This window comes from Vibrio sp. 10N.247.311.49 (assembly GCF_041467655.1).
Taxonomy (GTDB): Bacteria; Pseudomonadota; Gammaproteobacteria; order Enterobacterales; family Vibrionaceae; genus Vibrio; species Vibrio crassostreae_C.
Genome location: NZ_JBFSVA010000031.1, coordinates 1 through 45,741 on the forward strand (window position 1 = coordinate 1; position 45,741 = coordinate 45,741).

Annotated in this window: 41 protein-coding genes, 1 tRNA gene and 3 pseudogenes; 30 read left to right on the forward strand and 15 right to left on the reverse strand. The window is 42.0% G+C overall.

Going from position 1 to position 45,741, the window contains the following annotated elements:
- Together AB6E54_RS20495 and AB6E54_RS20500 are read left to right on the forward strand one after the other, a co-directional pair.
- Positions 1 to 269 (forward strand): ISAs1 family transposase (locus tag AB6E54_RS20495; RefSeq protein WP_372169016.1); only part of this gene is annotated, 269 nt, incomplete at its 5' end.
- 17 nt (positions 270 to 286) lie between these two features.
- Positions 287 to 739 (forward strand): annotated as a pseudogene (locus tag AB6E54_RS20500) (transposase); the annotation flags it as partial.
- A gap of 92 nt (positions 740 to 831) precedes the next feature.
- Here the strand turns inward: AB6E54_RS20500 and AB6E54_RS20505 are convergent.
- Complete coding sequence (locus tag AB6E54_RS20505) at positions 832 to 996, reverse strand: hypothetical protein (RefSeq protein ID WP_372107367.1); 165 nt, start codon at positions 994 to 996, stop codon at positions 832 to 834.
- Positions 997 to 1,217: 221 nt separating this feature from the next.
- Between AB6E54_RS20505 and AB6E54_RS20510 the strand changes: the two are divergent.
- The 20 genes and pseudogenes from AB6E54_RS20510 to AB6E54_RS20605 all read left to right on the forward strand — a co-directional run.
- A pseudogene (locus AB6E54_RS20510) lies at positions 1,218 to 1,743 on the forward strand (IS5/IS1182 family transposase); the annotation flags it as partial.
- A 289-nt stretch (positions 1,744 to 2,032) separates the two neighbouring features.
- Positions 2,033 to 3,241: an oligosaccharide flippase family protein gene (locus tag AB6E54_RS20515; RefSeq protein WP_372107365.1), complete on the forward strand. Its 1,209-nt coding sequence runs from the start codon at positions 2,033 to 2,035 to the stop codon at positions 3,239 to 3,241.
- On the forward strand, positions 3,234 to 3,719 hold the full coding sequence (locus tag AB6E54_RS20520) for a DapH/DapD/GlmU-related protein (RefSeq protein WP_372107363.1): 486 nt from the start codon (positions 3,234 to 3,236) through the stop codon (positions 3,717 to 3,719). The genes AB6E54_RS20515 and AB6E54_RS20520 overlap by 8 nt, the downstream gene beginning before the upstream one ends.
- A gap of 365 nt (positions 3,720 to 4,084) precedes the next feature.
- On the forward strand, positions 4,085 to 5,041 hold the full coding sequence (locus tag AB6E54_RS20525; protein ID WP_372107361.1) for a hypothetical protein: 957 nt from the start codon (positions 4,085 to 4,087) through the stop codon (positions 5,039 to 5,041).
- A 27-nt stretch (positions 5,042 to 5,068) separates the two neighbouring features.
- Complete coding sequence (locus AB6E54_RS20530) at positions 5,069 to 6,148, forward strand: glycosyltransferase (RefSeq protein WP_372107359.1); 1,080 nt, start codon at positions 5,069 to 5,071, stop codon at positions 6,146 to 6,148.
- A complete protein-coding gene (locus AB6E54_RS20535; RefSeq protein ID WP_372107358.1) occupies positions 6,145 to 7,182 on the forward strand; it encodes a glycosyltransferase family 4 protein in 1,038 nt (345 codons plus the stop codon). Before AB6E54_RS20530 ends, AB6E54_RS20535 begins: the two co-directional genes overlap by 4 nt.
- Positions 7,169 to 8,254, forward strand: a complete 1,086-nt coding sequence (locus AB6E54_RS20540; RefSeq protein WP_372107356.1) for a glycosyltransferase family 4 protein — start codon at positions 7,169 to 7,171, stop codon at positions 8,252 to 8,254. Before AB6E54_RS20535 ends, AB6E54_RS20540 begins: the two co-directional genes overlap by 14 nt.
- Positions 8,255 to 8,258: 4 nt before the next feature.
- Complete coding sequence (locus AB6E54_RS20545) at positions 8,259 to 9,296, forward strand: polysaccharide biosynthesis protein (protein WP_372107354.1); 1,038 nt, start codon at positions 8,259 to 8,261, stop codon at positions 9,294 to 9,296.
- Positions 9,296 to 10,399, forward strand: a complete 1,104-nt coding sequence (wbjC, locus tag AB6E54_RS20550) for a UDP-2-acetamido-2,6-beta-L-arabino-hexul-4-ose reductase (protein ID WP_372107352.1) — start codon at positions 9,296 to 9,298, stop codon at positions 10,397 to 10,399. The genes AB6E54_RS20545 and wbjC overlap by 1 nt, the downstream gene beginning before the upstream one ends.
- Before the next feature lie 9 nt (positions 10,400 to 10,408).
- The gene (gene wecB, locus AB6E54_RS20555) at positions 10,409 to 11,539 is read left to right on the forward strand and encodes a non-hydrolyzing UDP-N-acetylglucosamine 2-epimerase (protein ID WP_372107350.1); all 1,131 of its coding nucleotides are present in this window, start codon (positions 10,409 to 10,411) and stop codon (positions 11,537 to 11,539) included.
- Between the two features lies 1 nt (position 11,540).
- On the forward strand, positions 11,541 to 12,749 hold the full coding sequence (locus AB6E54_RS20560; protein ID WP_372107348.1) for a glycosyltransferase family 4 protein: 1,209 nt from the start codon (positions 11,541 to 11,543) through the stop codon (positions 12,747 to 12,749).
- Positions 12,746 to 13,666: an NAD-dependent epimerase/dehydratase family protein gene (locus AB6E54_RS20565; protein WP_372107346.1), complete on the forward strand. Its 921-nt coding sequence runs from the start codon at positions 12,746 to 12,748 to the stop codon at positions 13,664 to 13,666. The genes AB6E54_RS20560 and AB6E54_RS20565 overlap by 4 nt, the downstream gene beginning before the upstream one ends.
- A complete protein-coding gene (locus tag AB6E54_RS20570) occupies positions 13,663 to 14,211 on the forward strand; it encodes a sugar transferase (protein WP_372107344.1) in 549 nt (182 codons plus the stop codon). The genes AB6E54_RS20565 and AB6E54_RS20570 overlap by 4 nt, the downstream gene beginning before the upstream one ends.
- Before the next feature lie 517 nt (positions 14,212 to 14,728).
- Entirely contained in the window at positions 14,729 to 15,895 is a 1,167-nt protein-coding gene (locus AB6E54_RS20575; RefSeq protein ID WP_372107342.1) for a nucleotide sugar dehydrogenase, read from the forward strand.
- Between the two features lie 10 nt (positions 15,896 to 15,905).
- Positions 15,906 to 16,910: an NAD-dependent epimerase gene (locus tag AB6E54_RS20580; protein WP_372107340.1), complete on the forward strand. Its 1,005-nt coding sequence runs from the start codon at positions 15,906 to 15,908 to the stop codon at positions 16,908 to 16,910.
- Between the two features lie 313 nt (positions 16,911 to 17,223).
- Positions 17,224 to 19,161: a polysaccharide biosynthesis protein gene (locus AB6E54_RS20585; RefSeq protein WP_372107339.1), complete on the forward strand. Its 1,938-nt coding sequence runs from the start codon at positions 17,224 to 17,226 to the stop codon at positions 19,159 to 19,161.
- Positions 19,162 to 19,291: 130 nt separating this feature from the next.
- Positions 19,292 to 19,474 (forward strand): hypothetical protein, encoded by a 183-nt coding sequence (locus AB6E54_RS20590; protein WP_017063154.1) that lies wholly within the window; start codon positions 19,292 to 19,294, stop codon positions 19,472 to 19,474.
- Positions 19,475 to 19,700: 226 nt separating this feature from the next.
- On the forward strand, positions 19,701 to 21,233 hold the full coding sequence (gene gpmM, locus AB6E54_RS20595) for a 2,3-bisphosphoglycerate-independent phosphoglycerate mutase (RefSeq protein ID WP_061019347.1): 1,533 nt from the start codon (positions 19,701 to 19,703) through the stop codon (positions 21,231 to 21,233).
- A 350-nt stretch (positions 21,234 to 21,583) separates the two neighbouring features.
- On the forward strand, positions 21,584 to 22,030 hold the full coding sequence (locus tag AB6E54_RS20600) for an HI0074 family nucleotidyltransferase substrate-binding subunit (RefSeq protein ID WP_017093683.1): 447 nt from the start codon (positions 21,584 to 21,586) through the stop codon (positions 22,028 to 22,030).
- Positions 22,020 to 22,343 carry a nucleotidyltransferase family protein gene (locus AB6E54_RS20605; protein ID WP_017063157.1) on the forward strand — a complete coding sequence of 108 codons (324 nt, stop codon included), beginning with the start codon at positions 22,020 to 22,022 and terminating at the stop codon, positions 22,341 to 22,343. Before AB6E54_RS20600 ends, AB6E54_RS20605 begins: the two co-directional genes overlap by 11 nt.
- A gap of 15 nt (positions 22,344 to 22,358) precedes the next feature.
- Here AB6E54_RS20605 and AB6E54_RS20610 read toward each other — a convergent pair whose 3' ends face one another.
- The 3 genes from AB6E54_RS20610 to AB6E54_RS20620 all read right to left on the reverse strand — a co-directional run bounded on the left by AB6E54_RS20610 (position 22,359) and on the right by AB6E54_RS20620 (position 24,603).
- Positions 22,359 to 22,547, reverse strand: a complete 189-nt coding sequence (locus AB6E54_RS20610) for a hypothetical protein (RefSeq protein WP_017063158.1) — start codon at positions 22,545 to 22,547, stop codon at positions 22,359 to 22,361.
- 108 nt (positions 22,548 to 22,655) lie between these two features.
- On the reverse strand, positions 22,656 to 23,141 hold the full coding sequence (locus AB6E54_RS20615) for a methylated-DNA--[protein]-cysteine S-methyltransferase (protein ID WP_371725423.1): 486 nt from the start codon (positions 23,139 to 23,141) through the stop codon (positions 22,656 to 22,658).
- Positions 23,142 to 23,253: 112 nt separating this feature from the next.
- Positions 23,254 to 24,603 carry an MATE family efflux transporter gene (locus AB6E54_RS20620; RefSeq protein ID WP_372107337.1) on the reverse strand — a complete coding sequence of 450 codons (1,350 nt, stop codon included), beginning with the start codon at positions 24,601 to 24,603 and terminating at the stop codon, positions 23,254 to 23,256.
- Between the two features lie 218 nt (positions 24,604 to 24,821).
- On the opposite strand from AB6E54_RS20620, the gene AB6E54_RS20625 reads away from it, so the two are divergent.
- Together AB6E54_RS20625 and groL are read left to right on the forward strand one after the other, a co-directional pair.
- On the forward strand, positions 24,822 to 25,112 hold the full coding sequence (locus AB6E54_RS20625; RefSeq protein WP_010433998.1) for a co-chaperone GroES: 291 nt from the start codon (positions 24,822 to 24,824) through the stop codon (positions 25,110 to 25,112).
- A 206-nt stretch (positions 25,113 to 25,318) separates the two neighbouring features.
- Positions 25,319 to 26,965 carry a chaperonin GroEL gene (groL, locus tag AB6E54_RS20630; protein ID WP_372107336.1) on the forward strand — a complete coding sequence of 549 codons (1,647 nt, stop codon included), beginning with the start codon at positions 25,319 to 25,321 and terminating at the stop codon, positions 26,963 to 26,965.
- Between the two features lie 152 nt (positions 26,966 to 27,117).
- Here groL and AB6E54_RS20635 read toward each other — a convergent pair whose 3' ends face one another.
- Complete coding sequence (locus tag AB6E54_RS20635) at positions 27,118 to 29,538, reverse strand: ATP-binding protein (protein WP_372107334.1); 2,421 nt, start codon at positions 29,536 to 29,538, stop codon at positions 27,118 to 27,120.
- Positions 29,539 to 29,979: 441 nt separating this feature from the next.
- Here AB6E54_RS20635 and AB6E54_RS20640 point away from each other — a divergent pair, with 441 nt between their 5' ends.
- Positions 29,980 to 30,537 carry a VC2662 family protein gene (locus AB6E54_RS20640; protein WP_017061293.1) on the forward strand — a complete coding sequence of 186 codons (558 nt, stop codon included), beginning with the start codon at positions 29,980 to 29,982 and terminating at the stop codon, positions 30,535 to 30,537.
- A gap of 241 nt (positions 30,538 to 30,778) precedes the next feature.
- A pseudogene (locus AB6E54_RS20645) lies at positions 30,779 to 32,256 on the forward strand (diguanylate cyclase).
- 86 nt (positions 32,257 to 32,342) lie between these two features.
- On the opposite strand, the gene AB6E54_RS20650 reads toward AB6E54_RS20645, so the two are convergent.
- Both AB6E54_RS20650 and epmB read right to left on the reverse strand, forming a co-directional pair.
- Entirely contained in the window at positions 32,343 to 32,831 is a 489-nt protein-coding gene (locus AB6E54_RS20650) for an MgtC/SapB family protein (RefSeq protein WP_004733333.1), read from the reverse strand.
- 203 nt (positions 32,832 to 33,034) lie between these two features.
- Positions 33,035 to 34,057, reverse strand: coding sequence for an EF-P beta-lysylation protein EpmB (gene epmB, locus AB6E54_RS20655; RefSeq protein WP_372107332.1), 1,023 nt, complete (start codon positions 34,055 to 34,057; stop codon positions 33,035 to 33,037).
- Between the two features lie 33 nt (positions 34,058 to 34,090).
- Here epmB and efp point away from each other — a divergent pair, with 33 nt between their 5' ends.
- Entirely contained in the window at positions 34,091 to 34,657 is a 567-nt protein-coding gene (gene efp / locus AB6E54_RS20660; protein ID WP_017067165.1) for an elongation factor P, read from the forward strand.
- 302 nt (positions 34,658 to 34,959) lie between these two features.
- On the opposite strand, the gene frdD is transcribed toward efp, so the two are convergent.
- From frdD to frdA, 4 genes are read right to left on the reverse strand one after another with little or no spacing between them, the layout of a single operon-like run.
- Complete coding sequence (frdD, locus tag AB6E54_RS20665; protein WP_017631313.1) at positions 34,960 to 35,346, reverse strand: fumarate reductase subunit FrdD; 387 nt, start codon at positions 35,344 to 35,346, stop codon at positions 34,960 to 34,962.
- A gap of 12 nt (positions 35,347 to 35,358) precedes the next feature.
- Positions 35,359 to 35,742 carry a fumarate reductase subunit FrdC gene (gene frdC / locus AB6E54_RS20670; protein WP_136977161.1) on the reverse strand — a complete coding sequence of 128 codons (384 nt, stop codon included), beginning with the start codon at positions 35,740 to 35,742 and terminating at the stop codon, positions 35,359 to 35,361.
- A 1-nt stretch (position 35,743) separates the two neighbouring features.
- Entirely contained in the window at positions 35,744 to 36,508 is a 765-nt protein-coding gene (locus tag AB6E54_RS20675; RefSeq protein WP_009847917.1) for a succinate dehydrogenase/fumarate reductase iron-sulfur subunit, read from the reverse strand.
- A complete protein-coding gene (frdA, locus tag AB6E54_RS20680; protein ID WP_372107331.1) occupies positions 36,508 to 38,349 on the reverse strand; it encodes a fumarate reductase (quinol) flavoprotein subunit in 1,842 nt (613 codons plus the stop codon). Before frdA ends, AB6E54_RS20675 begins: the two co-directional genes overlap by 1 nt.
- A 451-nt stretch (positions 38,350 to 38,800) precedes the next feature.
- Between frdA and epmA the strand changes: the two genes are divergently transcribed.
- Positions 38,801 to 39,772, forward strand: coding sequence for an elongation factor P--(R)-beta-lysine ligase (epmA, locus tag AB6E54_RS20685; RefSeq protein WP_017071212.1), 972 nt, complete (start codon positions 38,801 to 38,803; stop codon positions 39,770 to 39,772).
- Positions 39,773 to 39,857: 85 nt separating this feature from the next.
- Here the strand turns inward: epmA and AB6E54_RS20690 are convergent, their stop codons facing one another.
- From AB6E54_RS20690 to rsgA, 4 genes are all read right to left on the reverse strand, one after another.
- Positions 39,858 to 40,745 carry a DMT family transporter gene (locus tag AB6E54_RS20690; protein WP_017071213.1) on the reverse strand — a complete coding sequence of 296 codons (888 nt, stop codon included), beginning with the start codon at positions 40,743 to 40,745 and terminating at the stop codon, positions 39,858 to 39,860.
- Positions 40,746 to 40,858: 113 nt separating this feature from the next.
- The gene (locus tag AB6E54_RS20695) at positions 40,859 to 42,274 is read right to left on the reverse strand and encodes a DASS family sodium-coupled anion symporter (RefSeq protein ID WP_017061303.1); all 1,416 of its coding nucleotides are present in this window, start codon (positions 42,272 to 42,274) and stop codon (positions 40,859 to 40,861) included.
- A gap of 308 nt (positions 42,275 to 42,582) precedes the next feature.
- On the reverse strand, positions 42,583 to 43,503 hold the full coding sequence (gene asd / locus AB6E54_RS20700; RefSeq protein WP_017063172.1) for an archaetidylserine decarboxylase: 921 nt from the start codon (positions 43,501 to 43,503) through the stop codon (positions 42,583 to 42,585).
- A 125-nt stretch (positions 43,504 to 43,628) separates the two neighbouring features.
- On the reverse strand, positions 43,629 to 44,684 hold the full coding sequence (rsgA, locus tag AB6E54_RS20705; protein WP_017061306.1) for a small ribosomal subunit biogenesis GTPase RsgA: 1,056 nt from the start codon (positions 44,682 to 44,684) through the stop codon (positions 43,629 to 43,631).
- 150 nt (positions 44,685 to 44,834) lie between these two features.
- Between rsgA and orn the strand changes: the two genes are divergently transcribed.
- Together orn and AB6E54_RS20715 are read left to right on the forward strand one after the other, a co-directional pair.
- On the forward strand, positions 44,835 to 45,380 hold the full coding sequence (orn, locus tag AB6E54_RS20710; protein WP_010434065.1) for an oligoribonuclease: 546 nt from the start codon (positions 44,835 to 44,837) through the stop codon (positions 45,378 to 45,380).
- 180 nt (positions 45,381 to 45,560) lie between these two features.
- Positions 45,561 to 45,636 (forward strand) — tRNA-Gly (locus tag AB6E54_RS20715).
- The last annotated feature ends 105 nt before the right edge of the window (positions 45,637 to 45,741 follow it).

Genomic DNA, 45,741 nt, shown 5'->3' on the forward strand with positions numbered 1-45,741 from the left:
TAACGGCTAAAGCTTTACTAGAGAGCACGCGAGCACATTGGAGCATTGAAAATCAAATGCACTGGCGATTAGACGTTGGTTTTAAAGAAGATGAATGTCGGATACGTCGAGAGCAAGCCGGTGAGAATTTAGCAGTTATAAGACATATAGCTTTAAATCTGCTGACGGAAGAAATCAGCTTCAAAGCAGGGATCAAAAGAAAGCAGAAAAAAGCGAACCGCAATAGCGCTTACCTTTCGCAAGTCCTTGCAGGGCAAGGGGCTTCGTAATCTTGCCCTGTGAAACCAAACAGAAAGCCTTTATTGAAGCTTATGAAGCGCTCAAAGCAAACTCTGGCAAGGATGAGTCGATTTATTCATTGATGCTGTTTTCCTACTCAAGCAACCAAGATATCGCATGGTTGGATACGAAGAGGGCATGATAAAGCGGTTGAAACAACGGGAAGTCGAAGTCGTTTAAACCTCATTAGTGCTTTGAATCTTAACGACATTAGTGGCACTATTATTAATGATTACGAAACTATAAACAGTGAAAGCATCGTTCGCTTTTTCTGCCAAATTAGAAACGTTATCCATTAGAACACAAGCTCCACATCATTTAAGGTGGCGCGGAGTACCATCGTAGTGATCTAGTCAGAGATACTGCTTTTTTCTTGAATATTGAGCTTCACTACCTTCCACCTTATAGTCTGAATCTAAACCCAATCGAGCCCCCCTTTTTCAGGCTAAATCCACAAATAGTTCATTTTTAAGGGCTTTGTAGCTTATCAGGTATTCAGTTTTCTAATCTTGTTAGCTAGTTTTATCGCATGATTCTTAAATAACGTATGAGCTATTTACAGCCCATTTTTATTGCTTTTTTGATAGCGCCATAAATAAATTGGGGGTCATTCCAGATTATCGATAGAAAGGCAAAGCTGAGCACAATTTTGCAAGTGGCAGTTGTTAAAAGTTTGAACGGTTCGATTTTTTGAAGCGGTTGAATGGCTTTTTTCATGGTGTACTTTCTAAGTCGAAGCTCTGGCCGTAATTCAGCGGAACCAAACCTAGAACTACGATCTGATCAGCTACGTCTACTACCTCTCGTAGCCTTACGGCTAAGCAACCAACTAGAATCTATACGACGCCCACTCATTAGCCGCGGTTATCTGGTCTTTTGGATTTCTGAAGAAGCGCTAAGTGGCTGGGTGAAAAGCAAACCAAGTAAGGCCTCGTTGATTCAGTGACTTAGTAATTACTATTGCGCTCAGGTTAAACGTTAGTTTCCTCTATGCAACGAAAATACTGTAAGGATTTGTCGACTAGATATTTAAGCTAGCCTATGTTCCGTTAAGTTGCTCGTATTACCTAGTAATAAGTTGCAGAGTGATACAACCCTAGTTATTAATGCAACTGGCCCTAAATTTTATGACGAAGGTGGATAGAAAGTCAAAAATACGGAGTAGATGAAGAAGTACTCCCGAACTTACTCAAACAAACACGGCGAAGCACCCTTGAGGTTTCTGGTAATGACGTTTATCGATACGAGAGCCTGTTACTATGCAATTAAGATTAAGCGAACAGTTGCGCTTGCTCCCCAAGAGAAGGAGCAGCATTCTGGGGCCGCTACCACTCAAGAAATCATGCAGTGGGTTGCCAGAAATTAGATCGCTCAAATAAGTGTTGGAAACCCCAATGTTCACTCTCAGAAACAGCGATGTATCGAGTTAAACAGTTGTTAGAAGGACGATTGATCTTAAGAAATACACGAAATAGGCTGCTCGCCTACAGATGTGATTGAACATGTTGGAGAGTGAAACGATAGTAAAAGTGAGTATGAACACAAAAGAACGATGTGTGCGATGAATCTTGAGTATCTTTAAAGGTTATAGCAATTATGAGGCATTCGTGACTTTTCGAGGCGTTCTTAAGGTTGGAGGAGTATTCTATCTTTGTATGAAGGTAGTGTTTACTTAAATATGGATTTCTGATCTTATTGTGTTTTAATTAAACTACCAATCATGAATTTATTTAGGGGTTTTTAAATAAGACTAATGATTAATATATTTAAAAACACATTGGCCATGTCAATGGCGAATGTTCTTTCAGTTGTGGTTAATATAGTATGTATGCCTATTATAATTAGTAGGTTAGGTGCGACTGGATACGGGGAGTATATTTTTGCATTCATTCAGTCTCAACTTGTATTGTTGATTTTGAATTATTCCTTTGATACTTATTTAGTTAGGGAATGTGCCGATAAAAATGATTTTTTTTTGGCAAAAATGATAACTAAAATATATTATACTAGATTAATTCTATACGCCTTTGCATCTATAAGTATTATATTTTTTTTAATTTATACCAACAAGGTGAGTGCAAACGTAGCTGTTCTTTCATCTTTATCTGTGTTCCCATTGTGCTTTAATTTGTTGTGGTATTACCAAGTAAAGGAAAGAATGGAAGTAGTAGCCATGAGTAACGTGATTGGCAAATTGGCGTTTTTAGTGCTGATAGCTATACCATTTGATAATGTAGAATATGTTTTCGTTTGTTGGTTTGTTAGTAATTCTATTATTTCTTTAGTTTACTATCTTAATATTAACGGTAGATTAAGTTGGCCTAAGATTAACTTTATTGAAATTTTATTAATGATTAAAAATGCCTCTTCAATTTTTAGCTTTCAGTTTGTAGTTGGTGTGATACCTGCATTAGCATCAAATTTGGTTTTAAAGCATGGAGGGATTTCATATATGATTTACTATGATGTTTTTAATAAAATATCGTCTATGTTGAACTTGTTTACTTCTTCATTCATGCAGTCCGTTTACCCTATAATGGCTAAAAAAAATAACAGCAATAAAGTTATTGTTGTCTTTATGTCAAAAATAGCTATTGCTATTGTTGCTTTATTTATTTCATTGATTTCTTTTACTTTTATTATTCGCGGGTGGCTGGACGAAGCTTTAAGTTATATATTAGGGACGGAGTTAGTAAGTATAGATGTTGTCGTTTTTCTATCTTTGATTTTCTCATTGTGTGTAAGCCTAAATTCATTATTGTCGAGGTATCTTGTGTTAAGAAAGAAAATGGCTTTAATAAATGCTGCTACTGTGGTGTGTATGTTGACGGTCGTTTTTCTACCTAGACTATATTTACTTTCGCAAGGTGAGCATGTTGTTGCCATTATTATATTTGCGCAGTTTTTGATGTTATTTGTGATGATGCTAGGTGTATTAAAAGAGAGTAAATTTTTTGGGTAAATATCTAAGAACACTGATCAATGTTTTTTTTCGTTATCTTGACTATTATATAGCAAAGGTAAGGTCGTTATATTATGGTTTTCGCATACAAACTGGAAGGCAATTAATGGTTTGGGGGAGGATTAAAATAATACGACCTGAAAATGTTAGAGTTGGAAATAACCTTACAATCAATCATGGTGTTTATATTAACGCGACAGATAAGGTAGATTTAGGTACCGGTGTAGCTTTATCTGCGGGGGCAATGATTATTACTACAAGTTTGTTGGAGAGTGGCATTTCGTCGAAAGAGCACTTTAACGCTCCTGTAACTATAGGGGATAATGTTCAGATTGGAGCCGGAGCTATAGTCCTCCCCGGTGTGTCAATAGGCAATAATGTAATTGTAGGTTCAGGCAGTATTGTCTCAAAAAATATTAAATCTAATAGTATTGTTGCAGGTGTTCCAGCAAGGCTAATAAGAAAAATTGAGGTGTAGAATATATAATGAATTTAAGATTTCATGCCGTTAGTGATATTATTTTTATTTCTTTCGCCATCATACTCACATACATTTCTATATCACTTTTTTTATTAGAAAAACAGATGCATTTGATTTATATCTTCGTATCGCTAGTTAATGTTTCACTCGCGGTTAGATTTCGTCGAGACATACCGGTGTTAATCATACTTGTATTTGGTTTGTTGTATGTTATTGAAATGAGGCATTTTTTTAGTTTTGGATTGAGAATATCTTATTGGAACTCATTTCAAGATGCTTATCATATAAGCAAAGCTCTGGTTTTATACAATTTATTTTTACTTCCCTTCTTGTTTTTGGCTTTGAAAGTGAAGGAAAGAAATATGTTTCCAGTATCAGCTATACGAAGCAGTAACGTTGTGGTTTTTTATTCATCAATATTGTTTTTTTTAGCATTAAGCCATGTTGGAATAAGTGGTGACACAGTTATCAGTAGTGGTTACGGAAGTAATGATAGCAACAAATCGGCTCTATTTGAGTATGCAATTATTTTCTTTGTTATTTCTCAAATATATACTTCCAGCTCGTTTGTACAAAAAACTGTAACTTTAATCTGCTTGATTTACTTTTGTTTAAAGAGTGTTCTTTATGGTGGGAGGATCGAAGCGCTACAAGCCGGCCTCGCTTTTCTATATATGGCCTACGATTTTGGTCGTGATATTGATAAGAAAAAGCTCATATCGATGGGTTTACTTGCATTAGTTTTAATGACTTTCGTAGGAGTTATTAGGAGTAACCCTGAGCTTATTTCGAGGGCGCTACGAGGGGATTTCTCAATGGAGATGCTATTTTCAGTACCTAAAACAGGAATTGTTTCAAGTCAATTTGGTGATGTAATGCAAGCATCATCTAGAATGGTTGGTCTCGCTGATAGTGGGTTTTGGACAAGCGAGCTAAGGATTATGAGTTTTTTATCATTCATATTTAATATTTTTTTGTATGGTTCAAGCTTTCAAGAAACAAGCAATTTAGCTCTTTTGGATCAAACAAGCTTTGGCGCTGGTGGAGGAGGATTAATTTCTGCTTATTTTTACGTTTGGCTTGGATGGTTAGGACCATTTTTTGCTGGGATCTGGTTAGTAGTATCTTTATATCTTGGGCTTTATAGAAATAAAGTAAATATGTTTTTAGCTATATATGCCATATCATTGATCATAACTTTCCCTAGATGGCTTGCATATAGCCCTGTTGTTTTTGTTAAGTATGGAGTATTTGCCATTTTATGTATGTTGGCTTTCTATATTTACAATCGAGTTATTAGAGAGTTTTTATCAACATGATAGTGTTATTTTAAAATGGAAGTTAGAATGAAAGTATTAATTGTTTCCGATGGTTTTTCGTCTCATCTATATGCCGACTCTTTTACAAAGCCATTTGAAAAACTTGATTGGGAAGTAGAACATTTTGAATGGTTAGACTATTTTTTTAAATATCAATATCCAAATCATTATTCTAATGATGGTAATAAATTAAAGTCAATTTATTTTCGAGTTCAAAATAAATTTACTATTGGTCCAGCGTTAAAAAATATTAATTGTGATCTGATTGAAAAAGTGAAGAGTTATAAACCTGATCTTGTTTTGATATATAGAGGTACACATGTATGGTCAAGCACAATTGATAAGATCAAGACTGAAAAATCAATAGTATTTAGTTATAATAATGATGACCCATTTTCAAGTAATTATCCATTTTATTATTGGCGTTTACATAAGAAAATGTCAAAATCTTGCGATCTGGTATATGCGTATAGAAAGAAGAACATAGATGATTATTTATGTCTTGGTATTGAAAAAGTAAAATTGCTCAGATCCTATTATGTCACAGAAAATAATTTTAGATCCACTGAAGTTGAAAAGGATATAGACGTATTATTTATAGGTCACTTTGAAAATGACGGTCGAGATCATAGTATTCTAAAATTATTGAGGAGTGGGGTTGATGTAAAGTTATATGGTACAGGATGGTCAAAATCTGAAGTATACGAAGATATTGTAAAATTCAATGGTTTAGTAAAACCAGTATATAAAGATTACAATTTGACAATCAATCGAGCGAAAATAGCGCTAGTTTTTTTGTCCAAATTGAATAGAGACACTTACACAAGAAGGTGTTTTGAGATTCCTGCTACTGGCACTTTAATGTTAAGTGAGCATACTGACGATCTTGCTACTATGTTTGAACCAAATCTGGAGGCTTGTTTTTTCAACTCAGATATTGAACTGATTGAAAAAGTAAAAAACCTTCTTTCTGATTCCAGGAAGTTAGATAGAATTGCCTCAGCTGGCTATGCTCGGTTAATTAATGATGGTCATGAGGTTAATGATAGAGTTAAAGATATTATTGATGATTATATAGAACTAAAAGCCCAAGGAAGCCGAGAGTGAATAAATTCGATTTTTTGTATATTACCAATGTCCCATCTTTTTATAAAATTAGCCTTTATAATGAGATATCCAAAAGTAAGAGTATATATGTAATATTCATATCTAAAAAATCCGCTATTCGTAGTGGTGATTTTATGTCTAAAAATATAAATTTCCCTCACACTTTTATCGAAGATGGCGAATTCGAAGGAAGGAACAAAATTGGTGTTTTACTTAATGTTTGCAAAGTTCTTATAAGTTTAAAATTCAAAAAGATTTACTTTTCTGGGTGGGAGATAATTGAGCTAATTCCTATACTACCTTTCGTCAGAGAAAAGAAAAGCATAATTATTGAAAGCAGTATTTATGAATCAAAAACAACAGGTATTATTGGTTTGGTAAAGAAAGCTTATATTCAGTTTTTTGATGAGGCGTTAGTCTCTGGCTTCTTGCAACAAGAACTTGTCTTAAAGCTAGGTTTTAAAGGAAGAGTGATTTTTAGCCATGGAGTAGGAATCCCTAAATTACCTAGCTTTAAAATTAATAAAAGGGACGTACCTAATAATAGCTCATTAAAATTCTTGTTCGTAGGTAGATTAGCAAAAGAAAAAAACCTTAGTTTACTTATTCGTGCTATAAATATGTCAAACCATAACCTAACAATTGTAGGCGATGGTCCTTTGAAGAACGAACTAGAGAAAGAAGCTGGTAACAAAGTTCAGTTTCTTGGTTATCAAAACAATAGCGATATACATAGTATATATCTAAAACATGATGCACTCGTTCTTCCCTCTTTGTCAGAACCTTGGGGGTTAGTTGTAGAAGAGGCTCTATCTGTAGGCTTACCTGTAGTTGTTAGCCAAAAAGTCGGATGTAAAGTTGATTTAGTAGAGGAGTTTAAAACTGGAGTTGTATTCAACGATAATTCACTTGAAGACTTAATCTTTGCTTTAGACGAACTATCGAGCGATTATAGTTTCTATTCTAATAACACTCGACGTTACAAAATTGAAAATAGGATAGAGAAGCAGGTTTTGTCATATGTCAAAAACTAGAAAGAAAATACTGATTATTGGACCTTTTCCTGATCCTATTCATGGTATGAGCCTGGCCAATTTGATGCTGTTTGAGTACTTTCGTAATAGTAATCTTTTTAATGTAAGTAAGTTTGATATTTCCATCGGCGATCAGATAAAAAGTAAGCAAGAGCAAGGAAAGTTTGATTTTTTCTATTTCCTCTTTAGTTGTCTAAATCTTATTAATGGTTGCATAGCTATTATCATTAGTAGAAGAGCGATACTGTATATTACACCACCACAATCAGCTTTAGGGTTTATTAGAACACTTCCTTTTATTATATTGTCCAAAATTTTATCAAAAAAAACAATTGTTCATTTTCATGGTTCAAGACTAAAAATAAATTATAATAATACGAATTTTATATTTAAGGGATTAATCAAACTGGGTTTGCTCTGTGCTGATAGAGTGATATTTTTAGGTGATTCAATTCGTAATGATCACATTGAATTAGTAGACAAAAAAAAATCAGTTGTATGTTGGAATGGTGTAGATAGAAGTTCAACAATTGAATTAGGTTACGAAAAAAACAAAATTGATATTCTTTTCCTTAGTAATTTGATGAAGGATAAAGGCATTTTTGACTTTCTAGATGCAGTCAAAAAACTTGATCCTAATAAATATAATATCCACATTGCTGGTAGTATTGAGCCTTGTTTTAAAGAGGAAATTAGTGATGTTTTAAGTGCTTTATCTGGCCGTTTGAAGTTTTATGGACCTGTCTATGGGGACCAAAAATGGGAGCTTTTTAATTTGGCAGATATTTTTGTTTTACCAAGTTATGATGAGGGGCAACCACTATCAATTCTAGAAGCATATAGTTGTGGGTGCTCTGTTGTTACCACTAATGTTGGAGGTATAGCAGACATATTTAAAGATGGTGATAATGGCTTGTTTTGCAAAGTGTCTGATGCAAACGATATCGCAGATAAAATACAATCTTTAGGACCAAATGACCTTGATCGGATTTCTATGTTTAATAGAAAAATTTACTTTGATTGTTTTACCACAAGCGCTTTTTGCGCTCGAATTGAAAATATTATAGGTTGAAAATATGTTTAGTGAAGGTACTTTACTTATAACTGGCGGTACAGGTTCTTTTGGTAATGCTGTTCTTGATAGGTTTCTTAATACAAATATTAAGGAAATTAGGATATTTTCAAGAGATGAGAAGAAACAGGATGATATGCGTAAAAAATACAACTCATCTAAGCTTAAGTACTATATAGGCGATGTTCGTGATTATAATTCGATTCTTTCTGCTACTCGTGGTGTAGATTTTGTCTACCATGCTGCAGCTCTTAAACAAGTACCTTCGTGTGAATTCCATCCAATGGAAGCTGTAAAGACAAATGTTCTAGGTACTGAAAACGTATTAGAAGCTTGTATCGCAAATGAAGTGTCGCGAGTTGTCTGTTTAAGCACAGATAAAGCGGTTTACCCAATTAATGCTATGGGGATTTCTAAAGCGATGATGGAAAAAGTGATCGTTGCTAAATCACGTAATGTAGATCCTAAAAAGACCGTAATATCGGCAACACGTTATGGTAACGTTATGGCATCTCGCGGTTCTGTTATCCCTTTATTTTTACGTCAAATTATAAGCGGTGAGCCAATCACTATTACAGACCCGAACATGACTCGCTTTATGATGACTTTGAATGATGCCGTTGACCTTGTATTACATGCATTCACGCATGGTGTAAATGGTGATGTTTTTGTACAAAAGGCTCCTGCAGCGACAATTGAAATTTTGGTTAAGGCCTTGCTACAAATCACGGATAAGCCAAATCATCAGGTAGACATTATTGGTACGCGTCATGGTGAGAAATTATATGAAGCACTATGTAGTCGTGAGGAGATGTTTGTTGCTGAAGATCAGGGTGGATACTATCGAGTTCCATCTGACAATCGAGATTTGAATTATTCTCAATACGTTGAAGAGGGTGAGCAGGACTTAAGTGTTATTGAAGATTATAACTCTCATAATACTGAGCGCTTGAATGTAGACGGTATGGTTAAATTGCTTCATAAATTAGATTTTATCGCAGACATTGAAGCTGGTAGCGTTAATGTTCCGGAAGGTGTGTAATGAAAGTTTTAGTTACTGGGGCGAAAGGATTCATTGGAAAGAACTTATCTTTGCTTCTTAAAGAGCAAGATAAATACACAGTTACCGAAGTTGATCGTGACACTTCTGTAAGTGAGTTGAACGAAGCATTGGCTCAAGCTGACTTTGTATTTCATCTTGCGGGTGTTAATCGTCCTAAGAATGAATCAGAATTTAAAGAAGGTAATGCAGACTTAACTTCTCACATTGTTGCCACTTTGAAGTCTAATGGTCGTAAAGTTCCATTGATGATCAGCTCATCAATACAAGCCGTTAGTGACAATGCGTATGGTGCTAGTAAAGCGAAAGCTGAGAAAATTGTAGAAGCTTATGGGCAGGAAACAGGCTCGCCTTGCTTTATTTACCGTTTCCCAAATGTATTTGGGAAGTGGTGCCGTCCAAACTATAACTCTTTCGTAGCAACCTTCTGTCATAACATTCTTAATGATATTGAGGTCAATATTCACGACCCTGATGCACCTGTTACGTTAATTTATATAGATGATGTTTGTAAGTGTTTGATGGCTCTGTTAAATGGTGATACTTCGTCTGGTACGATCAAAGTAACTCCTGAGTACTCAACTACGGTTGGTTATGTTGCTGACACGCTTAAGGATTTCAAAGGAAGCCGTGATAGTTTAATTACTGAAAATGTGGGGACTGGTCTAGAACGCGCTCTGTATTCGACTTACTTAAGTTACATGCAGCCAAGTCAGTTTAGCTACACAGTTCCTAGCTATGGGGACGAAAGGGGCGTCTTTTGTGAAATGTTAAAGACGAAGCAGGCTGGTCAATTCTCGTTCTTTACTGCACATCCAGGTATTACTCGCGGCGGTCATTACCATCATACTAAGAATGAAAAATTCCTAGTGATTAAAGGTGAAGCTTTGTTCAAATTTGAGCACGTGATCACTGGCGAGCGTCATAGATTAAGTGTTGATAGCAACAATCCAAAGATTGTTGAGACGGTTCCAGGATGGTCACACGATGTGACTAATGTTGGTTCTGAAGAGTTGATCGTTATGTTATGGGCGAATGAAATTTTCGACCGAGAAGCACCTGATACAATTGCTAAACCCCTGTAAGGTAAAATGATGAAAAAAATGAAAATAATGTCAGTGGTAGGCACCCGTCCTGAAATTATCCGCTTGTCTCGTGTACTTGCTAAGCTAGATGAGCATTGTGAACATATTCTGGTACATACTGGGCAAAACTATGACTTTGAGCTAAATGAAGTTTTCTTTAATGATCTTGGTGTTCGTAAGCCAGATTACTTCTTAAATGCAGCAGGTAAGAATGCAGCAGAGACTATTGGTCAAGTCATTATCAAAGTGGATGAAGTTCTTGAGCAAGTACAGCCAGAAGCAATGCTTGTGCTAGGCGATACTAACTCTTGTATTTCGGCACTGCCTGCAAAGCGTCGAAAAGTGCCAATCTTCCACATGGAAGCGGGTAACCGTTGTTTTGACCAACGTGTTCCTGAAGAGACAAACCGCCGTATTGTTGATCACACTGCTGATATCAACCTTACATACAGTACTATCGCTCGTGACTATCTTTTAGCTGAAGGTTTACCAGCAGATCGTGTGATCAAGACGGGGAGTCCGATGTTTGAAGTTCTGAATCATTATATGGGTCAGATTGATGCTTCAGATATTCTTCAAAGACTGGAACTTAGCCAAGGCGAGTACTTCGTAGTGAGTTTGCACCGTGAAGAGAATGTTGATTCTCCTAAGCAATTGGCCAAGTTAGCAGAAACATTAAACAAGGTTGCTGAGAGCTATGATTTACCTCTGATCGTTTCTACTCATCCACGTACGAGAAACCGCATTGAGGCTCAGGGACTAGAGTTTCATAACAATATTCAATTGCTTAAGCCAATGGGCTTCCATGATTACAACCATCTTCAAAAGAACGCAAAAGCGGTCCTTTCTGATAGCGGTACCATAAATGAAGAATCTTCAATCATGAATTTTCCAGCGTTAAACCTACGTGAAGCTCATGAAAGACCTGAGGGGATGGAAGAAGCATTTGTTATGATGGTTGGTTTGGAGGTTGAGCGTGTACTGCAAGGTTTAAAAATCTTAGAATCTCAACCAAGTGGTGATGAACGTTTGCTACGCCCAGTTTATGATTACTCTATGCCAAATGTATCTGACAAGGTCGTACGTATAGTTCATTCTTATACAGATTACGTTAAACGTGTTGTATGGAAAGAGTACTAAAGTGAGCCGAAAAAAAATTCTTATTCTCGCCGAGTATATCGGCGAGAACCATAATTCAACTGCTTATTATTGGTCGCAAATTGTAAAGAGGTTGGGATTAGTATACGACGTAGTTCTTATTACACCCGATACAGTTCATGCTAGGGATTTTTCTGAAAATTATTCAGTTGAAACACGATATGTGAAATTGGCTAAACACAACAAAAATAGCCTTTTCTCTAGACTTAAAGGCCAGTTGGGTCAGACAATATCGTTTATTCGTAGTGTCAAGTTAGAAATAAGAAGTGTGGATTTGGTATTTTCTGGGACTAATCCAATAATAACAATGTTTGGATTGGCTTTATTAAAACTGGTCAAGCCTTTTAAGTGGTTGGTATTGGTTCATGATGTTTTTCCTAATAATCTAGTTCCAGCAGAAATTCTCAATAAATCTAGTTTACCCTACCGTCTGTTGACCACCTTGTCAAAAAGTGTCTATTCTTCACCTGAGAGCTTAATATGTATTGGTCGAGATATGAAGGAGTTATTAGATGAGAAGGTTGGCAAGGGAAGTAATATTGAGTTTATACCAAACTGGGCATCAACAGAACGAATCACAGAGCTATCTAAGAAAGATAATGAAATAATTACTGATCTCGGTTGGCAGGATAATGTAGTATTTCAGTTCTTTGGTAATATGGGGCGGTTACAAGGAGTTGACAAATTATTGGAAGCTATTGAAAACACTAAATGTGAAAATAGTCGTTTTTTATTTATTGGTTGTGGTTCAGAAGTTAAAAAAGTCCGGGGGGTAGCTCATAAAATAAATTCAGAAGTCGGTTATGAACGAATTCATTATTATGGTAATTTGGATTTAGAGAAGAACAACTTGGGTTTGAATGCTTGTGATGTCGCGCTAGTGACGTTGGCGTCAGGTATGTTCGGATTGGGGGTGCCTAGTAAAGCATATTTTTCTATGGCGGCTAATAAGCCTATTATCTACGTTGGCGATAAAGATTCGGAGCTAGAACGCCTCCTTTCAGAATTTAATCTTGGATGGTATTGCAATAATGACAAAGTTCCAGAACTGGCGCCACTCATTGATCGAGTGTCAAAGTTGAATTGTTCGGAAAGGATGCCTCAAACCAGAAAGATATTAGAATCTACTTTCTCTGAGGAACAGGCATTAAATGCCATAGCTAATCAAGTTGCGAAAACGGTAATGTTATGAACGTTCTATTGACGGGTTCTACGGGCTTTATTGGAAAAAACATTGCTTCTTTAGGAAGTATACATAGACATGTTGTTCGTGAGGGTGAACAGCATAACTATCAATCATTTTTTACTATTGATAGTTTAGATGCAAAGACAGATTGGGTAGGTGCTTTTGATGGTATTGATGTCGTTATCCATTTAGCTGGATTAGCACATTCAAATAGTTTTACTTCTATTGATTATGAAAACGTGAATGTTTTGGGGGCATTGCGCTTAGCTCGTGAGGCATCTAAGCATGGTGTTCAACGTTTTGTATTTGTTAGCTCTATTGGTGTAAATGGTACATATACGAACAAGTTGCCATTTACAGTGGATTCAACAGTTAATCCACATAATACGTATGCTCAATCCAAATACGAAGCAGAACTCGAGCTTAAGAAAATTGCTGAGGAATTAGGGCTGGAAGTGGTGATTGTTAGACCTACTTTAGTGTACGGGCCGTGCGCCCCAGGTAACTTTGGTATGCTTACTAAATTAGTTGAAAAACTACCATTTTTGCCATTTAGTCTAGTAAGTAATAGACGCGACTTTATTGCCGTACAAAATTTAGCAGACTTACTTTTGACATGTGCAGTTCATCCTAATGCACCAGGAAATACTTTTTTGGCGAGTGATAATGAAACCGTATCAATCAAAGAGTTCACCGATGCAATTGCTGAAGGGTTAGGAAAGACAATCTTTCAGTTTCCTGTGCCTACAAGTGTCATGCGTCTGTTTGCGAAATCAATTGGAAAGTCTTCAATGGTTGAGCAGTTATTAGGTGACCTTGAAGTTGACTCTTCCAATTTGAAGGAAATACTTGGCTGGACACCACCTTTTACTATGAAACAGGCAATGTCGTCATTGCAAACGTTGAGAAAACAAGAAAAATGATACGATTACTAGACTTTATCGCAGCCTTTATAGGCTTATTGCTTTTATGGCCTATTTTATTAACTGTTATTATTGTGGGTATGTTCGATACAGGGGCTCCTATTTTTATCCAAGAGCGTGTTGGTCGTAATAAGAAGCCATTCAAGTTAATTAAGTTTCGGACGATGACTGTCGAGACAAAATCAGTTGCCAGTCATTTAGCTGACACTTCGTCGATCACAAAGATAGGTGTTTTTTTGCGAAAAACAAAGATCGATGAGCTTCCGCAACTTATTAATGTTCTTAGAGGTGAAATGAGCTTGGTAGGGCCTAGGCCTAATTTGTTTAATCAAGAGGAGCTAATCAAAGAACGTGATGCATACAGTGTGTATGATGTGTTACCTGGTATCACTGGTTTAGCGCAGGTGCAAAACATTGATATGTCGACGCCGAAACTATTAGCTAAAACTGATAGGGAAATGATAGATGTGCTGACAATTAAAGAATACTTCAAGTATATTATTATGACCGTCACTGGTGGTGGCTCAGGTGATGCCGTTAAATAATTAATAGGGTTGAACTCATATTTTTCTGTATGGTTCTGATTTATGAGGTTTTTCCTTTTTGAGCATTAACGTACTAAACTTTTGAAAACGCGAGGCTTCGATATTTACATTGTGCTATTGTAAACGTAAACTGCACTAGTTAAGCGTTTGACGGCGTCTAATTCCATTCCTGTTCCAATTTTTGTCGTTGGCTTTCACATTATTGGTCATGCTGTCTTATACCAATCGGTAGGTGGAAATATGAACTGTGATTTTCCTTGTAATGGTAAGTATCCAATTTTTTACATGTAAAGGCTTGTTATTAAAATAGTGTATAAGGTAAGCTATTTTAAAAATTTGCGTATTGGTTGCTCCATATTTATTATTAAACTTCAGGTGCAATATTTGACCTGTTATATAGTGATTGGAAATATGTAAATACCTCTCCATTCAGTTGACCTTTTGTAAAGAAATACATCTTAAATATTAATAAGATCCTATCAATACTAAATATAAAGTTGTGTTAGAGAATATAAAAATGAAAATAGCGATAGCAGGTACGGGCTATGTTGGCCTATCCAATGCGATGTTACTCTCGCAAAATCACCAAGTCATTGCGGTTGATATAATCGAAGAAAAAGTAGAGATGCTAAATAATAAGCAATCCCCCATTGTTGATGCGGAAATTACAGATTTCCTCAGCAATAAATCGCTTAATTTCATCGCGACACTCGATAAAGAGTTAGCCTATTCCAATGCTGAATACGTTATCATCGCTACGCCTACTGATTATGATGTTGAAACTAACTACTTTAATACCTCTTCAGTTGAAGCGGTAATTAAAGATGTGATGGCGATTAACCCAAATGCGGTGATGGTGATCAAGTCGACCGTACCTGTGGGTTATACCGCGCGTATTAAACAAGTGCTAGAATGTGAAAACCTCATGTTTTCTCCTGAGTTCTTGCGTGAAGGTAAGGCCTTATACGACAACCTGCATCCATCACGTATTGTGGTGGGTGAGCGCTCCGAGCGTGCACAAGTTTTTGCGAACTTGTTGTTAGAAGGCGCAATTAAAAAAGACGTTGAGATTTTGTTCACTGATTCAACCGAAGCTGAAGCAGTGAAACTGTTCTCTAATACCTACTTAGCACTCCGTGTTGCATACTTTAATGAACTAGACACTTATGCCGAATCTCACGGGTTAGATACGCGTCAAATTATCGATGGTGTTAGTTTAGACCCTCGTATTGGTTCGCATTATAATAACCCTTCATTTGGTTATGGTGGTTACTGCTTACCAAAAGATACTAAGCAACTGCGTGCTAACTATTCGGATGTACCAAATAATATTATTGGAGCGATTGTGGATTCTAATACCACACGTAAAGATTTTATTGCCGATTCGATTATTAAAAGAAACCCGAGACGCGTTGGTATTTACCGATTAGTGATGAAATCAGGCTCTGACAACTTCCGTGCTTCAAGCATTCAAGGCATTATGAAACGCTTGAAGGCAAAAGGTATTGAGGTTGTAGTGTTTGAACCAGAGTTGAAAGAGAAAGAGTTCTTCCGCTCATTAGTGTTAACGGATTTTGAGCAGTTTAAGTCAAGCTGTGATGTGATTGTCTCAAACCGCATGGCCCAAGAACTTGCGGATGTTAAAGACAAAGTGTACACGCGCGATCTATTCGGTTCAGATTAAGGAAGAAATTATGAAATATTTGGTAACGGGTGCGGCGGGTTTTATCGGTAGTGCCGTAGTCGAGCAATTAACAGCGAAAGGCCATCAGGTTGTCGGTGTCGATAACCTGAATGACTATTACGATGTCGCATTGAAAGAAGCACGCTTGGGTCGCATCCAACATGACGACTTTAAATTGATTCATTTGGATATCGCTGATCGTGATGGCGTAGCTAACTTGTTCGAAGTGGAGCAATTTGACCAAGTGATTCACTTGGCTGCGCAAGCGGGGGTTCGCTATTCCATTGAAAACCCACATGCCTACGCAGATTCAAATTTAGTCGGTCATTTGAATATTCTGGAAGGGTGTCGTCACAATAAAGTGAAGCACTTGGTTTATGCTTCTTCAAGTTCAGTATACGGGTTGAATGCTAAAACACCGTTTGCAACGTCAGATTCGGTGGATCACCCCGTTTCATTGTATGCTGCGACTAAGAAGTCGAACGAACTCATGGCGCATAGCTACTCTCACCTATACGATATTCCGACCACAGGCCTGCGATTCTTTACTGTGTACGGCTCGTGGGGACGTCCAGATATGGCACCGTTTATTTTCACTAAGAAGATCCTTGATGGCGATACCATTGATATCAACAACAATGGTGATATGTGGCGTGATTTCACCCACGTAAACGATATTGTTGAGGGGGTAGTACGTATCGCTGATGTGGTGCCAACGCGTGATAACGACTGGACAGTAGAAGCGGGTTCTCCAGCAACCAGTTCTGCGCCTTATGCGGTGTATAACATTGGTCATGGCTCACCAATCAACTTGATGGATTTTGTGAAGGCAATTGAAGACGAGCTAGGCGTTGAAGCGAAGAAAAACTTCAGAGAAATGCAACCTGGTGATGTATACCAAACGTATGCGGACACACAAGATTTATTTGTAGCGACAGGTTATACACCGAAGGTAACAGTTAAAGAAGGAGTCGCTGAATTTATTCAGTGGTACCGCGAGTTCTACGGCAAGTAAGATAATTCCTAGTTCTTAGAGTTAATTCTTCTCTTTTCGTCCTTTGTTCTTATAATCATTGGCTTAGTGGTTTGAGAGTCTCAGGCATGAGAGCATTGTGCGTGTAAACTCTCTTCTTCGTTGGTCTAAAATACCCCAATAGGCTAAAGTTTTTTAAGCAATCGGGGCTTTTTTACCAATAACAAATTAAAGCGCGAATTAAATATTCGGGTTATCTTTTGCAAGTTCTCTTTGCTAATTTAAATAATGTTCAACACATCCCACTCATGCAGTCTTTGTGGTTTATTAAATACTCATAAATAAGAATAACTTTATGCAACGTCTAAACTTCATATGGCACCTTTCTCGTTTTAAAAAGCGGGTTATTAGTGTTTCTATTGATGCTTTACTCATTATATTTGCTCTGCACATTGCGTTGTGGACAAGGCTAGGCGATTTCCAATTTTTGAATGATGGCGACAACTTATTACTGACAGGCTTAACAGTAATAATGACGGTGCTTATTTTTACTAAATTAGGGCTTTATCGCGCAGTACTTAGGTATCTCACCTTTCAAGCGCTGTTTGTGGTAACGGCAGGCGCAATATTGTCGGCAATATCTTTGGCTCTGTTTGCGTATTACCTGCAAGAACCAGTCCCTCGTACGGTGCCTATTATTTACGGTGCTTACTTAGCTTTGTTATGTGGCGGCTCTCGTTTGGTGGTTCGCAACCTTGTCGCGACGACGTCGAAAGATTCACGTCAAGAAGTATTAATTTACGGTGCGGGCTCAGGCGGCCGACAGTTGGCTGTCGCGTTAAGAGCGTCTGAAAACTATCGAGTACGCGCGTTCATTGATGAAGATAAAACGCTCACCAATACGATGATTTTGGGTTTGCCCGTTATTGTATTAGACAAAGCGGAAAGGTTGATTGAGAAGCACGATGTTTCTAAAATCTTGCTCGCGATCCCAAGCGCTTCTCGCGCTCGCCGTAAGCAAGTATTGGATTTGCTGGCGCAGCTGCCCGTTGAGATTCAAACCGTTCCTGAAATGGCGGATATTGTGTCAGGTAAAGCAAAAATTGATGAGCTTACCGATGTACCTATTGAAGATTTGCTCGGTCGTGATGCAGTTGCACCTCAGCAAGCTCTGATGGAAGCCAACATCAAAGGCAAAGTGGTGATGGTGACCGGTGCTGGCGGCTCTATTGGTTCTGAACTTTGTCGTCAGATCCTTAAACAACAACCTAAAACATTAGTGTTGTTTGAAGTGTCTGAATTTGGCTTGTACCAAATTGATCGTGAGCTTTCTTTAGTTAAAGAAACCAAAGGTTACGATGTTGAAATCGTGCCTTTACTAGGCTCGGTGCAGCGTTCGCATCGCTTGTTAACCTCAATGCAATCTTTTGGTGTCCAAACGGTTTATCATGCTGCGGCTTATAAACACGTTCCTCTAGTCGAGTACAACGTGATAGAAGGCGTACGTAACAATGTTTACGGGACTTACTATACGGCTAAAGCGGCGATTGAAGCGGGTGTTGAATCGTTTGTGCTTATCTCGACAGATAAAGCGGTACGCCCAACTAACGTGATGGGCACCACCAAGCGTATGGCGGAATTAGGCCTGCAAGCTTTGGCTGAGCAAGAGAACCAAAAAGAGCACGGTACACGTTTCTGTATGGTTCGCTTTGGCAATGTACTTGGCTCGTCTGGCTCGGTTATTCCTCTGTTTAAAAGGCAGATTAAAGCCGGTGGCCCACTTACTGTTACCCACCGCGATATTACCCGTTTCTTTATGACCATCCCTGAAGCGGCGCAGCTGGTTATTCAGGCGGGCGCTATGGGTAAAGGCGGTGATGTGTTTGTTCTTGATATGGGCGAATCGGTCAAAATCACAGACCTTGCAGCAAACTTGATCAACCTTTCAGGCCTTTCTGTTAAGAATGAAGAGAACCCTCATGGTGATATTGAAATCCAGTTCTCCGGCCTGCGCCCTGGTGAGAAGCTCTATGAAGAGTTATTGATTGGCGATAATGTATCCCCAACCGCTCATGAGCGAATCATGACGGCACAAGAAGTGTTCTTACCGATTAATGAATATGACACGCTACTTGAATCTTTGGATTTTGCTTGTCATAACCTACAACATGATGCGATTCGCCAGCTTCTTCTCGATGCACCAACCGGGTTTAAGCCGACAGATGGGATAGGGGATTTGGTTTGGAATGCTGCTCAGAACCAAGAAGAGCTCCTTCTAGAGCCTAGAGCCTAGAACCGATATTGGGTTCGGTTATTTGAATTATGACCTTCCGTTAGCGTGTTTTTTACACAATTCTTTCGAAGGTGTTCTGTTTATTGTCCATAATTACTATGAGCTTTAATAGCGATATGAGGCAGTAATCATGATAATAGATATTTCATCTAATCAAGAAATTGAAGAAAGTTTGGATCAAATATTGTGGGATGATTTTAGCTTTCAATATGTTACCAACAAAACCACAGTGATAGAGCAACCAGCAGTGCATGATCTAAAATCACAGGACGATGATGAAGAGCATGACACTGAGATTAATCTTCTAAACTGAAGAGTCGTGAGGCTACCGTTGTTCCGCTTTTTCAATATGGATGGTGGGGATATAAGTATTCATATCCCTACTTTACTCCCTTCTAAAATGACGCTTTTTTTCACATTCGATCATCCTACCTGCGCCCTTTCTTGATCTTCCACTACAGTTTTGACTGTAAACTGTAGTAAAATTACGCTAATTTGTTTTTATACCGATTTATTTTGAATTGAACGAGGTCAGTCCTATGTCAGCTAAGAAGCCAATGGCTCTAGTGATCCTTGACGGTTACGGTTACCGTGAAGACAACCAAGACAACGCTATCGCGAACGCTAAGACTCCAGTTTTAGACGGTCTTATTGCTAACCAACCTAACACGCTAATCTCGGCTTCTGGCTTAGATGTAGGCCTACCTGATGGCCAAATGGGTAACTCTGAAGTGGGTCACACCAACATTGGTGCGGGTCGCGTGGTATACCAAGATCTTACTCGTATTACTAAGTCAATTTCAGATGGTGAGTTCGGCCAAACTGAAACGCTGGTTAACGCTATCGATAAAGCGGTGAAAGCTGAGAAAGCGGTTCACATCATGGGCCTTATGTCTCCAGGTGGCGTTCACTCTCATGAAGATCACATCTACGCAGCTGTTGAAATGGCAGCAGAGCGTGGCGCAGAGAAAATCTACCTACACGCATTCCTAGACGGTCGTGATACACCGCCACGTAGCGCAGAAAACACACTTGCACGCTTTCAAGCGTTGTTCGCTAAGCTAGGTAAAGGCCGTGTGGCTTCGCTTATTGGTCGTTACTACGCAATGGACCGTGATAACAACTGGGATCGCGTTCAAGAATCTTACGACCTGCTGACTCAAGCAAAAGCAGAGTTCACATTCGACACTGCAGTAGCTGGCCTAGAAGCGGCTTACGCTCGTGATGAAAACGATGAGTTTGTAAAAGCGACTGAAATCAAAGCAGAAGGCGAAGAGTCTGCCGCTATTGTAGATGGCGATGCAGTTATCTTCATGAACTACCGTGCTGACCGTGCTCGTGAAATTACACGTGCATTCGTTCCTGATTTCGATGGTTTTGCTCGTAACGTATTCCCAGCGATCGATTTCGTTATGCTGACTCAATACGCAGCAGACATCCCGCTTCTATGTGCATTCCCACCGGCTTCTCTAGAGAACACTTACGGTGAATGGCTATCGAAGGAAGGTAAAACGCAGCTACGTATCTCTGAAACAGAGAAATACGCGCACGTGACTTTCTTCTTCAACGGCGGTAAAGAAGACGAGTTCGAAGGCGAAGAGCGTCAGCTTGTTGCGTCTCCAAAAGTAGCAACGTACGACCTACAGCCAGAAATGAGCGCACCAGAGCTAACTGAAAAGCTTGTTGCAGCAATCAAAGGCGGCAAATACGACGCTATCGTGTGTAACTTCCCTAACTGTGACATGGTTGGCCACACTGGCGTTTATGATGCAGCGGTTAAAGCGGTAGAGTCTCTAGACGAATGTCTTGGTAAAGTGGTTGAAGCAATCAAAGAAGCTGACGGCCAACTGCTAATCACAGCGGACCACGGTAACGCAGAAATGATGGTTAACCCAGAAACGGGCGGCATCCACACGGCGCACACGAACCTACCAGTGCCACTTATCTACGTGGGCAGCAAAGACGTTGAGTTCAAAGAGGGCGGTAAGCTGTCTGACTTAGCACCAACGATGCTTTCTCTGTCTGGTATCGCAATCCCGGCAGAAATGTCAGGTGATGTGATCGTTAAATAGTCAGTAGTTAAATAGTTGTTTGGCTCAGCGGCTCACGTTGAGCTTTAACGATTTTGAAAGCCCGCACTTCAAAGTGCGGGCTTTTTTATAGATGTGAGATACGAGTAAGCGAGATGAGAAGAGCTTAAGAACGGATGCGTGATGTGAGATACGGGTAAACGAGTAGCGAAGAGCTTAAGGACAGGTATTGGGTAAGAAAAACATGCAGAGGGGAACAGAAGGACACGACCTTAAACAAAAGACGAAAAGAACGGCCTTGATAAATATCGAAAGAGTGACATTTCTTGAATGATTAGGTAGCTTAAGGCTCATACTATACTTGTCTTTTACCTTATATTTAGGCTGTTTATATGAACTCAAACCCAGACCGTTGGAAGCAACGACTGCAAAACTTAATGAAAGCGCAGCAAAGGCTTGAGAGAGCGTGCTCACAAGATAGCTACAATGAGTTAGAGCTCGCTGGGTTAGTACAAACTTTTGAATTTTCTTTCGAACTGACATGGAAGACCCTTAAAGACTTACTTGAGTTTGAAGGGTTTGATGTGGCTTCGCCGAGGAGCGTTTTTCGTACGGCCTTAGAAGCTAAGCACCTGTCTTCGGAGCAGTGTGAGATTATGCTTGAAGCACTCATAAAACGAAATTTATTGTCCCACACCTATGATGAGGAAAATGTCCTTGAAGCTCAGTCACTGATCTTAGAGTCATTTTCACCAGTGATAGGGCAAGTCACACTCTATTTAAAGCTTAAATGTGATCAAGAGGGTCAATGCGAACAAGAGGTTAAATGTGATCGATAGTTATTTGGTTAAACCAGACTCGGTCGGCCTTAAGCCTCATCAGTATCAGCTGATTGAGGATATTGTTTTGAGTCATGCCGCAGTCATTCATGCCTGGGTATTCGGTTCTAGAGCCCTTGGAACTTATAAAGATAACTCCGACATCGATATTGTTATCGAGGGGCATGGGATTTCGTTAAGTGTCGTCGCAGGCTTGCAAGATCGTTTAGAACAGTCGTCGCTTCCATTCAAGGTTGACTTGCTCGTTAAGCATAGAATTACATCAAGCGAGTTACTTGCCCATATTGACACTTATGGGATTAAACTAAAGTAACCCAACGTATTATTATCAGCGTAACGGTGATGTTGATTCTTGAACCGATTGTTTACGTTTTGCCAGTTTATCTCGAATCTGAGTACCTGAATTGACTCGGTCATGTTTTTTATCATCAATAGAAAACGATAATAGTTTCATTAGCGCTATAGCTCCATCTCTACGCTTTCGATCTTCATAAGATTCAATCGTATCAGTGGACATTACCATCACCTCTTTGTATGAAATTTTAAATATAGACTATATGTTGTCTGGTGATAATGGCGCTTCTTGATGGCGAAATTTTATATTATTGATCTAGTGAGATAAGGTTTACTTCTTTTTATTTAAGATCGAACGCTCAAAATCTAACAACCACTCTTTGCGATTCATACCGCCGGTGTAGCCGGTTAATGTTCCATTCGCGCCGATGACTCTATGGCAAGGCACAACAATACTAAATGGGTTCTTGCCATTTGCACCACCCACAGCTCTTACTGCTTTTGGGTTGTCCATTCTCTTTGCTTGTTCACCGTAACTGATGGTTTCGCCATAAGGAATGGTTGTTAAAGCTTGCCAAGCTACTTTTTGAAAGTCAGTGCCTTTTATCGCTCTTAATGGCAAATCGAATTCTATTCGATGACCTGCGAAGTACTCATCTAACTGTTTCGCTGCCAGTTGGCAAAGGTCATCTGGATTGCTAATCATTAGCTCTTCGTGATTTACATGGTCAATTTCAATAAGCGACACACCATTGCTAACAATGATCATCTTGCCAATTGGTGCGTCATAGAACATTTTGTAAGTGGTGTCTTCCATGTCATCTTCCTTTTTTTAGTCTTTTTCTGCTCTCAAGCTCTTCGAATCTCGTAACTGCTCTTAAGCTCTTAAATCTTTTCGCATCACGGTTACTCGCATCTCGTATCTGCTCTTATATCTTTTCGCATCCCGCATCTGCTTTACCCCTTACACGAAGCGCAAACAAGTACCCTGAAATACCGCCGACAATGTTCCCCAAGGCTAAGCCTATAAACAGCCCTTCGACACCATCAATTTGGCTGCCTATCCAAGCGAATGGCAAGGTAAAGACAAACAAACGCATGAAGCTCCATTGAAAGGCTTTGAGTGGTTGATGCATGGCATTCATCCCACTGATCAGCATCATCACAATGCCTTGGAATCCATAGCTAAAGGGCACGACTAACAGGTAATGCCACAATATGCCTCGGACGGATTCTTCTTGAGAGAACAGGGCAGCCAAAGGAATGCTCAACGGCACCATCATTAAGAAAATCAAACCTTGGAACATCACAGCAAAACGCATACTCAGAAACAGTGCCTTAAAACTGCGTTGTGGGTTGTTTGCGCCAAAGTTCTGCGCCATGAAAGGCGTAAGCGCCGAAGTAAGAGACATCAACACAATGATAAGAATGGACTCGATACGTTGCGCTGCGCCATACGCCGCCACGGCTTCAGTCCCTTGTTTGGCCAGCATCATCATGATGATAGCGCCAGCAAGTGGGTTCAGAGCGTTAGACAAAGCCGCTGGGGTGCCTATTTTTAAGATCTGTCGCCAGTCACTGACGATGTTTGTCAGCTTAGGCGGCGCAAGCAGTTTTTCTCGCACCATCAATACGTAGAGTGAGCCACACAAAGCACCAAACCAACTGAAACCACTGGCGATGGCAGCACCTTGAATCCCCAGTTCAGGAAAAGGCCCATACCCGAAGATGAGTAGCGGATCTAAAACGCCATTGATAAGGCCAGCCAGTAGCATAATCTTGGCGGGTGTTTTAGTATCGCCGCTGGCACGAATGGCGCTGTTGCCTGCCATGGGGATGACCAAAAATGGGATCGCGAGATACCACACCGACATGTATTCCGATATCAGCGGCAACAACTCTTGCTTTGCTCCTAGCAGGGTAAACATAGGTTCTAAGGCGATAATACCTAATGTAGACGCGCAGCCGACCAGAAGCAGAGCCAGCAATAAGCCATGACAGGTAAAGCGTGCTGCATTTTGTGCGCTGCCTTGGCCAAGCAATCGACCGATACATGTCGATAAGCCAATGCCAATCCCCATGGTGATGCAGTTAATCGCAAAGGTAACTGGAAAGGTAAAGCTCACTGCTGCAAGTGCTTGTGTGCCGAGCAGTGAGATAAAGAAGGTATCGACCAAGTTAAACATCAAGATCGCCACCATACCGAATATGGTCGGTATGGTCATGGTACGCAATGTACTCTCAATTGGGGCAGTTAATAGCCCGTGCTTATCTTGCATGCAAAACGCCGATAGAAACCAAAAGCGTAGGATAAACAGATGCGGGATACGAGTAAACGAAAAGCAGGGAAAGATGAGGGGTGAGAATCTGCACTTTAGCTCACAATTTTTCCGTTCCCCCCTTGGGATTCATCACATTGTCCCCAACATATTGTTTGACCCACGCTAATCGTGGCAACTATCAAAATTTAAATGGAAATTATCAGGAGATAAGACCGATGAATATCCGTCCTCTACATGACCGAGTTATCGTTGAGCGCCAAGAAGTTGAATCTAAATCTGCTGGTGGCATCGTTCTAACTGGTTCTGCCGCAGAAAAATCGACTCGCGGTATCATTCTAGCTGTCGGCAAAGGCCGCATTCTAGAAAACGGTTCAGTGCAACCGTTGGACGTAAAAGTTGGCGATACCGTTATCTTTGCTGAAGGTTACGGCACGAAAACTGAAAAAATCGACGGCAAAGAAGTTCTGATTATGTCTGAAAACGACATCATGGCGATCGTCGAGTAATCTATTTTTCATTTAACTCTCAGTAAAAGTTATCAGAGCCAGTATTGGATGATTCATATCGTCATTCCAGAAATGAGGAACGAATTATCTGGAATCTAAACAGAGTGCGATTTGAGTAGATTCTGAATCACGTTCGTCCCTCACTGTTCAGAATGACGCGATAACGCTGAGACGCCCCGAAACAAAGAATTTGAAAGGAAATTAAGATGGCTGCTAAAGACGTTAAATTTGGTAATGACGCACGTATTAAAATGCTAGAAGGTGTAAACGTTCTGGCTGACGCAGTAAAAGTAACGCTAGGTCCTAAAGGCCGTAACGTTGTTCTAGACAAATCATTTGGCGCACCAACGATCACTAAAGATGGTGTTTCAGTTGCACGTGAAATCGAACTTGAAGACAAGTTCCAAAACATGGGCGCGCAAATGGTTAAAGAAGTGGCTTCGCAAGCGAATGACGCAGCGGGCGACGGAACAACAACAGCAACAGTTCTTGCTCAAGCAATCATCACTGAAGGCTTAAAAGCCGTTGCTGCTGGCATGAATCCAATGGATCTTAAGCGCGGTATCGACAAAGCAGTTATCGCTGCAGTTGAAGAGCTAAAAGGCCTTTCTGTTCCATGTGCAGATACAAAAGCTATCGCGCAAGTAGGTACTATCTCTGCGAACTCTGATTCGACAGTAGGTAACATCATTGCTGAAGCGATGGAAAAAGTAGGTCGTGATGGCGTAATCACGGTTGAAGAAGGTCAGGCTCTACAAGACGAGCTAGACGTAGTTGAAGGTATGCAGTTCGACCGTGGTTACCTATCTCCTTACTTCATCAACAACCAAGAAGCGGGTTCTGTTGATCTAGAAAGCCCATTCATTCTTCTTATCGACAAGAAAATTTCGAACATTCGTGAGCTTCTTCCGACTCTAGAAGCTGTAGCAAAAGCATCTCGTCCACTTCTTATCATCGCTGAAGATGTAGAAGGCGAAGCGCTTGCAACTCTAGTTGTGAACAACATGCGTGGCATCGTTAAAGTGGCTGCTGTTAAAGCGCCTGGTTTCGGTGACCGTCGTAAGTCTATGCTGCAAGACATCGCTATCCTAACTGGCGGTACGGTTATCTCTGAAGAGATCGGCCTAGACCTAGAGAAAGTAACGCTAGAAGACCTAGGTCAAGCTAAGCGTGTAACTATCACTAAAGAAAACTCAACCATCATCGATGGCGCGGGCGAAGAAACAATGATCCAAGGTCGTGTTTCTCAAATCCGTCAACAAATCGAAGATGCAACGTCTGACTACGACAAAGAGAAACTTCAAGAGCGCGTAGCTAAGCTAGCTGGCGGTGTTGCAGTAATCAAAGTAGGCGCTGCAACTGAAGTTGAGATGAAAGAGAAGAAAGACCGCGTAGAAGATGCACTTCATGCAACTCGCGCTGCAGTTGAAGAGGGTGTGGTTGCTGGTGGTGGTGTTGCACTTATCCGCGCTGCATCTAAAGTTGCTGGCCTTGAAGGTGACAACGAAGAGCAAAACGTCGGTATCCGTGTTGCACTACGTGCAATGGAAGCGCCTATCCGTCAAATCACGAAGAACGCTGGTGATGAAGAATCAGTGGTTGCTAACAACGTTCGTGCTGGCGAAGGTAACTACGGTTACAACGCGGCGACTGGCGAATACGGCGACATGATTGCAATGGGTATCCTAGATCCAACTAAGGTAACTCGCTCTGCACTTCAGTTCGCAGCGTCAGTTGCTGGTCTTATGATCACAACAGAAGCGATGATCACTGATAAGCCACAAGATTCTGGCCCTGCAATGCCTGATATGGGTGGCATGGGCGGTATGGGTGGCATGGGCGGCATGATGTAATCATCCCCCTTTCTCTATAGCAGAGAAAGTCACACATAAGCTTTAGAAAACGGAGACTTCGGTCTCCGTTTTTTTGCTCTTAAGCCTTATTTATTCGCATCCCGTATCTGTATTTCAGCTTCACCATCACCCTTTTTTCCAAAGCTCCTTGGTCAGCCTGCCTTGTGCGTAAACTGTTGTTCATCAATTTTTTGCAGCATCATGTCACGCTTAAATGGTTTTGGAAGATAATCGTTCATTCCACACTCGAAGCAACGTTTAATATCATCATCGAGCACGGATGCCGTTAAAGCGAGGATATGTGTTGCCTGAAGTTGCAGGTTTTCTTCATAGCGCCTGATTCGCTCTGTTGCCTCAAAGCCATCTACATTCGGCATCATGCAGTCCATCAAGATAAGGCCGATGTCTTGATGATGCTCTTTATATAAATCAATCGCTTCTTGTCCATCATTGGCAACCCAATATTCAATCCCTAACTTATCTAAATTGATACATACCACCTTCTGATTTACGCGGTTATCTTCAACTACGAGGACTTTTTGACGTACAGTCGCTTCTATCGGCTCAGGTTGATGTTGAGGGGGTTGTGGCTGTGACCTTTCAAGCACGGAGTTCAACATGCTACTTAAGCGGGAACCGAGCATAGGAAGAGTCACATAGCCTGAGATAAAATGACACTCACTCATAGGATCACTAAGATTATCTTTCACTATGATGATTTTCACCTCTGGTGCTAAGCGATGCAGTGTTTTGGCTTGGTTAATATCTTCCATCAAAGCGATCTCTGGGAGGTCAGTTGCCGCCAAGTTTGTTTCGATTGATTTTAGTTGTGGTGAGTAACCAAGGCGGAACAAGTCATCGAGTAAAAGTTTCGATGGCGCATCTGAATAATAGACAACGGTTTGTTTACGATTTTTATGTTCAGAATGATCTGATGGCACTACGGTTAATTGGAAATGAAAGCAACTGCCCACGTCTTTCTCTGACTCAACGTTTATCGAGCCTCCCATCATTTCCACCATACGTGACGAAATACTAAGCCCTAATCCGGTCCCCGCAATATTGGAGGTGATGTTGGTATCTTCTTGGCAAAACGCTTTGAAAATGTGCTCTTGTTGGTCTGCTGCGATACCAATACCCGTATCTCGAACAGAAAACTCGACCACACACTCTGTTTCCAATGATGGAAGCCGTTTAGCGGTGAATACGATAGAGCCTTGTTCTGTAAATTTGATCGCATTTGAGGCTAAATTCATCAACACTTGGCGAATTTTATTCCCATCAACATGAATGTACTCTGGGAGCTCGCCATCAATTTCAACTTCCAACTTAATCTGCTTTTGATAAGCTTTAGAAGAAATCAGAGTCACGCTATCAAACAGCAGCTCTCTTAAGTCTGTCGTATGTGGATTAATTTCCAGTTTACCCGATTCAATTTTGGACAGATCGAGAACATCGTTGATCAACATAAGTAAGGTTTGAGAAGAGGTATAGATAGTCCCAAGGCAGTCTTTCTGTTCTGCGGATAGTTTGGTTTCTGCCAGTATTTCTGACATACCAATCACGCCATTAAGCGGTGTCCGTATCTCATGAGACATATTGGCAAGAAAGGCACTTTTTGCGCGGTTTGCTTGTCGTGCTTTCTCTTGTGAAACAATCAATTGAGTTTCAAGTTGACTGGCACGCCACACAACATAAAGCAGCACCAGTAACGTCACCCCTCCTAATGCGGCTGTCGATAAGTAGCTGTACGACTTTATCTGCGTCAGGCTCTCTGCGATCTGCTTGGGTGTTTCGGTGAAAAGTAAGTTGAGCTCATCTTCAACATGATAAATACTGCTGGTGAGTTCTCCTTTGAGGCCGCTATCAGAGCTGTACCCGACACTCTTTAACCCTCGCTGCAATCGCCAAAAGTGGCGTTTAAAATTATTAAACGAAGCTAATGCACTGATCGTTCGGGAATTCTGTTCTATTTCATCTTGGATTTTGAACAATGAATCGACAATCTTATCTAATGTTGTCTGATCAAAATCGGTAAAGAACTGATACATGAGATCTTGTGTTTCTAAAGTCAATTCTTCAAGCTGCACATTATTGGATTCATGTACGAAGCGCTCAAGTGTCAACGCTGCATTTTTTAGTTTCTCAATGAGCCCAATTTGGTCCCTCTTGCCATGTATGCTGACTAACTCAAGGGCTAATAATGTAAAGGCGGTGTGGTACTCGTCGAGATACTCGACAACTTTGGCATAATTAAAAGAAATATTGAGGTCGCTTCGTACGATTTTCCCATCGATCTCAGTCAGCTTTTCGATCAGCTGACTTCGCTTTATATTGAGTTGTTCTTGAATCTCTGGTTGCCTTGTGGAAACAAACTGCTGCTCTTGTCGTCTGACAGAGAGCATAACGCTATAAGCTTCAGAAAGACTGAGCTGGAGATTAATCATGTCCTGCTCTTTGTTCTTCAGAGCATGGCTAACATAGATATAGAGGCCTAAAAATAACACGATAGCCAAAAAACCACGCGAAATAATCGCTTTAATGGTCTGTTTATTCGTAGGTTCCTTAATCATGATATTCCCACTGTTTCATATCGTTCTATTCCTATATTAGAATTTAGTTTATTTTCAGAATTTTACGAACATTAGTTTTTGAATACCTGAGGTCTGTTGAGCTTTTATCAATAAATTTTTTAGGATGACATCGCTTTAGATGCGGCAATAAGTGTGTGGGCTATAAGCTTGTGAAACATGTTGATTTTCTCGCCTAGATTTTTGTTTGGAATAATAAGCGTTAGAGCGGAGGTTTCGGTCTCTGTTTTTTTTGCTTTTCGCATCTCGTTCACTCGAATCCCGCATCTGCTCTTAACCATTGCTCTTTATGATTTAGCGGCTTATATTCAACAGTACAGTTATTACATTGATTTAACATGGGTAGCTGTTGAATAAAGGACAATAAATGCTTGATTAAAAATGGATTAATCAAGTGAACAATAAGTCAGTGGAGACTCCCCAATGAAAAAACTACTTTCAGTACTTGCTGTGTCTGCAGCAGTAATGGCACCGGCGGCATTTGCCTCTTCGCCTGTTATGTTTTCAACGATCAATGGCTTCAACGCACCTGACTCAGATGCTGTTGGCGGTGTGCGCTTGGCTTTACTTCACGGACAAGTGAACGACCTTAAAGGTCTTGATCTTGCTGTTGTTGGTATGTCTGAGACGCAAACGACCACAGGTGTGAACCTGGGTATTTTGGGTGCATCAAAAGTGAACCAAGAAATGACCGGTGCATCTCTAGGTTTCTTCAACTGGAACACGGGTAAAACAACGGGTGTTAACCTTGGTGCTGTGAACATTACTAATGATGTGAAAGGCGCGAACGTGAGTTTCGTCAACTACTCAGAAGGTAACACTATGGTTGATGTTGGCGCTGCGAACCTTTCAGAAGTGTCTACGGTTCAGGTTGGTATCTTCAACAAAACCAACAAAATCGAAGGCGTACAAGTTGGTCTGATCAACTGTGCTGACAACGGTTTCTTCCCGTGCTTCCCGATTGTAAACTTTGCTAAATAAAGCGGTCGTTTAGCCTTTCAACTCCCTATTGGCGAGTTGCTTTTTTAGTAAGGCTTAAAGCTTTCAATGTTTAAACCTATTAACGCCTAAGCCCTTGAGCTTAGGCGTCATTGCTTTCCATTCCATTCCTAACTCACATATCTCAAATGACTCAATAAGCATTCTGTTTTATATTTGCTATTGCAGTATTTTTACTTATAAGTACAATGTGCGATAAATTCCCAACGATGATTTATATGCTTTGATTAATCCCCATACCGTCGATTTTAAAAAGGCTTTCTTAGGCCTTACCGCCAGTTTTTTAGTAGTTTTGAGCTTGTTGCTCGTTGATTCAGCGGAAGAATCAGATAAACAGTATGGAATCGAAAACCAAGGCGTGACACGCTCTTTAGCGGAGCTCACACAGATCATTAATGCGCTTGAGTACAACATCACTGCGCTCTACCCACTGCATGGTGACACCTACGTATTCTCGCATGAGAAAAAGATCGAAGATGAAACGTGCTATTTCACCAGTGAAGAGCAGCATGCCCCTCGCTTTGACTTTATGTTCTCTGGCCCTCGCGAGATGTGCGACCCGAAATCGGACCTTTATACCGAGGCGGGGAAGCGCCTGTTTATCGCGCCGACCATGGCTTATTTGCCAATACCATAGAGACCATCTCTGCGATTTACTTCATTTCGAAAGAGAAGTTTATTATCTCTTCCCCCTCCGATATTGCCCAATATATGAAAGGCGATACGTTTGACTCTGTCGTAAATAGCCGACCATATTGGATTAATACGATTCGCTTTGGCTTAGCTCAAGGCCAAGATCAGGTAGTGTATACCGGCCAATACGATGATTACTTAACAGGTAAGAAAGTGGTGACCTTAACCAAAGGGATCTACGTTAATGGCGAGTTTAAAGGGGTATTGGGTGTCGATGGCTATGTCTCTAACCTCGTATCGAACCCTACCCATGGTTATAAAGTCACCAGTACTCGAGGCGCAAACAAGTACGGGTTTATGGACTTTACCTATTCCAAGCCTCTGTATGTTGATGACATTAACACCCAGTTATATCTGAGTATTGAAGAAGATAAGATCGAGCACTTTCTGCATGTATTGGCGATGGAGAAGATTCAGCTTTCGATACTGTTGGTTTTGTATTTGCTCTCGGTTTTATGGCTATGGCGTTTTTATACAAGACAAGAACACCAGCGTTTGAATGACCTAGCAATGCGCGATCCATTAACGGGCTTACTGAATCGACGTGGCTTTGAAGCTCGATTACTGGCTCAGGATGAACAGCCGATTATTGGTGTTGGCGTGTTTGATATCGATGATTTCAAAGTCGTTAATGATCAGCATGGCCATAAAGTGGGGGACGAGGTGATTTGCCATGTTGCTCGGTTGATGCTGAACAGCGTTAGACAGCAAGATATCGTGGCTCGATTTGGTGGCGAAGAGTTTGTTGTCGCGATTACGGGTGAATCGTCTGAGTTGCTTTCATCGATCTTTGAGCGAATTCAAAACGACATTAGCCTACAGAGTTATCGATGCCCTACGGGTGACAAGATTAGTATCTCAGTGTCTGGTGGCGCGACGCTTTACTCTTTGTATAAGTTCGACAGCGTAGGGCACTTGTGGGAAAACCAGAGTATTCGTTCGTCTGATGAGCAGCTCTATAAGGCAAAGGCTGCGGGTAAGAATCAGGTGTGCATTCAGGTGTATTAAGTTCTCCCAAAATAATGCGAAGCCTAGTCGTTTGACTAGGCTTCTTTGTATCATTGGCATTACCACTAAGGCTATCAAGTGCTGCGCTATTTCTTCACGCGACCTTTTCGCATCCACTTTTGGTGAACGCCACGACGTAAGCTTTGGAAGCTGTTTTCCACTTTATCGACACCAAGCAGAATCACTAGCGCCATTAGCGTGATAATGACCGATTGGGAAAGATGCCCTAGTGCGATCATCATACCTAATGCTGCGAGTACCCAGATAATTGCGGCTGAAGTCACGCCATGAATCTTGCCATCCAGTGTCATCATTACACCAGCCCCAAGAAATCCAACACCCGTAATTATCTGACCAAGCACACGAGCTTGATCGAGTGTGTTGGGGGATAGGCTGATCGCCATGGTGAGGAAGAAATAGGTACCACTGATGATCAGAATCGACGTTCGGATTCCGACGGGTTTACCGCGTGTTTGCCTTTCGATTCCGATTAAAGAACCACACAGCATGCATGCAGCGAGGCCTGCCCAGCTAAAGGGGGCAAGGTTGAGAGTTTGTTCTATAAATTGTGACATATCACCCCTCCTAAAAATTTAGAATAGAGCCGAGTATGCTAATAATAGACCGGACGATCGAACAAAAACTTTTTGTCTTAACGATTGATAAAGATTACTTAAAACCTAGCAGCCGCTTGTTGTTAAGGTGAAGGCTGGTGTCGTGGTCTCTGTCGCTTCTTGGTACTCAATACGATAAGAAGCGACCATTGCTCTAGATAGAGTTATTCAATATGTAGGTCGAGTGGTGTCTTACTAGTGCGGCCGCCAATTTCACGAGTTAACTTAGGTACGAGGTAGCCAGAAACCTCAGAGATTAATCCTTTAAAGTGATGCTTCGCCTCTTCATCTGAAATATAGAAGTGCGCTGCGCCCTGAACCTTATCAAGTACATGCATATAGTAAGGTAAAATACCGACGTCGAATAGCTTTTCGCTTAATTCTTTCAATGAGTTAGCGCTGTTATTTACGCCTTTAAGCATCACGCCTTGGTTGAGCAGAGTCGCACCACTTAACTTAAGCTTGTGGAAGGCTTGTTTGAGCTCTAAGTTAATTTCGTTAGCATGGTTAATATGGCTCACCATGACTACATTGAGGCGAGTTTGAGCTAACAGTTGGCACAGTTCATCTGTCACTCGAGCAGGGATCACAACCGGTAATCGGCTATGAATTCGAACGGTTTTTACATGCGGAATTCGTTCGATGGCATTGATCAGCCATTCTAGTTCACTGTCCTTTGCCATCAACGGGTCGCCACCGGATAAGATAACTTCGTTTATCTCGGGATGTTGGGCTACATAGTCGAGGCTGGTTTGCCAAACAGACTTCGAGCCCTTGTTATCTTGATAAGGGAAGTGACGGCGGAAGCAGTAACGGCAGTTAATCGCGCAGCCTCCTTTTACAATCATCAGTGCACGATTTTTATATTTGTGCAGTAACCCCGGGATCGCGTTTTCTTGCTCTTCCAATGGATCCGCGGAATAGCCTTGATGAACCTCGAACTCTTCGTTTAGCGGTAACACCTGACGCAATAGAGGGTCGTGTGGGTTGCCTTTTTCCATTCGTTCGACAAAGCTAAGGGGTACCCGAAGTGCAAATAATTCACGAGCAGCGAAGCCTGCTTGCCACGGTGTTGGGTCTATTTCCAATGCCTCAAGCAGTTTTGTCGGGTCAGAGATCGCATTCGATAGTTGTTTGAGCCAGTTTTGCTCAACAGATTCGACTTTTCGGGTTATGATATGCGGCATTGAAATTAACTCAAAGATGTGGAAGAGAAAATCATGGCGTCAGTAAGCACCAATGAATTCAAAGGCGGTTTAAAATTCATGATGGATAACGAGCCTTGCTCAATTATCGAAAATGAATACGTTAAGCCAGGTAAAGGCCAAGCGTTTAACCGTGTTAAACTTCGTAAACTGCTGTCAGGCAAAGTGTTAGAGAAAACATTTAAGTCAGGCGATACAGTAGAACTAGCGGACGTTGTAGACGTTGAACTAGGCTACCTATACAGCGATGGCGAATTCTACCACTTCATGAACAACGAAACATTCGAGCAAATCGCTGCTGATGCAAAAGCAGTAGGCGAGACTTCTAAATGGTTAGTTGAAAACGACGTATGTACTCTAACGTTGTGGAATGATAACCCTATCACAGTAACTCCACCAAACTTTGTTGAGATCGCAGTAACAGAAACCGATCCTGGCCTTAAAGGCGACACACAAGGTACTGGCGGTAAGCCTGCAACTCTAGCAACAGGCGCGGTAGTTCGCGTACCTCTATTCATCGCTATCGGTGAAGTTGTTAAAGTTGATACTCGTACTGGCGAATACGTTGGTCGTGTGAAGTAATTGACTTCAAGTATCTGAAAAAGGTCGCTTAGGCGGCCTTTTTTTGTATCCCAAGATCAGATTCGCGTAAACGAGATGCGAGATGCGAGATGCGAGATGCGGGATGCGAGATACGAAGAGCTGGAAGAGCAGATATGTGTGAACGAGATGCGAGATACGAAAAGCAGGAAGATCAGAGCCGAGTCAGAGAGATAAGATATTCAACAAATAACAAAAAAGCAGAGCTGGATAACCTAGCTCTGCTTTCGTTTTTCTGCTCTTAAGCTCTTCGATACTCGATTACTCGAATCCCGTATCTGCTTTTAGATCATAAAGATGAAAATAACAGACAACGCGCTGATTAGGCCTGCGAAGAAGTAGCAACCCACTTTACCCGCAACGCCGACGTGGAACTTAAGGTCGTGCATGCCGTGGTGAAGACGGTGCATTGCATGCCACATTGGCAGTGCTAGCGTACCGATGATGAATAGCGCACCGATAATGCTGGTGGCGAATTCAGACACACGCTCGTAGCTCATTGCGTCCGCATCGATGATGCCCATTGGCACTAAGATACCTAACACTAGAACCGTGATTGGTGTGATCATCGCAAACCAAGTACCGCCAGCGCCAAATAGGCCCCACCAGATTGGCTCATCAGAGCGTTGTGGGTTGTGGTTAACAGGTTTTACTTTGTAATTTGTGTTCATAACGAAAGCTCCTTACACCACAACAAGAACGATTAAAGAAATAAAAGCCACCGCTGCCCACTGGGTCAGTACGATGATTTTTTTATCAACCAATTTGCCTTTAAGACGGATTGGCATTACTTGAGGCATCATGCTGAAGAAGGTTTGAGCGTGCAGCAAGCTGCCTAGCAGTGCCACGATGTTGATACCAACGACGATAGGGTTCGCCATAAAGCTCAACCAACCCACCCAAGCTTCAGGGCCTTTCACTAGTGCACCCAAACCGAAGGTTAGGAACAGAGTGAATAAAATCAAAGGCAGTACAGTCGCTTCACGTAGCATGTAGAAGCGGTAGAACGGATGGTTGCTCCACCACGTTCTCTTCATCTCACGAACATAAGGCTTACGATTGCTCATATTATGCCTCCTCTGCTGTTTTTACTTGCGATCCATCAGGCTTGAACATCGAGATAACGAAGTCCATTGAAGACTCAACTTTGCCTTGGTTTACTGCAGCCGCTGGGTCTACTTTCTTCGGACAAACGTCAGAACAGTAACCTACAAACGTACAGCCCCAAGCGCCGTTGTCGCCATTGATAAGCTTCATGCGCTCAGCTTTACCATTGTCACGGCTATCTAGGTTGTAGCGGTGAGCAAGAGCAAGTGCCGCAGGGCCGATGAACTCAGGGTTTAGACCAAACTGAGGACATGCTGCGTAACACAAACCACAGTTGATGCAGCCAGCGAACTGCTTGTATTTCGCCATTTGCTCTGGAGTTTGGATGTTCGTGCCGTCTTCTGGCTTACGGTCGTTACCAATGATGTAAGGCTTGATCGCTTCAAGGCGCTCGATGAACGGCGTCATGTCGACAATCAAATCTTTTTCGATTGGGAAGTTAGCCAAAGGCTCAATCTTGAAGCCATTCGGGTAGTCACGTAAGAAGCTCTTACACGCCAGTTTTGGCACGCCATCAACCATGATGCCGCAAGAACCACAAATCGCCATACGACAAGACCAACGGTAAGACAGGTCTTTATCTAGGTTGTCTTTGATGTAACCGATCGCATCAAGTACTGACATGGTTTCATCAAACGGAACTTCAAAGGTTTGAAAGTGAGGTTCTGCATCGTGCTCAGGATCATAACGCAGGATTTCAATTTTTTGGATTCGATTCGCTGACATTATGCTTGCTCCTCTTCGCTCTTCTTAGCATTCTCTTCTGCTGCTTTTTCAGCGGCAGCGGCTTTCTCTGCAGCTTCACCGTACAGACGAGCTTTAGGTTGAGATTTGGTGATCTTAACGCCGCTGTAGTCGATGGTTGGTGCTGCATCTTCGTTGTAGAAAGATAGAGAGTGTTTCAGGAAGTTCACGTCATCACGTTCTGTGCAGTTGTCGTCTAGACGTTGGTGTGCACCGCGAGACTCTTTACGAAGAATCGCTGAGTGGACCATCGCTTCTGCAACTTCAAGGCCGTAACCCACCTCGATAGCGTAAAGTAGGTCAGTGTTGAACACTTTGCCTTTGTCTTTAATGCTGATCTTCTTGTAGCGAGCTTTCAGTTCAGTGAGTTTGTCGATGGTCTTTTGCATCAAGTCTTCTTGACGGTAGATACCACAACCCGCTTCCATGGTGTGACCCATTTCAGTACGGATATCAGCCCAGTTCTCATCGCCTTCTTGGCTTAGTAGACCTGCGATGCGATCTTCAACCGCTTTCACTTGCTTAGCGATAGACTCTTCGTTCCAGCCTTTGAATTCAGCAGCGCGTTTCACCGCTTCTTCACCAGCAACGCGGCCAAATACTACGAACTCAGCCAGAGAGTTAGAACCTAGGCGGTTTGCGCCATGTAGGCCAACTGAAGCACATTCACCAACGGCGAATAGGCCTTTAATGCGAGTTTCACAGGTACCGTTAGTTTCAATACCACCCATGGTGTAGTGAACGGTTGGGCGAATTGGGATTGGCTCTTTTGCTGGGTCTACGTTTACGTACGCTTTTGCCAGCTCACAGATGAACGGAAGACGCTCTTGCAGGTACTCTTCACCAAGGTGGCGAAGGTCAAGGTGTACGACATCACCAAGTGGGTGCTTGATGGTGTTGCCTTTCTGCTGCTCGTGCCAGAATGCTTGAGAAACTTTGTCACGAGGACCCAGTTCCATGTATTTGTTTTTCGGCTCGCCCACTGGAGTTTCAGGGCCCATGCCGTAATCTTGCAGGTAACGGTAGCCGTTCTTGTTGACGATGATACCGCCTTCACCACGACAACCTTCGGTCATCAAGATGCCAGTGCCCGGTAGGCCTGTTGGGTGGTATTGAACGAACTCCATATCACGCAGTGGTACACCGTGGCGATAAGCCATTGCCATACCGTCGCCAGTTACGATGCCGCCGTTGGTATTACAGTGGTAAACACGACCTGCGCCGCCGGTTGCTAACACAACAGATTTCGCTTTGATCGTAACAAGTTCACCTTCAGACATGTGAATCGCGATTAGGCCTTGTACTTCGCCATCTTCAACGCCGCTCTGGTTTTCTACGAGAAGGTCCACCACAAAGTACTCATCAAATCGTTTGATTGTGTCGTACTTCATCGAAGTCTGGAACAGAGTATGAAGCATGTGGAAGCCGGTTTTATCCGCTGCGAACCACGTTCTCTCTACCTTCATACCGCCGAATCGGCGTACGTTTACTTCACCGTTTTCTTTACGACTCCATGGGCAGCCCCATTGTTCCATTTGGATCATTTCGCGAGTCGAGTTTTCAACAAAGTATTCAACAACATCCTGTTCACATAGCCAGTCGCCACCACCAACAGTATCGTTGAAGTGGTTATCTAAGCTATCTTCGTCTTTAATTACTGCTGCTGAACCGCCTTCTGCCGCTACCGTGTGCGAACGCATTGGGTAAACTTTAGAAATCAGTGCTACTTCCAGTTCAGGATTAGCTTCAGCCGCAGCAATAGCTGTACGAAGACCAGCGCCGCCTGCGCCGATGACTGCGATATCTGTGGTAATTGTCTTCACAGTTATTCTCCAGTGTGATGCGGAGTATTCCGCTTGTTATTATAAAAAGCCTATTTAGGAGGTTCTAAATTGTAGGAACCATTTAGCACCCCTAAGCCTTAAGTGGTAGGTTCAGTGTAAGAGAGGAAGGTATTCGAAAAGTTGATGCATTTGGGTTTTTAGGTCGGTAATGCATATGGAGGCATAGAAATTATAGGTTATGTGACTGCAATCACGGCAATGAATCGTTGATAACGATTAACCCACAGGACGGGTGTTAACGGCTTGTTGAGTATGATTTTTGTTATCAATGTTGATGTGAAATCTGTATTGATAATTGTATTGTAGAACGTAATTTTCTGGCTTCATTAAAACAACATTTTGCTTTCACGAATAGAAAGATAGAAGCTTACAAAAGCGATGAAAGGTGGTAATTTTCGTCGCCTAGAATTCAGTAATATGGAACTCAATAATGCACTCTACATGGCAACCGGCCGCAACCATTAAACAGTTAAAGCAACGTGCTGATATCCTTAATCAAATTCGTCAGTTCTTTGCTGAGCGAAACGTGATGGAAGTGGATACGCCTGCGATGAGCCACGCCACGGTGACGGACGTGCATTTGCATACTTTCAAAACTGAATTCGTAGGGCCGGGTTATGCGCACGGTCAGCCTCTGTTCTTTATGACTAGCCCTGAGTTTCATATGAAACGTCTATTAGCGGCGGGCAGTGGCTGTATTTACCAAATTTGTAAGTCTTTCCGTAACGAAGAAAATGGCCGTTACCACAACCCTGAGTTCACCATGTTGGAGTGGTATCGCGTTGGCTTTGATCACCATGACCTGATGGATGAAATGGATTTGCTGTTACAGCAGGTACTTAAATCGGGCTCAGCAGAGCGAATGACTTACCAACAAGCCTTTATTGACGTGTTAGGTGTGTGTCCCCTGGAAGATTCGATGGCTACGCTAAAGCAAGCCGCAGCAAAACTTGGGCTCAGCGATATAGCTGACCCTGAAGAAGATCGTGATACCTTGCTGCAGTTGCTGTTTAGTATTGGGGTTGAAGCCAAAATAGGCCAACAAGTCCCTGCGTTTGTTTATGACTTTCCGGCTTCACAAGCGGCATTGGCTAAGATTAATCCTGAGGATTCGCGAGTGGCGGATCGCTTTGAGGTGTATTTCAAAGGCATCGAGTTAGCAAACGGCTTCCATGAGCTAGATAAACCACAAGAGCAGCTCAAGCGCTTTGAAGATGACAATGCCAAACGTATTGAGATGGGCTTATCGCCTCAACCGATTGACCATCACTTGATTGAGGCATTAAAAGCGGGCTTACCAGACTGTGCGGGTGTTGCTTTAGGTATTGATCGTCTGATCATGCTGGCGTTAGGTTATGACCACATCGATGACGTGACGGCTTTTCCTTTCCCACGTTCTTAACTTTTTGCTTTTGTTTTTACTGAGAGTGAATAGTCATTAGCTATTCACTCTCAGTTTCCAATCAGCTGCCAATTAACTTCACTAGCTAGCTGACTAGAATACCAGTACCCACTACGGCAACAATGGCACCGATCCAAGCGTAGGCATTTGGTCTCTGTTTGGTGTACAGCCAAAGTATTGGTAACAACATGATAGGTGTGGTTGAAGACAACAGAGCAACCATGCCGACATTTCCTTCTTGCAGTGCATACAAGATCAGCGTCATTCCCACCGCCATCGCTAAAAATCCGTTCACTGCGGTAATCGCAAATATTTGACCATTCATCGGGTTGATTGCGCGTGAGAGCTTAGCGCCAGTTAGACGAAATGCGGAGTGAGCAACAAAAGCGGTAATCATACGAATCGCTGAAGCGGCAACAGGGTCTATGCTGGTTTGCATCACGGGTTTTGCAATAATACCGCCCAAGGCTTGGCAGATAGCCGCTGTGATTCCGAGAGCTACACCAATCCACACGGTGCCCTTGATGGTTTCGAGTTGGTTGTTGGCTTGTCCTCGACGACCAAAGAATATCGCGGTTAAAACGCCACTGAACACCAAAGCCGAGCCAATCAGCTCCACCGAAGTCATGCTTTCGCTAAATAGGAAGTAACCAAGAATTGCCGAGAACACGGCGTGACAAGAGAACAGCAAACCTGCTTGGCGCGGTCCCATTCTGTTCAAACAAGCAAATAGGGCGGTATCACCAATGAAGATGCCAATTAGCCCAGACAGCATCATCGGCGTGACTAGGTCTGCTTCGACCGTTGACCAGCCACCAGTAAACCAAGCCATGCTCGATAAGATGATAGCAGTGCAACCCATGCGCCAACGGCTATAGGCGAAAGAACCTAAGTGTTGAGCAGGCTTTACTGACATCAGGCTCGCGATAGCCCAAAGAAAAGCGGCAGCAAGAGCCAACCATTCGAATCCCATTGAAGTGTACGTCCGTGTCAAAATGTAGAAGTGGGGGATTCAATATGCACTAAACCTTCCAGATAGCAAAGACGTGATTACTATCTGGAAGGGCATTAGTAGGGATTAACGTACTAGGTGATGATAAACAGGGCGAGGTAAACCATCAGCAAGCCCACAATACCTAAGATGATGCCCATCTTCGCCATGTCTTTGCTTTCGATAAGCCCGGTCGAGTAGGCCAGTGAGTTTGGTGGTGTCGATACGGGCAGAATCATGCCAAGTGACGCAGAGAAGGCGACCACAACCAGCAAGCCTTGCAGACCACCAATCGCAACTAGGCTTTCCATGGAAGCACCAATTGCAGCGGCTATCGGCATCAGCAAGTTGGCCGTCGCAGTGTTTGACATGAAGTTCGCCATTAACCAACACACGATAGACAATGTCAGTACCACAGCTGCAGGTGAGAGCGATTCATAGTCAATTGCGTGTGCGAGTGCAGCGGCTAAGCCTGTTTTATCTAAGCCAATACCAATCGCAATACCACCTGCGACCAGCCACAACACATCCCAGTTAATCAGCTTGAGCTCTTCTTTGCCCATGATGCCAGTGAGCGTAAACACAGCCAGTGGAATGATAGACACGACATAGGTGTTCATGCCGTGCAGTTTGGTGGTCATCCACAATAAGATTGTCGCAGCGAAGGTGATGTAAACCACAATCGCTCGCCAGCTCTTTCTAAATTGTCCATCAAGCTTGAGCACCATGTTTCTTTCTTTAGAAGGGAAGAGTTTTTGTAGAAGAAACCAAGCGATGGTGAGTTGGATGATCACAAAGGGTAAGCCCATCATCATCCAGCTGAGGAAGTCGATGGTATTTTCACCCGTTAGGTATTGCAGCGCGATGGCATTGGGCGGTGTACCGATTGGGGTTGCGATACCGCCAGTATTGGCAGCAATTGGAATACACAACACGAGCGCTTTGATACCCATATCGCCTTTTGGTGCAGATGCGACGATAGGGCCGAGCAGCGCAAGCATCATTACCGTCGTTGCGGTATTTGACATGAACATTGAGAACACGGCGGTGATCAGCATTAAGCCGAGCATAATGAAGCGCGGTTCTGTACCAAATGGTTTAAGTAGCACTCGAGCTAGGTTGTTATCGAGTTCATACTTGGATGCGGATATCGCAAGAGCAAAACCACCCATGAAAAGGATGATGATCGGTGACGAAAATGCACCGAAGATGTCGGTATATTTGATTAACTCACCGAGATCGTGCCCCGCTGGTGGATTTCTAAATAGGTGTAAACCTTTGTCAGATATCATCACCAGTTCAAGCGCAATGATCAAAATGGAAGTGGCGAATACCGGAACAGGTTCAAGCACCCACAGCAGGGCTGCTAATAAGAATATCGCCAACAGGCGGTGTTGAATCAGCGTGAGATCATCGATTGGTATTGAATCTATCGGCATGAATAACACGCCTAAGGGAATCGCAAAACAAATCAACAGCTTGACCAGAACGCCAACATTGAGTTTAGGCATGTACAAAGACCCTATAAATAAAATATCTTCAAATAGAGTAAGTTATCTGGATTTCTGGTACTTGGAGACGGGTTGGAAAATCAAAAAGTTGTTTAAGGTTTCGACAGTTGTTTTGTTTTTGGTCAATCTTTTATCTGGGCAATTAGAGACAAGAGTGAGAAGCAGCAGGTGGCTGGGCAGGGTTTGAAAGATTGAGTTGTTAGAGCTTGAGTAGCAAATGAATCGGTAGAGTTAAGAAAAAGGCGCGTTCTTCTCTGAAATAGAAAAAGTAACGCGCCTTGAAAGCTTAAATGAGTTAACTCAAATTGTTAAGCTTGGTCAGTGTTCTCAGCAGAATCGGTAACAACATCGTCATTTGCTTGCGCTTCTTTGCCAGCAATGTGCGCGAAAGGTGTACCAAGAACCGTTTTCTCGCCATTTTGCATAGTGTCGTCAAACTTGATCGCATCTTTAGCGAACAGGTTGATAACGGTTGAACCAAGCTTAAAGCGGCCCATCTCTTCGCCTTTCTTCAAGATGATTGCTTTGTCACCTTGTGCAGGGTAATCCCATTTGTAAACCGAGTTACCACGAGGTGGGGTGATGGTACCTGCCCATACTTGCTCGATGCTACCTACGATCGTTGCGCCAACCAGCACTTGTGCCATTGGGCCAAATTCCGTATCGAAGATACAAACGACACGCTCATTACGTGCGAATAGGTTTGGAACGTTTTCTGCCGTTAACGGGTTAACTGAGAAAAGGTCACCTGGAACGTAGATCATCTGGCGCAGTGTGCCGTCGCATGGCATGTGCACGCGGTGGTAATCACTTGGAGACAGGTAAAGCGTTGCGAATTCACCGTCTTTAAATTCATCCGCTAGCGCAGCATCACCACCCAATAGCTCGCGAGCTGAGTAGTTATGGCCTTTCGCTTGAATCAGTTGACCGTCAGTAATTGGGCCAAATTGGCTCACACGTGCATCTGCAGGGTGAACAATAACAGATTCACCTTCGGCGATGGGACGCATGCCTTCTTTCAATTCACGCACGAAGAATTCATTGAATGTTTTAAAGTGTTTTGGATCGCTATGCAGAGCTTCATCCATGTTCACTTTGTATTGCTTGATGAACCAGTTGATGATCGCTGTCGTTAAGCCGCCCGCTTTAGCAGACGCAAGTTTGCCGACTAGGCGAGTTAATCCATGTTGTGGAATCCAGTACTGCAATCCAACTTTAATCTTATCCATTGTATTAATTTTCCAATGCTAATTGTTTTTCAATTAAATCTGTCGATGACGGTTTAGGGCGCGAGATGTTACTTAAATTCGCGCCAATTGTCAGTAAATGCACACATTTGTTCACAAAAACGCGATTAGAGATCGGCTTTTTTGTTGCGTGAATACTGACGGTTATCTTTGTTACTCGCCATGCTTTCAATGATGCGGTGGTAGTTGTCGAAACGTAATCGACTGATCTTTCCGTTTTCTACCGCTTCGCGCAGGATGCAGCCTGGGTCATCAATGTGTTTACAGTCACGGAACTTACAACCGCCAAGGTAAGGCTTGAACTCGATAAAGGCTTCAGTGATTTCGTCGGCCTCTAGGTGCCATAGGCCGAATTCACGCACTCCTGGTGAATCAATCAGATCACCACCAGAAGGGAAGTGGTATAAACGAGCTGCCGTGGTTGTGTGCTGACCAAGACCTGAGTTCTCAGAGACTTCGCCTTCTTCAATGTCTAGCGTAGGCATTAATGCATTCACTAGGCTTGATTTACCCACACCCGATTGACCAACAAAGATGTTGATACGGTCTTTGAGTTCAGCTTCCAGCTCTTTGATGCCGTAGCCAGACTCTTTACTCACGAACATCACTTTATAGCCGATCTTCTCGTACTCTTTAAGTGTTTCACGGTATTCAGCAATCTGCTCATCAGTCAGTAGATCGACCTTGTTCAGTACAACAAGCGGCGCGATGTTTACCGTTTCTGAAGCAATTAGGTAACGGTCGATAATATTAAGTGATAGCTCTGGTAGCACAGCCGATACGATAACCATTTGGTCGACGTTCGCAGCTACTGGCTTTAGGCCATCGTAGTAATCAGGGCGAGTCAGCATTGAAGTTCTCGGCTCAACCGCTTCCACAACGCCAGAAATACCGGCCATTGATTCTAAGCCTGCGCGCCAAGTCACTCGGTCACCAGAAACTAAAGTCTCGATACTACGGCGTAAGTTACAACGATGAACTTCGTTAGTTTCAAGATCTTCGATATCAGCATGTTGGCCAAAGCGCGTAATCACGAGTCCGCTTTTGGTTCCGCCAAGCATGTTCTCATCCCATTGGATAGAATCTTCTTTCTTGAGTCGCTTGTTCTGGTTGCTACGTACACGACGTACTTGACCTTTGGTTAACTTCTTTTTTTTAGCCACAATTTTTCACTTAACACATCTAACTTGATGATTGGGGACTCAAACAGGATGTTGCTGGTACCACGTGATTTCGATGGTCCTAAAGCTAGTTTGAGTATAGTTATTTGGGTATAGTACCTCTTTTACACATAAACAAATAGGCGACGCCTTATGTCCTTTAGCGATCAGAACCTTATTTGGGTTGATCTAGAGATGACAGGACTTGATCCTGAAACTCATAAAATCATTGAAATTGCTACTATCGTTACTGATAGTGAGCTTAACATCCTGGCTGAAGGACCTGTTTTGGCTATTCACCAACCTCAGAGTGAATTGGACAAGATGGACGAGTGGTGTACAACGACTCACACTGGCAGCGGCCTCGTGAAGCGAATTCAAGAAAGCACGGTTTCAGAGCAAGATGCCATCCAACAAACCATTGAGTTTCTTGAAAAATGGGTACCAAAAGGTAAGTCACCAATTTGTGGCAACAGCATTGGTCAAGACCGTCGTTTCCTATACAAGCACATGCCAGAGTTAGAAGAGTACTTCCACTACCGCTATGTTGACGTAAGCACTCTGAAAGAGCTGACTCGTCGTTGGAAACCTGAAGTGTTAGATGGTTTTTCTAAGTCGGGAAGTCACCTTGCGTTAGACGATATTCGAGAGTCGATCGCCGAGCTGCAGTACTACCGAAAAACGATTATTAACATCTAGTCGAATAAAATGATCACGTTTATCTAACTTTTCAGGGACATAAGAGCCGTTTTTTTTGCAAATCTGTGTGCTTTTACAGCAGTTGAGTAAAAAGTTTCGTAATTTTGCATTAAGGACTTGCATCACAAAAAAATGCTCTTATAATTCGCAGCCCTGAACGGAGAAAGACGTTTTCAGATTGCGATACTAGCTCAGTTGGTAGAGCGCAACCTTGCCAAGGTTGAGGTCATCGGTTCGAACCCGATGTATCGCTCCAATTTGTAGGTTACGGCGAAAGCGGTAATCGAAAGGTGAAAGACCTTTTATAATGCGATACTAGCTCAGTTGGTAGAGCGCAACCTTGCCAAGGTTGAGGTCATCG

What these genes read in the sequence shown, in the direction of transcription:
- frdC (WP_136977161.1), bottom strand. Translation starts at nt 35,742, where the DNA reads ATGAGCAATCGTAAGCCTTATGTTCGTGAGATGAAGAGAACGTGGTGG.
- asd (WP_017063172.1), bottom strand. Translation starts at nt 43,503, where the DNA reads ATGGATAAGATTAAAGTTGGATTGCAGTACTGGATTCCACAACATGGA.
- orn (WP_010434065.1), top strand. Translation starts at nt 44,835, where the DNA reads ATGTCCTTTAGCGATCAGAACCTTATTTGGGTTGATCTAGAGATGACA.
- efp (WP_017067165.1), top strand. Translation starts at nt 34,091, where the DNA reads ATGGCGTCAGTAAGCACCAATGAATTCAAAGGCGGTTTAAAATTCATG.
- AB6E54_RS20675 (WP_009847917.1), bottom strand. Translation starts at nt 36,508, where the DNA reads ATGTCAGCGAATCGAATCCAAAAAATTGAAATCCTGCGTTATGATCCT.
- AB6E54_RS20615 (WP_371725423.1), bottom strand. Translation starts at nt 23,141, where the DNA reads ATGGAAGACACCACTTACAAAATGTTCTATGACGCACCAATTGGCAAG.
- AB6E54_RS20600 (WP_017093683.1), top strand. Translation starts at nt 21,584, where the DNA reads ATGAACTCAAACCCAGACCGTTGGAAGCAACGACTGCAAAACTTAATG.
- AB6E54_RS20575 (WP_372107342.1), top strand. Translation starts at nt 14,729, where the DNA reads ATGAAAATAGCGATAGCAGGTACGGGCTATGTTGGCCTATCCAATGCG.
- AB6E54_RS20515 (WP_372107365.1), top strand. Translation starts at nt 2,033, where the DNA reads ATGATTAATATATTTAAAAACACATTGGCCATGTCAATGGCGAATGTT.
- frdD (WP_017631313.1), bottom strand. Translation starts at nt 35,346, where the DNA reads ATGAACACAAATTACAAAGTAAAACCTGTTAACCACAACCCACAACGC.
- AB6E54_RS20545 (WP_372107354.1), top strand. Translation starts at nt 8,259, where the DNA reads ATGTTTAGTGAAGGTACTTTACTTATAACTGGCGGTACAGGTTCTTTT.
- AB6E54_RS20690 (WP_017071213.1), bottom strand. Translation starts at nt 40,745, where the DNA reads ATGGGATTCGAATGGTTGGCTCTTGCTGCCGCTTTTCTTTGGGCTATC.
- AB6E54_RS20540 (WP_372107356.1), top strand. Translation starts at nt 7,169, where the DNA reads ATGTCAAAAACTAGAAAGAAAATACTGATTATTGGACCTTTTCCTGAT.
- AB6E54_RS20610 (WP_017063158.1), bottom strand. Translation starts at nt 22,547, where the DNA reads ATGTCCACTGATACGATTGAATCTTATGAAGATCGAAAGCGTAGAGAT.
- AB6E54_RS20635 (WP_372107334.1), bottom strand. Translation starts at nt 29,538, where the DNA reads ATGATTAAGGAACCTACGAATAAACAGACCATTAAAGCGATTATTTCG.
- AB6E54_RS20570 (WP_372107344.1), top strand. Translation starts at nt 13,663, where the DNA reads ATGATACGATTACTAGACTTTATCGCAGCCTTTATAGGCTTATTGCTT.
- AB6E54_RS20640 (WP_017061293.1), top strand. Translation starts at nt 29,980, where the DNA reads ATGAAAAAACTACTTTCAGTACTTGCTGTGTCTGCAGCAGTAATGGCA.
- AB6E54_RS20530 (WP_372107359.1), top strand. Translation starts at nt 5,069, where the DNA reads ATGAAAGTATTAATTGTTTCCGATGGTTTTTCGTCTCATCTATATGCC.
- AB6E54_RS20620 (WP_372107337.1), bottom strand. Translation starts at nt 24,603, where the DNA reads ATGCAAGATAAGCACGGGCTATTAACTGCCCCAATTGAGAGTACATTG.
- wbjC (WP_372107352.1), top strand. Translation starts at nt 9,296, where the DNA reads ATGAAAGTTTTAGTTACTGGGGCGAAAGGATTCATTGGAAAGAACTTA.
- epmA (WP_017071212.1), top strand. Translation starts at nt 38,801, where the DNA reads ATGCACTCTACATGGCAACCGGCCGCAACCATTAAACAGTTAAAGCAA.
- AB6E54_RS20650 (WP_004733333.1), bottom strand. Translation starts at nt 32,831, where the DNA reads ATGTCACAATTTATAGAACAAACTCTCAACCTTGCCCCCTTTAGCTGG.
- AB6E54_RS20625 (WP_010433998.1), top strand. Translation starts at nt 24,822, where the DNA reads ATGAATATCCGTCCTCTACATGACCGAGTTATCGTTGAGCGCCAAGAA.
- AB6E54_RS20505 (WP_372107367.1), bottom strand. Translation starts at nt 996, where the DNA reads ATGAAAAAAGCCATTCAACCGCTTCAAAAAATCGAACCGTTCAAACTT.
- groL (WP_372107336.1), top strand. Translation starts at nt 25,319, where the DNA reads ATGGCTGCTAAAGACGTTAAATTTGGTAATGACGCACGTATTAAAATG.
- AB6E54_RS20695 (WP_017061303.1), bottom strand. Translation starts at nt 42,274, where the DNA reads ATGCCTAAACTCAATGTTGGCGTTCTGGTCAAGCTGTTGATTTGTTTT.
- AB6E54_RS20580 (WP_372107340.1), top strand. Translation starts at nt 15,906, where the DNA reads ATGAAATATTTGGTAACGGGTGCGGCGGGTTTTATCGGTAGTGCCGTA.
- AB6E54_RS20525 (WP_372107361.1), top strand. Translation starts at nt 4,085, where the DNA reads ATGTTTCCAGTATCAGCTATACGAAGCAGTAACGTTGTGGTTTTTTAT.
- AB6E54_RS20585 (WP_372107339.1), top strand. Translation starts at nt 17,224, where the DNA reads ATGCAACGTCTAAACTTCATATGGCACCTTTCTCGTTTTAAAAAGCGG.
- AB6E54_RS20565 (WP_372107346.1), top strand. Translation starts at nt 12,746, where the DNA reads ATGAACGTTCTATTGACGGGTTCTACGGGCTTTATTGGAAAAAACATT.
- epmB (WP_372107332.1), bottom strand. Translation starts at nt 34,057, where the DNA reads ATGCCGCATATCATAACCCGAAAAGTCGAATCTGTTGAGCAAAACTGG.
- wecB (WP_372107350.1), top strand. Translation starts at nt 10,409, where the DNA reads ATGAAAAAAATGAAAATAATGTCAGTGGTAGGCACCCGTCCTGAAATT.
- gpmM (WP_061019347.1), top strand. Translation starts at nt 19,701, where the DNA reads ATGTCAGCTAAGAAGCCAATGGCTCTAGTGATCCTTGACGGTTACGGT.
- AB6E54_RS20590 (WP_017063154.1), top strand. Translation starts at nt 19,292, where the DNA reads ATGATAATAGATATTTCATCTAATCAAGAAATTGAAGAAAGTTTGGAT.